Source organism: Pseudomonas sp. NPDC089554 (assembly GCF_050280645.1).
Lineage (GTDB): Bacteria > Pseudomonadota > Gammaproteobacteria > Pseudomonadales > Pseudomonadaceae > Aquipseudomonas.
In genome coordinates this window covers 1-55,297 of record NZ_JBNNVR010000014.1, presented here as the reverse complement: position 1 = coordinate 55,297, position 55,297 = coordinate 1, and the positions used below count along the sequence as shown (strand labels likewise).

General features: G+C 64.1%; 52 protein-coding genes and 3 pseudogenes (1 of these 55 cut by a window edge). 28 read left to right on the top strand and 27 right to left on the bottom strand.

Features of this window, described 5'->3' with window-relative positions; genetic code table 11:
* The 5 genes from ACQKPE_RS06960 to ACQKPE_RS06940 all read right to left on the bottom strand — a co-directional run.
* Positions 1 to 1,137 carry the 5' portion of a hypothetical protein gene (locus ACQKPE_RS06960; RefSeq protein ID WP_427664398.1) on the bottom strand. It extends 255 nt beyond the left edge of the window, so 1,137 of the gene's 1,392 nt are visible here — the first part of the coding sequence; its start codon is at positions 1,135 to 1,137; its stop codon lies beyond the left edge, outside the window.
* 75 nt (positions 1,138 to 1,212) lie between these two features.
* The gene (locus ACQKPE_RS06955) at positions 1,213 to 2,319 is read right to left on the bottom strand and encodes a polysaccharide biosynthesis/export family protein (protein ID WP_427664396.1); all 1,107 of its coding nucleotides are present in this window, start codon (positions 2,317 to 2,319) and stop codon (positions 1,213 to 1,215) included.
* The gene (locus ACQKPE_RS06950; protein WP_427664394.1) at positions 2,312 to 3,418 is read right to left on the bottom strand and encodes an ABC transporter permease; all 1,107 of its coding nucleotides are present in this window, start codon (positions 3,416 to 3,418) and stop codon (positions 2,312 to 2,314) included. Before ACQKPE_RS06950 ends, ACQKPE_RS06955 begins: the two co-directional genes overlap by 8 nt.
* Before the next feature lie 52 nt (positions 3,419 to 3,470).
* Positions 3,471 to 4,124, bottom strand: a complete 654-nt coding sequence (locus ACQKPE_RS06945) for an ABC transporter ATP-binding protein (protein WP_427664392.1) — start codon at positions 4,122 to 4,124, stop codon at positions 3,471 to 3,473.
* A 13-nt stretch (positions 4,125 to 4,137) separates the two neighbouring features.
* The gene (locus ACQKPE_RS06940; RefSeq protein WP_427664390.1) at positions 4,138 to 4,938 is read right to left on the bottom strand and encodes an ABC transporter permease; all 801 of its coding nucleotides are present in this window, start codon (positions 4,936 to 4,938) and stop codon (positions 4,138 to 4,140) included.
* Positions 4,939 to 5,411: 473 nt separating this feature from the next.
* Here ACQKPE_RS06940 and ACQKPE_RS06935 point away from each other — a divergent pair, with 473 nt between their 5' ends.
* Entirely contained in the window at positions 5,412 to 7,199 is a 1,788-nt protein-coding gene (locus ACQKPE_RS06935; RefSeq protein ID WP_427664388.1) for a monovalent cation:proton antiporter-2 (CPA2) family protein, read from the top strand.
* Between the two features lie 3 nt (positions 7,200 to 7,202).
* On the opposite strand, the gene ACQKPE_RS06930 is transcribed toward ACQKPE_RS06935, so the two are convergent.
* Positions 7,203 to 7,481, bottom strand: coding sequence for a HigA family addiction module antitoxin (locus ACQKPE_RS06930; protein ID WP_427664386.1), 279 nt, complete (start codon positions 7,479 to 7,481; stop codon positions 7,203 to 7,205).
* 254 nt (positions 7,482 to 7,735) lie between these two features.
* Between ACQKPE_RS06930 and ACQKPE_RS06925 the strand changes: the two genes are divergently transcribed.
* Together ACQKPE_RS06925 and ycaC are read left to right on the top strand one after the other, a co-directional pair.
* Positions 7,736 to 8,104: a helix-turn-helix transcriptional regulator gene (locus ACQKPE_RS06925; RefSeq protein ID WP_427664384.1), complete on the top strand. Its 369-nt coding sequence runs from the start codon at positions 7,736 to 7,738 to the stop codon at positions 8,102 to 8,104.
* Positions 8,105 to 8,177: 73 nt separating this feature from the next.
* Complete coding sequence (gene ycaC, locus ACQKPE_RS06920) at positions 8,178 to 8,804, top strand: isochorismate family cysteine hydrolase YcaC (RefSeq protein ID WP_427664382.1); 627 nt, start codon at positions 8,178 to 8,180, stop codon at positions 8,802 to 8,804.
* A 36-nt stretch (positions 8,805 to 8,840) separates the two neighbouring features.
* On the opposite strand, the gene ACQKPE_RS06915 is transcribed toward ycaC, so the two are convergent.
* Entirely contained in the window at positions 8,841 to 13,916 is a 5,076-nt protein-coding gene (locus ACQKPE_RS06915) for a trifunctional serine/threonine-protein kinase/ATP-binding protein/sensor histidine kinase (RefSeq protein ID WP_427664381.1), read from the bottom strand.
* A 246-nt stretch (positions 13,917 to 14,162) separates the two neighbouring features.
* Here ACQKPE_RS06915 and ACQKPE_RS06910 point away from each other — a divergent pair, with 246 nt between their 5' ends.
* From ACQKPE_RS06910 to ACQKPE_RS06900, 3 genes are all read left to right on the top strand, one after another.
* The gene (locus ACQKPE_RS06910; protein ID WP_427664379.1) at positions 14,163 to 15,146 is read left to right on the top strand and encodes a response regulator; all 984 of its coding nucleotides are present in this window, start codon (positions 14,163 to 14,165) and stop codon (positions 15,144 to 15,146) included.
* A 29-nt stretch (positions 15,147 to 15,175) separates the two neighbouring features.
* Entirely contained in the window at positions 15,176 to 15,538 is a 363-nt protein-coding gene (locus ACQKPE_RS06905; RefSeq protein WP_427664421.1) for a response regulator, read from the top strand.
* Positions 15,539 to 15,620: 82 nt separating this feature from the next.
* Positions 15,621 to 16,037: a DoxX family protein gene (locus tag ACQKPE_RS06900; RefSeq protein ID WP_427664377.1), complete on the top strand. Its 417-nt coding sequence runs from the start codon at positions 15,621 to 15,623 to the stop codon at positions 16,035 to 16,037.
* Positions 16,038 to 16,091: 54 nt separating this feature from the next.
* Here ACQKPE_RS06900 and ACQKPE_RS06895 read toward each other — a convergent pair whose 3' ends face one another.
* The 5 genes and pseudogenes from ACQKPE_RS06895 to ACQKPE_RS06875 all read right to left on the bottom strand — a co-directional run bounded on the left by ACQKPE_RS06895 (position 16,092) and on the right by ACQKPE_RS06875 (position 19,850).
* Positions 16,092 to 17,111: an alpha/beta hydrolase gene (locus tag ACQKPE_RS06895; RefSeq protein WP_427664376.1), complete on the bottom strand. Its 1,020-nt coding sequence runs from the start codon at positions 17,109 to 17,111 to the stop codon at positions 16,092 to 16,094.
* 29 nt (positions 17,112 to 17,140) lie between these two features.
* On the bottom strand, positions 17,141 to 17,383 hold the full coding sequence (locus ACQKPE_RS06890; protein WP_427664374.1) for a DUF2790 domain-containing protein: 243 nt from the start codon (positions 17,381 to 17,383) through the stop codon (positions 17,141 to 17,143).
* A gap of 130 nt (positions 17,384 to 17,513) precedes the next feature.
* Positions 17,514 to 18,999: pseudogene (locus ACQKPE_RS06885) on the bottom strand (YifB family Mg chelatase-like AAA ATPase).
* 134 nt (positions 19,000 to 19,133) lie between these two features.
* Positions 19,134 to 19,562 carry a TOBE domain-containing protein gene (locus ACQKPE_RS06880; protein ID WP_427664372.1) on the bottom strand — a complete coding sequence of 143 codons (429 nt, stop codon included), beginning with the start codon at positions 19,560 to 19,562 and terminating at the stop codon, positions 19,134 to 19,136.
* Positions 19,563 to 19,580: 18 nt separating this feature from the next.
* Entirely contained in the window at positions 19,581 to 19,850 is a 270-nt protein-coding gene (locus ACQKPE_RS06875; protein WP_427664371.1) for an accessory factor UbiK family protein, read from the bottom strand.
* A 414-nt stretch (positions 19,851 to 20,264) separates the two neighbouring features.
* Between ACQKPE_RS06875 and glnK the strand changes: the two genes are divergently transcribed.
* The 3 genes from glnK (at position 20,265) to sutA (ending at position 22,783) form a co-directional block, all read left to right on the top strand.
* Positions 20,265 to 20,603 carry a P-II family nitrogen regulator gene (glnK, locus tag ACQKPE_RS06870; RefSeq protein ID WP_375102027.1) on the top strand — a complete coding sequence of 113 codons (339 nt, stop codon included), beginning with the start codon at positions 20,265 to 20,267 and terminating at the stop codon, positions 20,601 to 20,603.
* Positions 20,604 to 20,646: 43 nt separating this feature from the next.
* Complete coding sequence (locus ACQKPE_RS06865) at positions 20,647 to 21,981, top strand: ammonium transporter (protein ID WP_427664368.1); 1,335 nt, start codon at positions 20,647 to 20,649, stop codon at positions 21,979 to 21,981.
* Positions 21,982 to 22,456: 475 nt separating this feature from the next.
* Positions 22,457 to 22,783 carry a transcriptional regulator SutA gene (gene sutA / locus ACQKPE_RS06860; RefSeq protein ID WP_427664366.1) on the top strand — a complete coding sequence of 109 codons (327 nt, stop codon included), beginning with the start codon at positions 22,457 to 22,459 and terminating at the stop codon, positions 22,781 to 22,783.
* 63 nt (positions 22,784 to 22,846) lie between these two features.
* Here the strand turns inward: sutA and ACQKPE_RS06855 are convergent, their stop codons facing one another.
* Genes ACQKPE_RS06855 through lptM form a run of 6 tightly spaced genes read right to left on the bottom strand, consistent with a single transcriptional unit; the run spans position 22,847 to position 27,458 of the window.
* Complete coding sequence (locus ACQKPE_RS06855; RefSeq protein WP_427664364.1) at positions 22,847 to 23,542, bottom strand: HAD family hydrolase; 696 nt, start codon at positions 23,540 to 23,542, stop codon at positions 22,847 to 22,849.
* Positions 23,543 to 24,439 carry a tyrosine recombinase XerC gene (gene xerC, locus ACQKPE_RS06850; RefSeq protein WP_427664362.1) on the bottom strand — a complete coding sequence of 299 codons (897 nt, stop codon included), beginning with the start codon at positions 24,437 to 24,439 and terminating at the stop codon, positions 23,543 to 23,545.
* A complete protein-coding gene (locus ACQKPE_RS06845; protein ID WP_427664360.1) occupies positions 24,439 to 25,146 on the bottom strand; it encodes a DUF484 family protein in 708 nt (235 codons plus the stop codon). Before ACQKPE_RS06845 ends, xerC begins: the two co-directional genes overlap by 1 nt.
* A 13-nt stretch (positions 25,147 to 25,159) precedes the next feature.
* Positions 25,160 to 25,990, bottom strand: coding sequence for a diaminopimelate epimerase (gene dapF / locus ACQKPE_RS06840; protein WP_427664358.1), 831 nt, complete (start codon positions 25,988 to 25,990; stop codon positions 25,160 to 25,162).
* Between the two features lie 4 nt (positions 25,991 to 25,994).
* On the bottom strand, positions 25,995 to 27,242 hold the full coding sequence (gene lysA, locus ACQKPE_RS06835; RefSeq protein WP_427664356.1) for a diaminopimelate decarboxylase: 1,248 nt from the start codon (positions 27,240 to 27,242) through the stop codon (positions 25,995 to 25,997).
* Between the two features lie 9 nt (positions 27,243 to 27,251).
* Entirely contained in the window at positions 27,252 to 27,458 is a 207-nt protein-coding gene (gene lptM, locus ACQKPE_RS06830; protein WP_427664354.1) for an LPS translocon maturation chaperone LptM, read from the bottom strand.
* Between the two features lie 209 nt (positions 27,459 to 27,667).
* Here lptM and cyaY point away from each other — a divergent pair, with 209 nt between their 5' ends.
* The 3 genes from cyaY (at position 27,668) to rnk (ending at position 28,764) form a co-directional block, all read left to right on the top strand.
* Positions 27,668 to 28,000, top strand: coding sequence for an iron donor protein CyaY (cyaY, locus tag ACQKPE_RS06825; RefSeq protein ID WP_375102036.1), 333 nt, complete (start codon positions 27,668 to 27,670; stop codon positions 27,998 to 28,000).
* Between the two features lies 1 nt (position 28,001).
* Positions 28,002 to 28,223, top strand: a complete 222-nt coding sequence (locus ACQKPE_RS06820) for a DUF1289 domain-containing protein (protein WP_427664352.1) — start codon at positions 28,002 to 28,004, stop codon at positions 28,221 to 28,223.
* A 130-nt stretch (positions 28,224 to 28,353) separates the two neighbouring features.
* Positions 28,354 to 28,764 carry a nucleoside diphosphate kinase regulator gene (rnk, locus tag ACQKPE_RS06815; RefSeq protein ID WP_427664350.1) on the top strand — a complete coding sequence of 137 codons (411 nt, stop codon included), beginning with the start codon at positions 28,354 to 28,356 and terminating at the stop codon, positions 28,762 to 28,764.
* Positions 28,765 to 28,786: 22 nt separating this feature from the next.
* Here rnk and ACQKPE_RS06810 read toward each other — a convergent pair whose 3' ends face one another.
* The 3 genes from ACQKPE_RS06810 to ACQKPE_RS06800 form a co-directional block, all read right to left on the bottom strand.
* A complete protein-coding gene (locus ACQKPE_RS06810) occupies positions 28,787 to 31,651 on the bottom strand; it encodes a class I adenylate cyclase (protein ID WP_427664348.1) in 2,865 nt (954 codons plus the stop codon).
* 145 nt (positions 31,652 to 31,796) lie between these two features.
* Entirely contained in the window at positions 31,797 to 32,042 is a 246-nt protein-coding gene (locus ACQKPE_RS06805) for a TIGR02647 family protein (RefSeq protein WP_427664346.1), read from the bottom strand.
* A 46-nt stretch (positions 32,043 to 32,088) separates the two neighbouring features.
* Positions 32,089 to 32,397, bottom strand: a complete 309-nt coding sequence (locus tag ACQKPE_RS06800) for a hypothetical protein (protein WP_427664345.1) — start codon at positions 32,395 to 32,397, stop codon at positions 32,089 to 32,091.
* A gap of 146 nt (positions 32,398 to 32,543) precedes the next feature.
* Here ACQKPE_RS06800 and ACQKPE_RS06795 point away from each other — a divergent pair, with 146 nt between their 5' ends.
* Positions 32,544 to 33,206 carry a glutathione S-transferase family protein gene (locus ACQKPE_RS06795; protein WP_427664343.1) on the top strand — a complete coding sequence of 221 codons (663 nt, stop codon included), beginning with the start codon at positions 32,544 to 32,546 and terminating at the stop codon, positions 33,204 to 33,206.
* A gap of 115 nt (positions 33,207 to 33,321) precedes the next feature.
* Here ACQKPE_RS06795 and argH read toward each other — a convergent pair whose 3' ends face one another.
* Complete coding sequence (gene argH / locus ACQKPE_RS06790) at positions 33,322 to 34,716, bottom strand: argininosuccinate lyase (protein ID WP_427664341.1); 1,395 nt, start codon at positions 34,714 to 34,716, stop codon at positions 33,322 to 33,324.
* Between the two features lie 311 nt (positions 34,717 to 35,027).
* Here argH and ACQKPE_RS06785 point away from each other — a divergent pair, with 311 nt between their 5' ends.
* The 7 genes from ACQKPE_RS06785 (at position 35,028) to rsd (ending at position 41,423) form a co-directional block, all read left to right on the top strand.
* Entirely contained in the window at positions 35,028 to 35,768 is a 741-nt protein-coding gene (locus ACQKPE_RS06785; protein WP_427664339.1) for a LytR/AlgR family response regulator transcription factor, read from the top strand.
* Between the two features lie 93 nt (positions 35,769 to 35,861).
* Positions 35,862 to 36,803: a hydroxymethylbilane synthase gene (gene hemC / locus ACQKPE_RS06780; RefSeq protein ID WP_427664337.1), complete on the top strand. Its 942-nt coding sequence runs from the start codon at positions 35,862 to 35,864 to the stop codon at positions 36,801 to 36,803.
* A complete protein-coding gene (locus ACQKPE_RS06775) occupies positions 36,800 to 37,567 on the top strand; it encodes a uroporphyrinogen-III synthase (protein WP_427664335.1) in 768 nt (255 codons plus the stop codon). Before hemC ends, ACQKPE_RS06775 begins: the two co-directional genes overlap by 4 nt.
* 46 nt (positions 37,568 to 37,613) lie before the next feature.
* Positions 37,614 to 38,729, top strand: a complete 1,116-nt coding sequence (locus tag ACQKPE_RS06770) for a uroporphyrinogen-III C-methyltransferase (protein WP_427664333.1) — start codon at positions 37,614 to 37,616, stop codon at positions 38,727 to 38,729.
* A complete protein-coding gene (locus ACQKPE_RS06765; RefSeq protein WP_427664331.1) occupies positions 38,726 to 39,964 on the top strand; it encodes a heme biosynthesis HemY N-terminal domain-containing protein in 1,239 nt (412 codons plus the stop codon). The genes ACQKPE_RS06770 and ACQKPE_RS06765 overlap by 4 nt, the downstream gene beginning before the upstream one ends.
* A 249-nt stretch (positions 39,965 to 40,213) precedes the next feature.
* Entirely contained in the window at positions 40,214 to 40,720 is a 507-nt protein-coding gene (locus tag ACQKPE_RS06760) for a disulfide bond formation protein B (RefSeq protein ID WP_427664329.1), read from the top strand.
* 232 nt (positions 40,721 to 40,952) lie between these two features.
* Positions 40,953 to 41,423, top strand: coding sequence for a sigma D regulator (gene rsd / locus ACQKPE_RS06755; RefSeq protein ID WP_427664327.1), 471 nt, complete (start codon positions 40,953 to 40,955; stop codon positions 41,421 to 41,423).
* A 9-nt stretch (positions 41,424 to 41,432) separates the two neighbouring features.
* Here rsd and ACQKPE_RS06750 read toward each other — a convergent pair whose 3' ends face one another.
* Positions 41,433 to 42,098: an FKBP-type peptidyl-prolyl cis-trans isomerase gene (locus ACQKPE_RS06750; protein WP_427664326.1), complete on the bottom strand. Its 666-nt coding sequence runs from the start codon at positions 42,096 to 42,098 to the stop codon at positions 41,433 to 41,435.
* 224 nt (positions 42,099 to 42,322) lie between these two features.
* Between ACQKPE_RS06750 and ACQKPE_RS06745 the strand changes: the two genes are divergently transcribed.
* On the top strand, positions 42,323 to 43,423 hold the full coding sequence (locus ACQKPE_RS06745) for an AlgP family protein (RefSeq protein ID WP_427664325.1): 1,101 nt from the start codon (positions 42,323 to 42,325) through the stop codon (positions 43,421 to 43,423).
* Here the strand turns inward: ACQKPE_RS06745 and ACQKPE_RS06740 are convergent.
* On the bottom strand, positions 43,399 to 43,881 hold the full coding sequence (locus ACQKPE_RS06740; protein ID WP_427664323.1) for a TIGR02444 family protein: 483 nt from the start codon (positions 43,879 to 43,881) through the stop codon (positions 43,399 to 43,401). The two genes, ACQKPE_RS06745 and ACQKPE_RS06740, sit on opposite strands and share 25 nt — an antisense overlap.
* A 69-nt stretch (positions 43,882 to 43,950) precedes the next feature.
* Between ACQKPE_RS06740 and abc-f the strand changes: the two genes are divergently transcribed.
* Together abc-f and ACQKPE_RS06730 are read left to right on the top strand one after the other, a co-directional pair.
* On the top strand, positions 43,951 to 45,861 hold the full coding sequence (gene abc-f, locus ACQKPE_RS06735; protein ID WP_427664322.1) for a ribosomal protection-like ABC-F family protein: 1,911 nt from the start codon (positions 43,951 to 43,953) through the stop codon (positions 45,859 to 45,861).
* Positions 45,861 to 46,448 carry a mechanosensitive ion channel domain-containing protein gene (locus ACQKPE_RS06730; protein ID WP_427664320.1) on the top strand — a complete coding sequence of 196 codons (588 nt, stop codon included), beginning with the start codon at positions 45,861 to 45,863 and terminating at the stop codon, positions 46,446 to 46,448. The genes abc-f and ACQKPE_RS06730 overlap by 1 nt, the downstream gene beginning before the upstream one ends.
* A 49-nt stretch (positions 46,449 to 46,497) precedes the next feature.
* Here the strand turns inward: ACQKPE_RS06730 and elbB are convergent, their stop codons facing one another.
* Positions 46,498 to 47,163 (bottom strand): isoprenoid biosynthesis glyoxalase ElbB, encoded by a 666-nt coding sequence (elbB, locus tag ACQKPE_RS06725; RefSeq protein ID WP_427664318.1) that lies wholly within the window; start codon positions 47,161 to 47,163, stop codon positions 46,498 to 46,500.
* Between the two features lie 112 nt (positions 47,164 to 47,275).
* Here elbB and ACQKPE_RS06720 point away from each other — a divergent pair.
* Positions 47,276 to 47,902 (top strand): annotated as a pseudogene (locus ACQKPE_RS06720) (sterol desaturase family protein); the annotation flags it as partial.
* 501 nt (positions 47,903 to 48,403) lie between these two features.
* Here the strand turns inward: ACQKPE_RS06720 and ACQKPE_RS06715 are convergent.
* Positions 48,404 to 49,048 carry a DedA family protein gene (locus ACQKPE_RS06715; RefSeq protein ID WP_427664316.1) on the bottom strand — a complete coding sequence of 215 codons (645 nt, stop codon included), beginning with the start codon at positions 49,046 to 49,048 and terminating at the stop codon, positions 48,404 to 48,406.
* A gap of 208 nt (positions 49,049 to 49,256) precedes the next feature.
* Between ACQKPE_RS06715 and hemB the strand changes: the two genes are divergently transcribed.
* Together hemB and ppk1 are read left to right on the top strand one after the other, a co-directional pair.
* Complete coding sequence (hemB, locus tag ACQKPE_RS06710; protein WP_427664314.1) at positions 49,257 to 50,267, top strand: porphobilinogen synthase; 1,011 nt, start codon at positions 49,257 to 49,259, stop codon at positions 50,265 to 50,267.
* A 20-nt stretch (positions 50,268 to 50,287) separates the two neighbouring features.
* Positions 50,288 to 52,516 carry a polyphosphate kinase 1 gene (ppk1, locus tag ACQKPE_RS06705; protein WP_427664313.1) on the top strand — a complete coding sequence of 743 codons (2,229 nt, stop codon included), beginning with the start codon at positions 50,288 to 50,290 and terminating at the stop codon, positions 52,514 to 52,516.
* Here ppk1 and ppx read toward each other — a convergent pair.
* Positions 52,503 to 54,004: pseudogene (gene ppx, locus ACQKPE_RS06700) on the bottom strand (exopolyphosphatase). The gene ppk1 and the pseudogene ppx overlap by 14 nt on opposite strands.
* Before the next feature lie 287 nt (positions 54,005 to 54,291).
* On the opposite strand from ppx, the gene trxA reads away from it, so the two are divergent.
* A complete protein-coding gene (trxA, locus tag ACQKPE_RS06695; RefSeq protein WP_375099991.1) occupies positions 54,292 to 54,621 on the top strand; it encodes a thioredoxin TrxA in 330 nt (109 codons plus the stop codon).
* Positions 54,622 to 54,884: 263 nt separating this feature from the next.
* Positions 54,885 to 55,297 (top strand): Rho termination factor N-terminal domain-containing protein (locus tag ACQKPE_RS06690; RefSeq protein WP_427664311.1); only part of this gene is annotated, 413 nt, incomplete at its 3' end.

The window sequence follows — 55,297 nt, the reverse complement described above, 5'->3', positions numbered from 1 at the left end:
CCAACTCAAGTATTGGCCCCCTTCAGTACCAATATGTTGGATTGGAATGTGCTGCGTTTTAATGGCTGCGATAATTGCACTGTCTCGGCTCGGCGTTTCGCGAGCGGAAAGCTGAGCGAGAAAATTTTGAAACGTGGTGGCCGACGCGAACTTGGAGATGTGGCTATCACCCAGTGTCAGGAGTGGCTTCTTCCAAAATGCCGCTTGATAGCCAAGCGACGAGGAAATGGTGATGACGCCGTCGACATCTGGCACGATCAGTTGCGAGACAGATGGGATTTTGTCGAATGATTCTACATAGACAAAATTGCTGTAGCGCGCTCGGAGGTACTCAATATTTTGACGCGTCAGTACGGCGCTTCGAGTTTGGCCAGACCAATAGTTGGTAACCAAAAGAGCATAGGTGCTCGGTAGTTTTTCAAGTATTTCGATCAAAACGTCGAATTGGCTTCTTCTACCAATAACGGAATTGATCATGAAATAATAGTCAATTTGCAAAGGCAGCAGGACGATGCGCTGGAAGCGCTTCTTGGCTTCGCCGAGGGCAGTTTTAGTCGGTGCTACGCCCTCGAGGAAACGTCGCTCATATTCGCGCAACTCCTGGATGGCCGCCTGCTCTTTGGGTGTACAGGCATCATATTTGCTGTTGCTGCTGTCTTTTAGTAAGCCATCATCGAATGAAATTAGTTCTGCGTACGGGGCGCGCGAGAAGAAGCCCGGCATTTGGTAAATGATGCGCGTGTCTGGGGAAATAAATTGTAAATAAGGCATTGGTGTTTCCCATGCCAATACGATGTCTGGGCTGAATCCTTCTGGCAGGCCGTCTTTGATAAAAGCTGTCAGCTTATCAACTTCGCCTTCACGGAACGCTCTGTCTTGGTGGCGAAGAGAGCGTTCATAGGTATTTTCACCCTTAGTCCATTGAATGGGGTCAATGACAGAGACAGTGCCCAATGCCTTCATGTGCCCGTCGCGCAGGGCGTGCTCAGCTACCGCAGTGCTCATGATGCAATGTACATTGGCACCTGCATTCTTAAGTGCAATAACTTGCGGAATTATGGAGCCGCGAAGAGTGGGGTAGCGGAATACAGGATTGCCTAGTTCAATTGCAGGCTCTAGGAAGAAAATAATATTCATGTTATATCTCGACGTATTAGCCCCGTGCGGTCCGTCGCCCGAGGCCCGGCCATGAATGAAGCTGTACGTGGCCGCTCAGTTATAGGCATAATAGTTGTATGCGCCGGCTGCGCGGCCAAGCACCATGGTCTGCACGATGGGCGAGATGATTTTCTGCCACTCATACACCGCCGCATTGGTCACATAGATGGTGTCATTGGGTTTTATCGCGATCTGTCGCGCATAGAAGATGGCCGCCGGGTCACGCATGTTCAGACGCAGCACAGTCGGCTTGGCACCACTGCTTCCCCCTGCACGAAATACGAATACACCTTCTGGGTTGGCATTCTGCTCACGCAAGCCACCCACACTACCCAAGGCATCCAGCAAGCTGGTGTTCTGCTGCGGCAGGTCCTTCAACCCTGGTTGACCCACGGCCCCCATCGCCACAAACCGCTGACGCGCACGGTCCAGCACCACTTCCGAATTCGGCCGCAGGACCATGTTGCTACCCGCCAGCACGTCCTCGTAGTTGAACTGCTGCACCTGGCTGCCAGTGCGCACGGTCACGTTGACCAGGTGCGGCTCCAGCACCGGCCCACCCGCCTGGTTCACTGCATCGAGCAGCGTCAGCGGCCCTTGCAACGTGCTGAAGCGCCCAGGCGCCTTCACTGCACCGGCCACCAACACCGAGCCCGACAGGTCGCCCACCAGCTCGACGTGGGTCTGCACATCGGTAGTGATGCCCTTGAGCTGGCGACGAATCATGTTTTCCACTTCGCCGAGGGTCATGCCTGCAACGGCGCGGCGACCAACGTAGGGAAGCGAGAGCCTGCCTTGCGCATCGATACGCGCCTTGAGCTGGGTGCCGCCGGTGGCCAGCGGTGCGAACAGCGCCGAGCCTTCCGGTGCGGTGTCGGCAATCAGCACGTTCAGCGTGTCGCCGGGGGCCAGGCGTACGGGGGCTGGCAGCGGCTTGGTGATGCTGGCCACGACAGGGCGTTCGGGGCCGCGAATGTAGGGCGCGATGGTGCTGGCGTTGATGTCGACCAGGTTGTACGTCTCGTTCTTGCTCTCGATCTCGCCCTTGTACGGGCCTGTGCCGGAGAGGTTGCCGGCGCAGCCGGCCAGGCTCAGGGCCGCCAGGGCCAGTGCGGCCAGTTTCAGGTTGAAGCGCTTGGGAACAGCCAGGGAGTTAGTCACGATGATCCTCGATCGAAGCCAGAATGAAACGGGTGATGCCGTACACCATCAGCAGTCCGAGGAGGAGGGTTGCCAGGTTGTACAGACGCTCCGGGTACAGGGCGAGTTGCGGGGTGTTGGGGCTGACCACGGTGACCAGGGTGCGGATCTTCTTGCTGGCCTCGATACGCGCGTTGTCCAGCGCGACGACTGCGGTCTTGTAGGTTTCCTCGGCGATGCCGGCGTCGAGCGTCAGTTGCTGGTAGCGCGAGGCGACCACGTTGAGCTGCGAGCCGTCGGGCGACGACACCAGCAGGCGCTTTTCCTTGGCGAGCTGGCGGGTGATGGCCTCGACCTTCTGCTTCTGCTGGCGCACCTGTGGGGCATTGGCGCGCAGCTTGAAAGACATCTCGGTGAGCGCGGCCTGTTCGGCGGTGTATTGGCTTTCCAGGTTGGCGATGATGGTTGCGCGGCTCTGGGCGGTGTTGCCGCCGTCGAGCACCTTGTTCTCGTTCTGGAAGTCCATCAGTTGGGTCTTGCGCATGGCGTAGTTCAGCCGCGCGGTTTCCAGCTCGCCTTGGGCGAACTTCATCTGCTCGCGGGCGATGTTGTGGCTGACTTCGTTCACGAAGTATTCGCTGGCCTGCAGAATGGTGCGCAGCATCTGCTCGGACAGCTCGGGCGTGAACGCCTGCACTTCGACGCGCAGCAGGCCGGTGGTTTCGTCGTAGTACGCCGAGACCATGCGCTGGTAGTACTTGAGCAGGTCTTCGCGCGAGGCGTGCTGGTCGAGCCAGAAGAACATGTCGCGGCTCTGCTGGGCGTAGTGCTCGACCCACTGCGTGCGGTCTTCGAGCAGCAGCATCATGTCCATCGAGGTGATGTACTCGCGCAGGTACAGGGTTTCTTCCCGCGAGGCCGGGTTGATACCGGTCAGCAGGGTGGCGAGGCCCGGTGTCTGGGCGGCCGGGCTGGTGCTGTCCTGGCGCACCACTACCTGGGCGGAGCTGACATAGCGATCGATGGCGAAGAGGCTGTAGTAGATGGCCGCCAGGACCATCGGCACGATGACCATGGCGATCGCCAGGCCCCAGCCCTTGTGTTTACTCGTGATGCTCATGATGTGATGAGTCCTCGATGTGCAACGGTGTTGCGAAGCGGTGTTGGTGTGGTCACGCGTTGTAGGCCCTGATGCCTTCGGCGACGTCGTCGTAGACCTGGATGCCGCCATCGCGCACCAGCAGGACGAGGTCGCAGAGCTTTTCGATCTCCGACATGGCGTGGGAAACCAGCACGACGTTGGATTTGCGCAGCTTCTCCTTGAACACCCCGGCGCACTTGCGTTTGAACTGGGCGTCACCCACCGACATCACCTCGTCGATCAGGTAGTAGTCGAAGTCGAAGGCCATGCTCAGGCCGAAGGCCAGCCGTGCGCGCATGCCCGAGGAGTAGGTCTTGATCGGCTCGTCGATCCAGTCGCCGACCTCGGCGAACTGCTGCACGTAGCGGACTTTCTCGCGCATGGCGTCGCCGGTGGCGCCATAGAGGCGGCAGACGAACTTGATGTTGTCGCGGCCAGTCATGCTGCCCTGGAAGCCGCCGGTCAAGCCCATCGGCCAGGACACGCTGCGGTCGGTGACGAGGGTGCCGGAGTCGGGCACGTCGGCGCCGCCGAGCAGGCGCATCAGGGTCGATTTGCCGGCGCCGTTGCGGCCGATCAGGCCGATGTTCCTGCCGGGCGGGATGGCCAGCGACAGGTTGCGAAAGACATACCGCCGCCCGTAGGGCGTGAGGTACGACTTGGTGACGTTTCTGAGTTCGAACACGTGAGGCCCGCCCTTAACCGTTCTTGGTGGAAATCAGGTGCAGCCGCCGGGCGCGGTAGGTGCCCAGGGAGAGGAACAGCAGCACCAGGGTGAAGGCGAGCACGTAGGTTTCCGACACGCCATCGACCGGGGTGTAGTGGGGCAGCACCTCGGCACGGATCAGTTCGAGCAGGTGCAGGAAGGGGTTGAGCAGCAGCACCGGCATCATCGACTTCGGCAGGTAGGCCGCAGGAATGAGCACCCCGGAGATGAAGTACAGGGGGATGAAGACCATGCGAATGACGATTTTCAGGCCGGGCAGGGCATGGGTGAGCAAGGCCAGGAACATGCCCAGGCCGAAGGCGAACAGCAGGCCAAGGAGCAGGGTGGCGGCCCATTGCAGCGGCTGGTGCACCGCCATGTCGAAGCCGAACCAGGCGAAGCCGAACACCAGGATGGCGTAGACCGTGGCGGCGATGCAGGTTTCCACGATGACCCGGGCGAGGTAGGTGTCCAGGGGCTTGATCTGCTTGTAGCCGAACAACGAGCGGTTTTCGCGCAGGCTGTCCATCAGGCGCAGGGCGGTGTTGCGGTAAAGCAGGAAGGGCGCCATGCCGACCAGGATGAATACTGGGTATTCGACGCCGGAGACGGTACGCCCGCGCAGCATGGCGAACAGCAGCGAGAACACCAGCAGGTGGCAGATGGGCTCGAGCAGCATCCACACCGCCCCCATGCGGCGAGCGCCAACGCGGGCGCGGGCCTCACGCAGGACCAGGGCGAAGATGACCGATGTTTGGATCTGCAAAGCACTACGCGGCTTCAAGAGGTTCACCGTAAAGCGAAGCAGCGTGCCAAGGCACGCTGAAGTTCATCGTCAGGAAAGGCTCGCTTCCAACGCGCGGTGGGTTGGGTAGGCTCTCGGAGGCTTTCGTGTTCTAGGCTGTAGTACGCAAAGTGCACGCGCGACGACTGTGGCGCTGATACAGGCTGGGAATGCTTGGTGACCGGCAGTCAGGTGGGACGCGACCCGATCGTTTCTCGCCTGTTTAAGCCTTGCCAGATGCGGCTGGGCGAATATTTGTTACAAACTTAATGGGTATGCCTACATTGGGCTGTAGGGGTTTTCCTATGGGTCGCGGGAATTAATCTGTCTTTTGTCTGCGCATCGAAGGCCCGCTCCCTTGAAGGGGCGGGCTTTTTTGTCGTGTCGGGGCGGGTTTGGATTGTCCAACCGCAGTCCTCTGCCCAAAATAGCCGCCCCCATTCATCGATCGCTGCCCCAGCAGTTCACGGAGCCACAACCCCATGCCACACGAAGGCAGCCTTCTTCAGACGGTGGTGATATTCCTGTTCGCCGCAGTCATCGCGGTCCCCATGGCCAAGCGCCTGCACCTGGGTGCGGTACTCGGCTACCTACTGGCGGGCGTGGCCATCGGCCCACAAGCGCTGGGCTTGATTCGCGATACCGAGAGCGTCGCGCACATTTCCGAACTGGGCGTGGTCCTGCTGCTGTTTATCATCGGCCTGGAGCTGTCGCCCCGGCGCCTGTGGCTGATGCGCAAAGCGGTGTTCGGGGTCGGTACCGCACAGGTGCTGCTGACCGGTACGCTGCTCGGCGCCATCGCCCTGTTCGGCTTCAGCCAGACGCTGCCTGCGGCCCTCGTGCTCGGCCTGGGCCTGGCGCTTTCGTCCACCGCCCTGGGCCTGCAGAGCCTGGCCGAGAACAAGCAGCTCAACGCCCCCCATGGGCGGCTAGCCTTCGCCATCCTGCTGTTCCAGGACATCGCGGCGATCCCGCTGATCGCCCTGGTGCCCCTGCTGGCCGCCAGCGGTCCCGACACCAGCCACGGCGACAGCCTGGAGCATGGCCTGAAGGTGTTCGCCAGCATCGCCACCGTCATCGTCGGCGGCCGCTACCTGTTGCGTCCGCTGTTTCGCATCGTGGCCCGCACCGGCCTGCCGGAGGTCTCTACCGCCACTGCGCTGCTGGTAGTCATCGGAACTGCCTGGCTAATGGAGGAGGCTGGGGTTTCCATGGCCCTGGGCGCTTTCCTCGCTGGGCTGCTGCTGGCCGACTCGGAGTACCGGCATGAGCTGGAGTCGCAGATCGAGCCGTTCAAGGGTCTGCTGCTGGGGCTGTTCTTCATCAGTGTCGGCATGGGCGCCAACCTGCGCCTGCTGCTGGAAATGCCGCTGGTGCTGCTGGGCCTGACCTTGTTGCTGATCGCGGTGAAGCTGGTGCTGCTGGTCGGTATCGGCCACTTGGCCGGAGGGCTGAATCGCGCCAGCGCGCTGCGTCTGGGAATGGTGCTGGCGGCCGGTGGCGAGTTCGCTTTCGTGGTGTTCAAGCTGGGCAAGGACCAGGGCCTGTTCGACACGCAAACCTACGACCTGCTGCTCATGACCATCACCCTGTCGATGGCCCTCACCCCACTGCTGATGCTCGGCTGCGCCCGCGCCCTGAAGCGCCCGCAACCGGCCAGGGAAGTGCCCGAGCAGTACACCGCCATCGACGCCGGCACCCCGCGCGTGGTGATCGTCGGCATGGGCCGCATGGGCCAGATCGTCGCGCGCATCCTGCGGGCGCAGAAGATTCCATTCGTGGCCCTGGAAACCTCGGTGGACGCCATCGAGATGACCCGCATGTTCGAGCAGGCCCCGGTGTTCTACGGCGACCCGCTGCGCGCCGAGGTGTTGCATGCCGCCAAGGTGGGCGAGGCGGAGTATTTCGTCATCACCATCGACGACCCGGAAGTGGCCACTCGCACCGCCGAGCGGGTCAAGCGCCTGTACCCGCACCTGAAGGTCATCGCCCGCGCCCGCAACCGCCAGCATGTGCACAAGCTGATGGATGTCGGTGCCGAGCCGATTCGCGAGACGTTCTACTCCAGCCTGGAAATGAGCCGCCGCGCGTTGGTGGGTTTGGGGCTGAGCGAACAGCAGGCGGCGGACCGCATCACCCGCTTCACCGAACACGACGAACAGGTGCTCGAAGCCCAGGGCCAGGTACGCGACGACCGCGCCAAGGTGATGCAGACGGCCAAGGAGGCGCGGGTGGAGCTGGAGCGGTTGTTTGCGTCGGATGAGGATTGAGGGTCAGGCAAAAGCCAGGCGAGCGATGGGTGGGTGCACACGGTGTGCGGCTTGCCACAAGTCGTAGGCGGCCTGCTCGGCCAGGTACTGGCGGGCGCTACCCAGGCCTGCCAGCTCAAGGCGGTAGGCCAGGTCGGCCGAGATGGCCGCACGGCCATTGAGCACGGTGGATAACTGGCCGCAGGAATATCCCAGGTGACGGGCCAGGGAAGAGACATTCATGTTGATTGCAGGCAGTACGTCTTCGCGCAGGGCTTCGCCTGGGTGAGGGGGGTTGTGCATGAGTTGTGAATTACTTCCAGGTTATTGAAGCCGCTCAGTGTGCGAAGCAGTGCGGGAGAGGTGAGAGCCCCTTGGGTCTGTACTCCTCGTCGGAGAATTCCCGTCTATGTGTGAGGCTGCCCCGCGTACTTGGGGCACCCGCATGCACCTCCGAGGCGTCGGAGCAACGCACAATTAATAACTATTAAGGTTCGCCTCAGGACTTCGCCATCCCCGGCACCCCAGACTTTCCTCATCGAAACAGGAGAGTCGATATGGTCCCTGAGCCCACCCCATACGCCACCTTGCAGGCTGTACCCGGCGCGCTGCCCCCGCAGCGCCTACGCCGGGCCAAGGACCTGATGCTGCACAGCCCGCTGTCGATCATCGAGATCGCCGGCCTCTGCCACCTCTCCCGCAGCCATTTCTCGCGTGCCTTCAAAGTCGCCACGGGCCTGTCGCCGCAGACCTGGCGCCTGTTGGCGCGCATGGAGAAAGCCAAGCGCCTGCTGGCCACCGAGGTGCCGATCACCGATGTCAGCCTGGAGTGCGGCTTCTGTGACCAGTCGCATTTCACCCGGGCCTTCAGCCGTTTGGTCGGCCAGCCGCCCAAAGCCTGGCGCCAGGGCGTACGTCACCTTTAATGCAGTGTTATCCACCGGTATAGCCCCGAAGGCCAATACCGTTTTCGTCCCCCCCACCCAAGGAGTCATCCTCGTGAGCCAACCTGACTACAAGCGCCTGAACAAAGATGATGCCGCCGTGCTGCTGGTCGACCACCAGGCCGGCCTGATCTCGCTGGTGCAGGACTTCTCGCCCAACGAGTTCAAGAACAACGTGCTGGCCCTGGGCGACCTAGCCAAGTTCTTCGGCCTGCCGACCATCCTCACCACCAGCTTCGAGCAAGGCCCCAACGGCCCGCTGGTGCCGGAGCTCAAGGAGATGTTCCCGGACGCGCCCTACATCGCCCGCCCGGGCCAGATCAACGCCTGGGACAACGAAGATTTCGTCAAGGCAGTGAAGGCCACCGGCAAGAAGCAACTGATCATCGCCGGTGTGGTAACCGACGTGTGCGTGGCCTTCCCGACCCTGTCGGCGCTGGCCGAAGGTTTTGACGTGTTCGTGGTCACCGATGCCTCGGGTACCTTCAACCAGACCGTGCAGCAGGCATCCTGGGCGCGCATGACCCAGGCCGGGGCGCAGATGATGAACTGGTTCTCGGTGGCCTGCGAACTGCACCGCGACTGGCGCAATGACATTGAAGGCCTGGGCAACCTGCTGTCCCAGCGTATCCCCAACTACCGCAACCTGATGAACAGCTACGCGGCGCAGACTTCGCGCTGAGTACGCCGGGGGGCGCAAAACGCCCCCCAACCCTCGTTACGTATTCGCCACCGGCATGCTGAAGCGGATACAGCACCCACCCAGCTCCGACTCCAGCGCCTGCAGCCGCCCGCCATGGGCCTGCACCACCGATCGGCAGATCGCCAGGCCCATGCCCAGGCCGCCAGGCTTGGTGGTATGGAATGCCTCGAATACCTGCTCGCGAGCCGGGTCCGGAATGCCCGGGCCATTGTCGTCCACCGTGACCTGCACCTCGTCGCCGAAAACGTGCGAGCAGATGCGCAGCACGCCATCGCCGCGATAGCCGGCCAGTGCCTCCAGCGCGTTGGTGATCAGGTTGAACACCAGTTGCTGGATCTGCACCGGGTCGGCCTGCACCGTCACCCCCGCGTTCAACTGCGCGTGGACATTCACCGCGCTCTTGCGGGCATCGGTCGAGGCCAGGCGGATCACTTGCAGGATCAACTCGTCGAGCTTCAGCGGCTTGAGCTGCATGGGCGCCTGCTTGGCCAGCGAGCGCAGGGCGCGAACTATATTGGCGGCGCGTTCGCTGTCGGCGCGAATATCCTCCAGCCCGGCCATGGCCTCGTGCAGGTCCGGGCTGTCGCGGCGCAGCCAGCGCAGGCTGGCCGCAGCGTTGGAAGCAATGCCCAGCAACGGCTGGCTGATTTCGTGGGCGATGGACGCCGACAGCTCGTTCATTACCTGCAGGTGCGCGCTGCGCGCCAGTTCCGCCCGCGAGCGACGCAGCTCGGCTTCCATTTGCGCGCGGGTCTGGTTGTCTTCGGCCAGGCGGGTGTAGAACTTGGCCGTTTGCAGCGACACCGCTGCCTGCGCGGCGAGAATCTCCAGCATGGCCAGGCGCTGGCCGCCGAACAGGTTGGGCACCAGGCGGTTCTCCAGGTACACCAGGCCGATCAGCACGCCCTGGATCACCAGCGGCAGGCACAGCACCGAACGTGCGCCACGCGCGTGCAGGTCCTGGCGGAAGGCTTCGGGGCAGTCGGCCTGGGCATCGTGCAGCAACAGTGGCTTCTTGGTGCGCAGGGTGGCGTTGATGATCGAGCGAGGCGCCTGGGTCATGAACTTCTGGCAGTGCTCCATGCTCACCCGCAGGCCTTTGTCGTCGATATCGGCCAGGGCCGCCATCTGGAACTCGGCACCGCTGACGATCAGCAACGCACCATGGTCGGCGCCGGCATGCTGGGTGAGCTGGCCCATCAGGGTTTCGATCAGCCCTTCGAGCAGCACCTCTTCAGACAGCGCACGCGCCGCCTCGATACCGGCCTCCAGGTCCAGGTTGACCTGGGTAGTGGCGCGGAAGGTCTCCTGGATCGGCTGTGTGCGCAGGAACGGGTGCAGTGTCTCCAGCTGGCGTACCTTGCCCGCTGCCCCCCAGATGTGGAAGCAGTCGCGGGCGATACGCAGGTGCAGGTTGGCGCCGGAGATCAGCCCGCTGGGGATGCACACTTCTGCCAACTGCTCGTGGGCGATGGCCTGTTCGTGGATGAAACCGGCCGCAGCAGCGGCAATCTGCGACTGGTCGAAGCAGCGAATCGCCGACAGCCCGTCCCCTTGCAGGCGGGCGACCAGCCCCTCGATCAGCAGCACCTTGTTGCGGAAGGTGACAGGGTTGAACTGCGCCCATTGGCTGAACCGCTGGCGCAGCTCGCCCAGGCGCGCGAGCTTGTGTTCCGGCGAGCCTGGCGCTTCCGGGCTGCCCAGGGTGAGCGCCTGGAACAGCTGGTAGTCGGCCAGGTTGATATGGGCCGGCACCGCCCAGGCGTCCTGGCCGGCGTGTTCGAGGCAGGCGCTGGCCTGGCGGATATCGCCCAGGTAGAACGCCGCCATGCCGGCGAACAGGTTCTGGAAGAAGCGTGCAGTGCCTGAACCAGGGCGTGCGCTGCGGGCTTGCTGCAAGGCTGCGTCGCTGCTGTCGCGGCAGGCGCCGGGGCCACCGCGCAGGTCGGCGACGAACGTCTGCTGGGCCAGCAGGATGTGTTCCACATCGCGGTAGCCGTAGCGGCGCACGATGACCAGGCCGCGCTCGATCTCCTGACCGATTTCGGCCAGTTGTTGGCCCATCACCAGCGCATCGGAGACCGCGTGGTTGCAGGCGTAGCAGGCCATCGCCAGGTCGCCGGAAAGGCCTGCCGAGTCAATCGCTTCGAGCGCCGTGCGGCGGGCGAACTCCAGGGGGGAAGTCCAGGCGCTGACCTGGTCCAGGGCCAACAAGGCACTGGTGAGGTCGCATTCGAAGCCGTGGCGCTCGATCAGCTTGAGCGCTGCCAGGCAATAGGCGTGGCCATCGTGATAGGCGGCGAAGCGCTCGGCGCACATCACCCCGAACCAGGCCAGGCCATAGGTGCTGCCAGGTGCCACGCCGTGAGCCAGGGACAGCTCAAGGATGCGCGCCAGGTGCAGGAAGCGCAGGTCGTCCGGCACGAAGAACGAGGACGACAGGGTGGCAAGCAACGCGATGGCCACTTCCACCTCTTCCGAGCCGTTGCGGGGCAAGGCTTCCAGGCAGTGGAGACCACGCTGCTCGATGTGCGCGCGAACCTGGGCGTAGACCTGCTCGACGTGTTGCGGATGATCGCCGCCGGCAAGCTCGATACCCAGCAGTTGCAGCCCGGCCAGGGCAGCGTCGATGGCGCCCTGGTAGTCCGAACCCAAGGTCTTGTATCGAGCTTGCAACCTGTAGGCGGTGGCACGTTCCAGGGGGGTGCGAGCGCGGCGATGGCTCTCGGCAATACCGGCCTCGGCCTGGGCCATGCGCGACAACAGCATGTCGCACTCGGCGGCCATGCGCGCGAGGGTGAAGGCCTGGGGAGCATCGGGCAGGGCGTATTGCTGCAAGGCCTGGGCGGTTTGCAGGTAGCCGGCTGCCTGTTCGTTGGAAACCGCGTCGCGTGCACGGGCGGCAGCCTCCAGCAGCAGCGGCAGGAAGGTTGCGCATTCTTGCTGGGTGAAGCATTCCGGGGCCGTGCGCTGGAGCTGGTTGGCCAGTTCGAAGATGCCCTCGCAGGTGCGCTCCCCCGGGGTTTGCCACATGGCCCGGGCGATTTGCGCATGCTGTTCGCTGCGCGCTTCGCTCGGCGTGAGTTGGCAGGCCGCTTCCTGCACACGGTCGTGGGCAAACGCCAGGCCTTGGGCCCTGGTCGAGAGGAAGCCGGCATCGCCCAAGGCTTTTAGCCGGCTGTCCAGGTATTCCTGCGGCTCGCCCAGCAACAGGCTCAGCAGCTGTGTGTCGAAGCGCCCACCTGCGGCGCCGGCAATGCGCAGCAGCTCGCGCTGCTCCTTGGGCAGCCGCGTCAGGCGCTGGACCATCAGGCCGGCGACATTGTCGGCATAGGGATGCCGGGCCACGGCTTCCAGCGACCAGGTCCAGCGCATCGCCTGGGTATCGAAGACGAACAGGCGGTCCTCGACCATTGCCCGCAGTATCTGGCGGACGAAGAACGGGTTGCCGTCGGTCTTGGCGTGCACCAGCTCTGCCACCTGCTGCGCATCGGCGGCGTTGACGTGGTAGCGGGTGGCGATCAGTTCGACGATAGCCGCCACCGGCAGCGCTTGCAGTGCCAGGCGCTGACCGCGCAGCGCCGTAGGCAGGCCACGCCAGAGCGTGCCGGGGTCATTGCCGTCGCAGCGGCTGGCAAGGATCAGCAGCAACCCGCGTGGCGGGCGGGTGAGCAGCGCCTGGATCAGGAGGCGGCTGGCGTCGTCGGCCCATTGCAGGTCATCGAGGAAGATCGCCAGCGGCCTGCCGGGGCGGCTGAGTACACTGAGGAAATCGACGATGGCGCCGTGTTCCTTCTCCAGCGCCAGGCGCGAGGGCTTGTCGGGGAAGTCGATGCTTGGGCCGAGGATCAGTTGCAGGTCTGGTGCCAGCTTGCCGAGCAACTGGCCGCGACCCTCCAGGCGTTGCTGGAGGTCCTGGCGGATGCTGTCGAGGTCGCTGCTGTTCTGGGCCAGCAGCTGGGTGGTCAGGGTACCGAGTATCTCGACCCACGGCCCATAGGGCATGGCCTGCTCGAGGCTGTTGCACTTGCCCGTGGCCCAGTGGCCTTCGGCCAGGGTCTTCAGCGAGTTCAGCACCAGGCTCGACTTGCCCAGCCCGGTGGCACCGCTGACCAACAGGCACCTGGGCGTGCCGTTGCGGCGCAGGCCTTCGAGCAGGTGGGCGATGGTCTGTTGTTCGGCCTGGCGTCCGTACAGGCGCTCGCCAGCGGCTGGGACCAGGTCGGAGGTGCCTGGGGTGAACGCGGCAATGTGCGCGCTGCTGGCCCATTGCCGCTCGCAGTGGGCCAGGTCGATGGCCAGTGCCGCGGCGTTCTGGTAGCGAGCGTCGGGCTCCTTGGCCAGGGCCTTGCCGAGGATCAGGCCGATCGGCTTTGGCAGCGTGGCATCGAGCTCGATGGCCGAGCGGGGCTGGACGCTGGCGTGCAATTGGCGCCAATGCTGGATGTCGCGCCCGTTCAACGGCAGCTCGCCCAGTAGCCACTGGTAAAGGACCACTGCCAGGGCATAGATGTCGCTGCGCCGGTCGGTGCTGGTGTCGTGCGGGCAGATTTGCTCAGGCGCCAGGTAGGCCCAGCTGTCGGGCTGGGCGCTAGGTACTTCGCTGGCATCCGCGCGGAAGTAGCCGATCCGAACCTGGTCGTGTTCGTCGATAAGCAGGTGGCGCGGCTGCAAGGCGCCGTGCAGCGCATTGCCTTGGTGGGCCAGGCCGAGGGTGTGGGCGGCGTTGACCGCCACACGCAGGAAGCGCGTCAGGCCAGGGCGACCCTGGTCGATCAGGTCGGCCAGCGACAGGCCGGCCGGATACACCAGCAAAGGGCCTTCGGCCGAGCGCACGAAGGCGGCAGGGAGCACCGCCCAGGTAGGGCCCAGCGCCAGCCGGTAGTCGCGCTCCAGGCGCTGGCAAGCCGCCGGTGACTCCACCGGGGCGCGGATGGCGCTCCATGCCTTGCGCGAAGCAGCGTCGTAGAGGCTCAGGTGACAAAGCTCACCCTCCTGGACCCGTTGCAGCGTGGTACAGCGGCTTAGCCAGTGCTCGTCGATCGATGGATCGTTGTCGAAGGACACCAGAACGAGACGTTCATCGAGCATCAAGGCACTCTCCGGCAGCCGACATTTATGGTCGCGATCATAGGAAGCGCCCAGGCGACGAAAGGTGGCGTCCGGGCGGTTGGGCAGAAGCGGTAACTATTCTGACTGTTACGGCGCCTTGGTGCACCGGGAGGGTGAAAGTGAATGTGTATAGTCCTATCCCTCGGGATAATTGTTCCTATACAGCAACGGGCCTAGAGTGAAGTGGGCCACGCAACTGCCCAGCCCACGAAAGTCGAGGATGCGATGATCCGAATAGGTAAAGCCATGGTGTCGCTGGAGCGACGCGAGGCCTTCCGTGACGGCCAGCCGATCCCCCTGGGTGGCCGGGCGTTCGAGGTGCTGGCGGTGCTGGTGCGCGCCAATGGCCGGGTAGTGAGCAAGGACGAGCTCTTCAGCCAGGTCTGGGCGGGTACCGTGGTCGAGGACAATAACCTGCAGGTGCAGGTTTCGCTGCTGCGCAAGTGGCTGGGTGACAAGAGCGTCATCCAGACCGTGCCGCGCCGTGGCTACCGGTTGCAGGCCGAGCTTGCGCCGGATGCCTCGACACTGGCCGCACACTTTCCGCTCGACAGCCATGCACTGGAACCTGGCGGTGAAGCGGTGCAGGTGCTGGTGGTCGATGACGACCCGTCGGTGCGTACCGCGTTGGGCCGCCTGTTGCGTGCCGAGAACATTCCCCATCGGTTGTACGCTTCGGCCGAGGAGTTGCTGGAGCAACAGTGGGACAACCCGTACGCCTGCCTGTTGCTGGACATCAACCTGCCTGCGGCTTCGGGTCTGGAGCTGCAACATGTCTTGCGTAGCCTCGACCTGCCCTGGCCGATCGTGTTCATGACCGGCTACGGCACCATCCCGCTGACGGTCCAGGCCATGCGCGCCGGGGCGTTTGAGTTTCTCACCAAGCCGTTCGACGAGCACCAGCTGCTGGCGCTGCTCGAGGTGGTGCGCGCTCGCGCGGTGACCAGTGGACGCGACTGGCGCCAAGCCCGCCAGGTGCGCGACAAGTACCAACGCCTGACCCCCCGTGAACGCGAGGTGTTCGCCCTGGTGGTGGAGGGCCTTTCGCACAAGCAGATCGCTCGCCAGCTGGGCACCAGCGAGGTGACCACCAAGGTCCACAAGAAGAACATCATGAACAAGATGCAGTCCCGCTCGCTGGTGGAACTGGTCGGCATGCATCAGTTGATCGAAGGTGCGGGCCGGGTTGTCGACCAGGGCGCGGTATGAGCGGCCAGGGCAGCAACACCAAGCTGCGGGTGTGCATCGTCGACGATGACGCCTCGGTGCGTAAAAGCTTGTCGAACCTGCTGCGTTCGGCGGGGTACGAGGCGTACCCCTTCGCCGATGGTGAGGCGTTCCTGGCATCGGAGCTGGCCTGCGAGGCCGATTGTGCGCTGCTGGACCTGAAAATGCCTGGGCGCAATGGCGTGGAGGTACAGCGCGAATTGGCGCGGCTCGGCTATCGGCTGCCGGTGATCTGCATGTCGGCGCACTGGGACCCGGCGGCCGAGGGCGAGTCGCTGGGGCTGGGGGCGGTGGCGTGCCTGGGCAAGCCCTTCAACGAGGAGGCGCTGCTCAGGTTCGTGCTAAAGGCGGTGGCGAGTCGGGGCGGTTCATAGCTGTTTATAGCTGCGCACATTCATTCAATTAATCACTTGGGTGCCATGCCAGAGTCCTGCGTTTCCACTGCAGAGCGCTCCCATGGCTAACCTACCTTCGTTCGACTCCCCCAGGCTGACTGCCTTGGGCCTGCTGTTCATGCGCGTGTTTGCGGCAGTACTGTTGCTGGTGGTGCATGGAATGCCCAAACTGCTGAACTGGTCCGCCGAGCTTCAGCGTATCGAAGACCCGCTCGGCCTTGGCGCTACGCTCACCTTGAGCCTGGCGGTATTCGCTGAAGTGCTTTGCCCGGTCCTGCTGGCGCTGGGCGTGTTCGCGCGCCTGGCGTGCTTGCCGGTGATTGCCGTGTTGGTGGTGTCGCTGGGGCTGGTGCACCCGGACTGGACCCTGGAGCAGGGGCAGTTTGCCTGGCTGTTGCTGGCGCTGTACGGCGGGCTGGCGCTGACCGGGCCGGGGGCCTGGTCGCTGGAAGGGATGTTGGCGAGAAAAGCGGGTTAAAGGGCTGAAAAAAAGAAACCGGGGCGGCTAGGCCGCCCCGGTTTGCGTTGCTGCTTACTTCAAATGTTGCTTGATCGCTTGAGCAGCCTGGTCCATCGCGCTGCGGGTACCAGGCACTTGGCCCAGTACGTTGAGCAGGCCGAAGTCGTGGATCATGCCGTTGTAGCGCACGGCCGTCACCGGCACGCCGGCGGCATCCAGCTTGCGAGCGTAGGCTTCGCCTTCGTCGCGCAGCACGTCCATTTCGGCGGTCTGTACCAGTGCTGGTGGCAAGCCTTTCAGCTGATCCAGGCTGGCGCGCAGTGGCGAGGCGTGGATGTCGTTACGCTGTTTCGGGTCGGTGGTGTAGTTGTCCCAGAACCACTGCATCATGTTGCGGGTCAGGAAGTGATCTTCAGCGAACTGGTTGTACGAGCTGTTGTTGAAGTTGGCATCGGTCACCGGCCACAGCAGGGCCTGGAAGCGCAACTTCGGCGTACCGGCCTCTTTGGCCTTGATCGCGACCACTGCGGCCATGTTGCCACCGACGCTGTTGCCTACCACGGCCAGGCGGCTGCCATCGACGCCGATCTGCTTGCCGTTCTCGGCGACCCAGCGGGTAGCGGCGTAAGCTTGGTTGATGGCGGTGGGGAACTTGGCTTCCGGCGACGGGGTGTAGTCGACGTAGACCGCTGCGGCACCGGAACCGACCACCAGGTCGTGGATCAGGCGTTCGTGGGTTGGGTAGTCACCCAATACCCAGCCACCGCCGTGGAAGAACATGAACACCGGCAGTTCGCCTTTCGCGCCTTGAGGGCGTACCACGCGGATCTCCAGGGCCTGGCCGTCGACCTGAATGGTGCGGCGCTCGACCTGAATACCGGATACATCCACTTTCACGCTGGCCTGGGCGCCGGTAAGCACGGCGCGGGCGTCTTTCGGTGCGAGGGTTTCCAGCGGCTTGCCGCCACCGGCGGCCAGGGCCTGCAGGAAGCCCTGGGTGGTGGTTTCTACGCCGGGGCTACCGGCGGCAAAGGCGCTGTTTACGGCAAGGGCCAGCAGGCCGGCGGCAGTGAGGGTGCGGGACAGTTTCATATTCAAGCTCCAGGGACAATGACTGATGATCAGTTCTGATTGTTGTTAAAAGCGGGGCGAATATAGCTGAACTTCTGCACCTGGCCATCACTATCACGGTAGGTCACAGTGGCGGTATTGACATGGCTGCTGGTGGCCTTGGTGTCTACCGAAATCACCTGGTCGATGTCCAGGTCCATGCCGTACTGGTACGGGGTAACGGACTGTGCGAAGACGCTGACGCTGGTGCCGAGAGTGAGGGTGGCGATGGCGATGGCTTTGCTGAAGGTCATGATCATTCTCCGGTATCGTTGGGGAGTGGTGTCAGCGACTGTCGCTGCTTGAGATGTATATTGCGCGATAATATTTAGTGCGCAAAATATAATTCCGCTATCGGAGCGATTGACGCAGTGCATCGTCGCTTCAGGACCCCGGCCGGTATTGCAGTGCTTCAGCCAGGTGCAGGCGTGCGATTGTTTCGGTCCGCTCCAGATCCGCCAGGGTCCGGGCTACCTTCAGCAGCCTGTGCGCGGCCCGCAAGGACAGGTTCAGGCGTTCGCACGCTGCCTCCAGCCAAGCTTGGTCTTCGGCCAGCAAGGTGCAATGACGGCGCAGCCCGTTGAGGTCGAGGAAGGCATTGGCACAGCCCTGGCGGCGCTGTTGCAGCGCGCGCCTCGGCCACCACCGCAGCGACGCTGGCGCTGCTTTCGCCACTGGGCTGGTGGGTGAGCAGGGTGCTTTCGCGGGCGACGGTGAGGTGCAGGTCGATGCGGTCCAGCAGCGGGCCGGACAACTTGTTGCGGTAGCGCTGGACCTGCTCGGTGTTGCACCGACAGCGCGCCGAGGGGTCGCCCAGGTAGCCGCAGGGGCAGGGGTTCATGGCGGCCACCAGTTGAAAGTGCGCGGGAAAGCGCACCTTGTCCTTGGCCCTCGCCACCACGATCTCGCCGGACTCCAGCGGCTCACGCAGTACCTCCAGCACGCGCCGCTCGAACTCCGGCAGTTCATCGAGAAATAGCACGCCGTGATGGGCCAGGGTGATTTCGCCGGGTTGTGGGCGGCTGCCACCGCCGACCAGGGCCGGCCCCGAGGCGGAATGGTGCGGGTGGCGGAATGGCCGCTGTGGCCAGCTGCTCAAGGGTGCATGGCCGCTCACCGACTGGATCGCCGCCACTTCCAGCGCCTCGCGCTCGTCCAGTGGTGGCAGCAAGCCCGGCAAGCGGCTGGCGAGCAGGGTCTTGCCGGTGCCGGGCGGGCCGGTGAACAGCAGGTTGTGCGCGCCGGCAGCCGCTACCAGCAGCGCTCGCTTGGCCGCCTGTTGGCCCTGTACTTCGCTGAGGTCGGGGTAGGGCCGGTTTTGCAGGAGCAGGCCGTTGGCCGAGTAGGGCGGCAGCGGCACTTGGCCATTGAGGTGCGCTACCAGTTCCAGCAGGTGCCCCACCGCATGCACTACCAGCCCGCTGGCCAGGCTGGCTTCCTCGGCGTTCTCGCGTGGTACCACCAGCGCCCGCCCCGCCTCGCGCGCTGCCAGCGCGGCGGGCAGTACGCCTTGCACCGGGCGTAGCGCGCCCGACAAGGCCAGTTCGCCCAGGCATTCGATATCGGTGAGCGGCGCAACCGGCACCTGGCCGTTGGCAGCCAGGATGCCCAGGGCGATCGCCAGGTCGTAGCGCCCACCGTCCTTGGGCAGGTCGGCGGGGGCGAGGTTTTGGGTGATGCGCCGTGCGGGGTATTCCAGGCCGGAGTTGACGATGGCGCTGCGCACCCGGTCCTTGCTTTCCTTGACCGTGGCCTCGGGAAGACCGACCAGGGTCAGGCTGGGCAGGCCGTTGGCCAGGTGGGTTTCGACGCTGACAGCAGGCGCTTGCACGCCCACCTGGGCGCGGCTGTGGACAAGGGCGAGGGACATGGACACTCCGTGATCGCTGGCAAAGGCCGCTTCCTGCGGCCCGGCAAGGATAGCCAACGCGAGTGGGGTGCCCGGGTGGAAAGTGCGTCGGTATTTGTCCGCCTGCACCTTGGGTCAGGTGCAGGCGTTTGGGGTCAGGGCCTCGCGCCCAGGATGATGTGCGAGGCCTTGATCAGCGCGGTGGCCTTCACGCCTGGCGCCAGGCCCAGCTCGCTCACCGCTTCGCGGGTGACGATGGAGAATACTTCGGTACCGCCGGCCAGCTTAAGCACCACTTCGGCATTGACCGCGCCATCGCCCACGCGTACCACTTCGCCTTCGAGCGCATTGCGTGCCGACAAGCGATACCCGGCAGCATCGGTCATCAATACCACCCAAGGCGCCTTGACCAGCGCCACGGCTTGCTTGCCGACATTGATGCCCAGGTTATGCAGGCTGGCCATGGTAACCACCGCCACCAGTTTCTCGCCGCCGGGCAAGGTCACTTCGACCTCGGCATTCACCGCGCCTGGCTGGACCGCGCTGACGGTGCCTTCGAATACATTGCGTGCACTGACTTTCATGGGTAACGCTCCGTGTATTTACTGTTGTTCAGGGGCTGTTGGCGCCATCCGTGCTTCCAGCTCGGCGACTTGCTTCTCCAGGGCCTCGAGGCGTGCGCGAGTGCGCGCCAGTACTACCATCTGGCTGTCGAATTCATCGCGGCTGACCAGGTCCAGCTTGCTGAAGGCACCTTGCATCAGCACTTTGAACTGGCTTTCGAGTTCGGCGCGCGGTTGCACGGTATCGCCGCTGAACAGGCGAGAGGCTTGGTCGCTCAGGGCGTCGAGGAAGGCTTTGGGCGCGAGCATGGGCGGCTTTTTCCGTGGGTCATGAAAGGGCCGCAGTGTAGCACGCCGATCGACGGGCCCCGGTGCGGCCCTTGGCTGCACACTTTTTGAGCGGGGTCAGGGTGCACTGAGCACCAAAACTGTGCACGTTTCCATTACTGGCTACTGGCCAATCCCGACAAAAGCGCGCAACTACTTGTTTTTCGGCGGCTTAAGCGACCTGGCAAGGTTTCTGCAAAGACCATCGCGAGCCATGCACTGATGCAGTCCCTTGAGACCAGGCAGTGCGCAGGCCGAGCCGTATGGCCCTTCGCCGCAGGAAGTAGAAGGTGAAGGGAATGGAACCGACGACGCGTTACAAAGCCAGGCGCTGCGCTTAGACTTGAGACGGGTTTGTTTTCCTGGGGCAAGTCCACCAAATCGGGAGAGAGTTTCATGAAGCTAGTCACTGCCATCATCAAGCCGTTCAAGCTGGACGACGTGCGCGAGTCGCTGTCGGATATCGGCGTGCAGGGCATCACCGTGACCGAGGTCAAGGGCTTCGGCCGTCAGAAGGGCCACACCGAGCTGTACCGTGGCGCCGAATACGTCGTCGACTTCCTGCCCAAGGTGAAGATCGATGTCGCCATCGCGGACGACAAGCTCGACGCCGTGATCGACGCCATCACCAAGGCTGCCAACACCGGCAAGATCGGTGACGGCAAGATCTTCGTGGTCAATCTGGAGCAGGCGATCCGCATCCGTACCGGCGAAACCGATACCGACGCGATCTAAGAAAAAGCCTCACCAAACCCAACGCGCCCCAGGAGAAAACAACATGACTCTGCGTAAGATCGCAGGGCTCGGAGCCCTTTTGTCCCTCGTAATGCCCGGCCTTGCCCTGGCAGAGGAAGCCGCTGCCCCCGTGCTGAACTCCGGCGACACCGCCTGGATGCTCACCGCGACGGCACTGGTGCTGTTCATGACCATCCCGGGCCTTGCCCTGTTCTACGGCGGCATGGTGCGTTCCAAGAACGTCCTGTCGGTGATGATGCAGTGCTTCGCCATCACTGGCCTTATCAGCATCCTGTGGGTCGTCTACGGCTATAGCATGGCCTTCGACACCACCGGTATGGAGAAGGGCGTCCTCAACTTCAGTTCCTTCGTCGGCGGCTTCTCCAAGGCCTTCCTCAGCGGCGTCACGCCGTCTGGCCTGACCTCGGCCGCTGCGCTGTTCCCGGAAGCGGTGTTCATCGTCTTCCAGATGACCTTCGCCATCATCACCCCTGCGCTGATCGTCGGTGCCTTCGCCGAGCGCATGAAGTTCTCCGCCATGCTGATCTTCATGGCCATCTGGTTCACCCTGGTCTATGCGCCGATCGCGCACATGGTCTGGAGCGGTGACGGTGCGCTGATGTGGGATTGGGGCGTACTGGACTTCGCCGGCGGCACCGTGGTGCACATCAACGCCGGTGTGGCTGGCCTGGTAGCGTGCCTGGTCCTGGGCAAGCGCAAAGGCTACCCAACCACCCCGATGGCGCCGCACAACCTGGGCTACACCCTGATCGGCGCAGCCATGCTGTGGGTCGGCTGGTTCGGCTTCAACGCAGGCTCCGCCGCGGCTGCCAACGGCACTGCCGGCATGGCCATGCTGGTCACCCAGATCGCCACCGCTGCCGCCGCACTGGGCTGGATGTTCGCCGAGTGGATCGGCCACGGCAAACCAAGCGCCCTGGGCATCGCCTCTGGCGTGGTTGCCGGCCTGGTCGCCATCACCCCGGCTGCTGGCACCGTCGGCCCGATGGGCGCACTGGTGATCGGCCTGGCTTCGGGTGTGATCTGCTACTTCTGCGCCACCAGCCTCAAGCGCAAGCTTGGCTATGACGACTCGCTCGACGCCTTCGGCGTGCACGGCATCGGCGGTATCGTTGGCGCACTGCTCACCGGCGTGTTCGCAGCCCCTGTCCTGGGTGGCTTCGGCACCGTCGAAGACATCGGCGCACAGGTGTGGGTACAGGCCAAGGGCGTGATCTTCACCGTCGTCTACACCGGTATTGTCACCTACGTGATCCTCAAGGTGCTGGATATGGTGATGGGCCTGCGGGTCAGCGATGAAGAAGAGTCGGTCGGCCTCGACCTGGCTCAGCACAACGAGCGTGGTTACAACCTGTAATCAAGCCGGAGCGACAAAAAATGCCCAGCCTTTGCTGGGCATTTTTTTGCCTGCCGGAAAAGTCGCGAAAGCTGCAAATTCGACTTTTTTCCAGGTGTTTTCCAGGGGGCAAACGGTTAATCCGGCACGTTCGCGTTGTATGCAGAAAACTTACAGTGCTATGGGTGTTTGTGGTGCTTTGCTTTTTTCGCGAGCGCGCTAGAATGCGCGCCGAAGGGTGTTTGACAAGCCGTCCGCACACTTCGCTACCCTTTGCTAGGCTTGCCAGTAGCGTAACGCCAGCAGCGGTGGCCAAAAAAGATTTCGTCAGGCCCAGCCAGCAGCGAGGGCCTGCAGGGTGAAGGGCTCCCACCAGGAGTCGGGCAACCCAGGGCAGTGGCCAACCCACGGCCAGTTGAATTTTCACCAGAAGCCGCCGGTCTACGGCTGCACTGGTCTATAACTAACCTGCTTTTCGCAAGTCATGAGGTAGAACATGAGCGACGACGATCTGGAAAACGACGACCTTGAAGTAGGCGACGAAGACGAGGGCGATGAGGGCCTGGAAGCTGCGGCTGACGACGGCGCCGAAGATGCCGGCGAGGACGACAGCCCGGCACCGGCTGCCAAGGGCAAGTCCAAGGCGGCGGTGGCGGTAGACGAAATGCCGAGCATGGAAGCCAAGCAGAAGGAGCGTGATGCCCTGGCCAAGGCGATGGAGGAATTCCTCTCGCGCGGCGGCAAGGTGCAGGAGGTCGAGGCCAATGTGGTCGCCGACCCGCCCAAGAAGCCGGACAACAAGTACGGCAGCCGCCCTATCTGAGTGGTTGAGTACAAAAAAGCCCGCCGTCGCTGCGGGCTTTTTTGTGGGCGCCGTTCGAAGGGCTCAGCGCCAGCGGGCCAGCACCTCGGGTAACTGTGACAGACGCTGTATCTCGGCATCCGGCGCCTGCTCGCCAGTCCAGGCCTTGGCCTGGGGGTTGAACCACACCGCGCGCAGCCCGGCGCGCTGGGCGCCGGCGATGTCGTCCCCGGGGTGGTCGCCGATATGTACTGCGGCATCGGCCTGGGCATCACCTTGGCGAAGGGCCTCCAGGAAGGGCGCCGGGTCTGGCTTGCCTATCCCTAAGTCCTCGGCGCACAGGGCGAAGCGGAAGTAGTCCGCCAGGCCTAGGCGACGCACGTCGGCATTGCCGTTGGTAACCACGCCTAGGGTGTAGTGGTGGCGCAGGATCTCCAGCACCGGCTGCACCTCGGGGAACACCTCCACCTGGTGCCGAGCGTGCAGGAACACTTCGAAACCTTCATTGGCCAGCGCCTGGGCGTGCTGCTTGCTGTAGCCGACTTCCTCCAGGGCGTGGAACAGCACGCGGCGACGCAGCGCGCTGATGCGGTGCTTCAGGCCTGGTTCGGCCTGCACCAGGCGCTCGCGGATGCCGTACAGGTGCTCGACCGGCACACCGCCCAGGCTCGGGGCGTTGGCTGCGAGCCAGTCACGCAGGACGGTTTCTGCGCTGGCGATCACCGGCGCGGTATCCCACAGGGTGTCGTCCAGGTCGAAGGTAATCAGCTTGATGCTCATCTATTCGGTGCCCTTGCTGCGTTTGGCCCGGGGGTGGGCGCTGTCGTAGACCGCGGCCAGGTGCTGGAAGTCCAGGTGGGTGTAGATTTGCGTGGTGCTGATGTCGGCATGGCCGAGCATTTCCTGCACCGCGCGCAGGTCCTGGGACGACTCCAGCAGGTGGCTGGCGAAAGAGTGGCGAAGCATGTGCGGGTGCAGGTGCTGGCCCAGCTCGCGCTCGCCAGCGGCCTTGACCCGCAGCTGGATAGCACGTGGGCCGAGGCGCTTGCCTTGGCGCGAAAGGAACACCGCGTTGTCGCGCGGCGCGCTGATGCCGCGCACCTTCAGCCAGGCCTGCAAGGCCTCGCGGGCCTTGCGCCCAACAGGCAGCACGCGGGTCTTGCTGCCCTTGCCTTGCACCTGCACCAGCCCACCCGCGAGGTCGAGCTGTTCCAGGTCGAGGTTGGTCAGCTCCGACAGGCGCAGGCCCGAGGAGTAGAACAGCTCGAGGATGGCCTGGTCGCGGCGGGCGATGAAATCGTCGTCGACGCCGCCGTCCAGCAGTTGCAGTGCGCGGTCGGTGTCCAGCACCTTGGGCAGGCGGCGCTCGCCCTTGGGTGGGCTCAGGCCATTGGCCGGGTCGTGGCTGCACTGGCCTTCGCGGTTGAGGTAGCGGTACAGGCCGCGCACCGCCGAGAGCAGGCGCGCCAGGCTGCGCGACGACTGGCCGTGGTGGTGCTGGCGCGCCACCAGCTGGCGCAGTTGCTGGACCTGCAACGTGGCCCAGCCCGTGATGCCCTGGGCGTTGCAGAATTCGATGACCTTCTCCAGGTCGCGGCGGTAGGCCAGCAGGGTGTGGTCGGACACCTGGCGCTCATTGCGCAGGTGCGCGCAATAAGCTTCCAGCTGGCGTTCCATCAGCGCACCGAACGCAGGGTCTGGGTCAGGCGAGGGACGACGCGGCCCAGGACTTCGGCGATATAGCCGAGGAACAGGGTGCCGACGCTGCTCTTGTAGTGCTGCGGGTCACGGCTGCCTATGGCCAGCACGCCGTGCAGGCCCTGGTGCTCCAGCGAGGCGACGGCACTGGAGCCCACCTCCTGGTGTTCGTCGCCGAACAGGAACACCAGCTCGTGTTCGCGCAGGTTGCCGCTGACGGTCTTGCCGCTGCCCAGCAGGCCGCCGATGGCCTGTTGCGCTTCGGCATTGCTGACCCAGCGGCCAACCGGTGCGGCATTGTCGCCGAACAGGACCAGGCTGACGAACGGTACCTGGAACTCTTGGCGCAGGCTGTCTTCCACCGCCATCACCACCTCTTCCAGGGTGCTCGCATCGAGCAGGTCGAGGATCAGCCGGCGGGTCTTGTCGAACAGCCGGTCGTTGTCCCTGGCGACGTCCATCAACTGCGAGAGGCGGTGGCGCATCTCGATGTTGCGCTCGCGCAGCAGCTGGAGCTGGCGTTCCACCAGCGACACGCTGTCGCCGCGTTGGTGTGGGATGCGCTGCTCGATCAGCAGCTCGTCATGTTCGGCGAAGAAGGTCGGGCGTGCGCGCAGGTAGGCGACCACCGCCTCTTCGTCGAGGTCGGTGGCGTGCTGGGGTAGAGCCTGTGGCTGATCGGTCATGGCGGTTACTCGCTTAGAGACGAACCTGTCCTTCGTAGACGCGTACGGCGGGGCCGGTCATCAATACTGGCTTGCCAGGGCCGCCCCATTCGATGCTCAGGCGGCCACCGGGCAGGTCGATGGCTACCGGCGAGTCCATCCAGCCTTGGCTGATGGCCGCCACGGCAGCGGCGCAGGCGCCGGTGCCGCAGGCCAGAGTCTCGCCAGCGCCACGCTCCCACACTCGCAGGTTGGCGCGATGGCGGTCGATCACCTGGAGGAAGCCGGCGTTGACCCGCTGCGGGAAGCGCGGGTGATGCTCGATCTTCGGGCCCAGCTGGTGCACCGGGGCCGTTTGCACATCATCGACGCGCAGCACCGAGTGCGGGTTGCCCATGGACACGGCGGCGATCGGGTAGACCTGGCCGTCGACTTCCAGGTCGTAGCTGCACGCCTGCTCGTCGGCGACGAAGGGGATTTCGGCCGGCACGAAGCGCGGTGGGCCCATGTCGACGCAGACCTGGCCGTCATTCTGCACGTCCAGCACGATGACGCCGCTCTTGGTCTCCACGCGGATGCGCTTCTTCGCGGTCAGGCGCTTGTCCAGCACGAAGCGCGCGAAGCAGCGCGCGCCGTTGCCGCACTGCTCCACTTCCGAGCCATCGGCGTTGAAGATGCGGTAGCGGAAGTCCACTTCCGGGTTGTTCGGCGCCTCGACGATCAGCAGCTGGTCGAAGCCGATGCCGGTGTGGCGGTCACCCCATTGCTTGGCATGCTTGGGCTGGATGTGCGCGTGCTGGCTGACCAGGTCGAGGACCATGAAGTCGTTGCCCAGCCCGTGCATCTTGGTGAAACGCAGCAGCATGGGTTCACTCCGGCAGCAGGCTTTCGCCGGCGAACAGTTCGGCAATGGTTTCGCGACGGCGTACTTCGAAGGCCTGGTCGCCATCGACCAGCACTTCGGCGCAGCGGCCACGGGTGTTGTAGTTCGAGCTCATGACAAAACCATAGGCGCCCGCGGACTGCACGGCCAGCAGGTCACCCTCGGCCAGGTTCAGCTCGCGCTCCTTGGCCAGGAAGTCGCCGGTCTCGCAGATCGGCCCGACCAGGTCGTAGGTGCGGCCTTGGCCTTCACGTGGCTTGACCGCGCTGACTCCCATCCAGGCCTGGTACAGGGCTGGGCGGATCAGGTCGTTCATGGCCGCATCGATGATGGCGAAGTCCTTGTGCTCGGTGTGCTTGAGGTATTCCACGCGGGTCAGCAGCACGCCAGCGTTGGCCACGATATAGCGGCCGGGCTCGAACACCAGAGCCAGGTCACGGCTGCCCACGCGCTCGCGGATGGCCTTGATGTAGTCGGCCACCAGCGGCGGTTGTTCGTCGCGATAGCGCACGCCGACACCTCCGCCGAGGTCCAGGTGGCGCAGGTGGATACCGCAGTCGGCCAGGCGGTCGACCAGGTCCAGCAGGCGGTCGAGGGCATCGAGGAACGGGTCGACGGTGGTCAGTTGCGAGCCGATGTGGCAGTCGACGCCCACGACGTCCAGGTTCGGCAGCTGCGCGGCGCGTACGTAGATGGCTTCGGCATCGGCGATGGCGATGCCGAACTTGTTTTCTTTCAGGCCCGTGGAGATATACGGGTGGGTACCGGCATCGACGTCCGGGTTCACACGCAGCGAGACCGGGGCCACTTTGCCCATCTCGGCGGCTACCACTTGCAGGCGCTCCAGCTCGTCGGTGGACTCGACGTTGAAGCAGTGCACACCCACTTCCAGGGCGCGGCGCATGTCTTCGCGGGTCTTGCCGACGCCGGAGAACACCACGCGGTCGGCGCGGCCACCGGCAGCCAGTACCCGCTCCAGCTCACCGCCGGAAACGATGTCGAAGCCTGCGCCCAGGCGCGCCAGGACGTTCAGCACGCCCAGGTTGGAGTTGGCCTTGACGGCGAAGCACACCAGGCTTTCAGTGCCTTCGAGGGCATCGGCGTAGCTGCGGTACTGGGCCTCGATGTGGGCGCGCGAGTACACGTAGGTCGGGGTGCCGAAGCGCTCGGCAATGGCCGACAGGGCCACGCCTTCCGCGAACAGTTCACCGTCGCGGTAGTTGAATGCATCCATGGGATTTCCTTACTGCGCTGGCGACTGCTCGGGCTCGTCTTGCGCCGGCGCGGGCTGCGCGGCCGGTTGAGCGTGCTGGTGCTGGTGTTGCGACGACTTGCGGGCTTTGCCGTCCTTGCCATCTTCAGGCAGGTACAGGGGGCCTTTCTGACCGCAGGCCGAAACGAGGCAGGCAACCGCGACCAGCGCCGCGAAGGAGGAAATCAGGCGCTTCATTGGGGTGAAATCCTTTGAAATATGCAGTATTGCGCCCGAGTATACCGAGCGACCGGCAGCTTGCCTATGCAAGGGGCGGCCCGCCCGGCGGGGCGCGAGGGTCTATCCTGAAGTACGCATGCCCGCCCCGTCGTAACCTTTGCATTCAACGCCAAGCGTCCGTATCGTGCCCGGCTTGCGTGTGTGCAGCCAATTTCGAGGTTCCTGCAATGAGTTTGAGCGAAGCGCGTTTCCATGATCTGGTCGATACCACCCAGCAGGCACTGGAAGACCTGTTCGACGAGAGCGGCCTTGACCTGGACATGGAGAACTCCGCCGGTGTGCTGACCGTCAAGTTCGACAACGGCAGCCAACTGATCTTCAGCCGCCAGGAGCCCCTGCGCCAGCTGTGGCTGGCCGACCGTTCGGGCGGTTTCCACTTCGACTACGACGACGAGTCGGGCAAGTGGGTGTGCGAGAAAAGCGAGGAGTTGCTGGGCGAGATGCTGGAACGGATCGTCTGGGAACGTGCAGGCGAAAAGCTGGATTTCGACGAGATCTGAGATGAGCGAGCAACCTCGGCCGGCCAAGCCGCTGTACAGCAATGTCAGCCCGGCGGTGCCCTCACCTTGTATCAGCGTGTGTCGCCTCGATGAGCACAAGGTGTGCACCGGCTGCTTTCGCCATGTCGAGCATATTCGCGAGTGGCGTGCCGCCGACGACCAGCGGCGTAGGCAGATCTGCGTTGAGGCACAGGCGCTGAGGGCCTCGATGCCACAGGCTTGAGTATTTGCCCGGCTGTGTTAGTGTCGGTTGGCCTCGGCATCGCCGAAAGCATTCGCAAACCCCGCCCTTGGGCGGGGTTTTGCTTTATCTAACGCCGGAAAATCGTTTGCTGAATGGAGTCTGCCGAATCATGAGCGCCAAGCCTTCCCTCACTCTTACTCGCCTGGACGTGCAGCGCCTCGAGCGCCTGCTCGACAGCCTCGACGAGAACACCCCCGGCGTGCTCGCGCTGCAAGGCGAGCTTGACCGCGCCGAGCAGGTGGTGGGGCACGAGGAGGTGCCAGCCGGCGTGGTCACCATGAATTCGCGGGTGCATTGTCGGGAAGAGGCCAGCGGCAAGGACTACCACCTGACCTTGGTCTACCCGAAGGATGCGGGGAGCGAGGGTAGTGTCTCGATTCTTGCGCCGATCGGGTGCGCGTTGCTGGGGCTGTCGGTGGGGGATCAGATCGACTGGCCGGCGCCGGGGGGCAAGACGCTCAAGCTCAAGTTGCTGGATGTGGAATACCAGCCGGAGGCAGCGGGGGATTTCGAGCTGTGAAGCCCGCAGGTGGTTGCGCAGGTCAAGGCTCCAAGGTCGCCTGCAACTGCTCCAGCCCTTCGTTCAGCGCCTGCTCCAGCTCGCGCTTGTAGCGCAGGTAGCGCACCGTCGAGCCGCGCTCGTCGCCGAGCACTTCGGACAGGTCCAGGTCGGTGATGTAGCAGCGGTAGCTGTCGGCACCGCTGCGCTGATGCAGGATCTGCCGGGCGACCACCGCGTACAACTGGTCGCCATGCTCCAGCTCGGAAAACTCCAGTTGGTCGCAATACAGGGTGACGTGCACCTCGTCCCCTGCGCCCGCCTGCACGATCGCCTGTACTTCGTAGTACGGCTGGTCGCCATCGATCAGCGGCGTCGGCCGCGCCTCGAGGCTGCGCGCCTTGCCTGGGCCGCTGGGTAACAGCTGGTAATAGAGAATTTCGGGCGAGGCCTGTTGCAGGCTGTCCAGCGGTAACTGCGCATCGTGGCGTACCAGTACCGATTGCAGGAAGCGTTGCAGCGGCAGCAGCAGGTGGGCTTCGTCATGCAGCGGCAGGCGCTGTTGCCACAGCGCGTTGTATTCATCCAGCACGTAGAGGTCGGCCCAGCCGTCGAAGAGTCGATAGAACACTTGAATGCACTGTGGCTGGCCGTGCCCCAGCACCAGTGGTAGGTCGTGGTCCTGCAAGGCGTTGCTGTCCAGGTACAGGGGGCTGTACTGGCTACGCTCCTCACCCAGGTGCTCGAGCACCGCCGCGTGGCCCTCGAGGGTAACCAGGCCGACCTGGCCAGCCAGTAGCTCCAGCACGTGGGTGTGCTGTGCTACCTGCAGCAGGTAGCGGTGTTTCAGGCCCTGATCGAGCAGCAGTTGCAGCGTGTCGACGATGTCCTCGACGCGCTGGGCGATGGCCTGTGCACGGCTTTGGCAGAAGCAGCGCACCCGAACGCGCGGGCGGTGGGTGCTTTGGCCGAGGCTGTTGAGGAAGTCGCGCAGGTAGCGCGGCAGTGCATGGTCGCCGTCGTAGCGCTGCACCAGCACTTCGTTCCAGCTGTTGAGGGTGACCTGGTCGAGGGTCAGCACCAGGTTATCGCGCACCCCGGCGTAGCTCAGCGAGTCGGTGCGTTCGGTGGTCATCAGGATGTTCAGGTCGCGGTGGTGGCGCAGCGGGTCGAGGCCTACGTTGACCAGCAGCAGGATCTCGTCGGCCACGCTCGGTTGCAGCAGGCGCACCTCACTGACCGTTCCCAGCGGCAAGGGGATGCTCTGCTGCAAGCTACCCAGCAGGTTGAACAGCTCGAACTCGGTCAGGTCGCTGACCCCGGGGTGCAGGGCCAGGCGCGTGCTGCTGTCGATCACCCCGTTGCGGTGCGCCCAGGCCAGCAGCTCGAGCAGTTCGCGGCTGCGCTTGATCGGGCTGAAGTTCTCCCATTCATGAACCCCAAGGTTGCCGTTGTACAGCCCCCAATGGTGGGTGCCGGGTTCCTTGCGGTTTGGCGACTGCACCAGGGTGACGGTGTCTTCGGCCACGTCCGGGGCAATGCCTGGGTTGATCACTTCGATCTTGCTTGCCCGGCGCTCGAAAGCGGCGTACAGGCGCCGGCCCAGTACATTGAGGTCGCGCTGGTCGGCGCGGCTGCTGGCGTTCTGGTTGCGGGCGAACTGGCTCAGGAAGCGGTAGCTGTGGTTGAGCTCGGCCACCAGCTCGCGGCGCTCCACGGCCACCTGGCGCACCTTCCACTGGCTGCGGCTGTCGAGCAGGGCCAGTTGGCGATCGTCCCAGCCCCATTCCTGGGTCAGGCGCTCCAGCAAGTCGCGCTGCCAGCCAGCGCTGCGCGAGCGACCCAGGTCGCTGAGCTTCTTGTTCACCTTCAGGTACAGGCTGCGGCGCACCAGCTCCAGGCGCGCCGTTTCGCCGCGCCGTTGCAAGTACTGCTCGATACGCCGGTACACCATCACGTAAGGGTCGAGTTCGTCGAGGTCCAGGCGGTTGGCGAACACCGCACGCTTGTAGTCCAGGCTGAGGCAGCGTACCTGGGGGTGTTCGCTGGCGTAGACCTCGGTTAGCAGCAGCTTGAGCAGCGACTTGTAGGGCGAGTCGATGCCCTTGAACAGCTGCCACAGCCCTGCACCGACGAATTCGCCGGGCGGAATATGAGCGAGGTGGCCGAGGTCGAGGGCGTCGCTGCTGCGAATGAACCGTTTGCTCAGCAGTGTCTGGGTATAGGCCTGGTAGTTGTGCTCTTCGTACACGGGCACCAGCCACCACAGTGGTGTGCGTCCGGCCAGCCAGATCGCTGTGCGATAGAACTCGTCGAGCAGCAGGAAATGCTGGGTAGTGCCGCAATCGTCGGAGCTGAGCTGGCCGTCGCGCTCGCCCTGCACGAACCCCTGTGGTTCGATCAGGAAGAAATGCGCCTCGGTCCCCAGGCTGGCGGCCCAGGCTTCCAGCAGCTGGCATTTGCGGCGCAGCTCGGCCCTTGCCGTTTCGCTCAGGCCCGGCGCGTGGCACACCCACAGGTCCATGTCGCTCTGCTCGGCCTGGGCCAGGGTGCCGAGGCTGCCGATCAGGAACAGGCCATGGATCGGCCTGGGCGTGTTGCCGTGGCGTGCCTTGTAGGTGAACGAGCGGGTCAGGCGCTGGGCCTCGGCCAGCAGCTCGGCATCGGGCTCGTAGTTCGATACGCCGGCCGGGGTGGCACCCGAGACGTAGCCAGGCAGTAGCGGATGGTTGACGTGGAAGAACAGTGGCAGCAGCGTCAGCACCTGCTGCTGGCGGCTGGACAGCCCCTCCATGGCCCGCGCCATGCGTCCCTGGTTCAGGCGCAGAAAACGTTTGCGCAAGGTCGCCAGTACCTTGCGGTCGATGCCTTCGTCCAGGTCGGGGCGGATTTCATGGGGGTGGTTCATGGGGTGCTCGGGCAGGCCAGGGGCGCACTGGCGAGTTTAGCCTGAGTGATGAGGGCGGATAAGAGGGGAGTGGCATTTTGACGTCATTTTTCCAACGTCGTGCTTGGGGCGCAGTGCGCCCCTTCGCGAAGGTATGCCTGGGGTATCAGGCCGGCTGCGGCGTTTTCAGGATGGTCAACAGCTGCTGCACGCTCTGCGCGGCATCCAGCCCGAGGCTGGTGAGATAACCGCCGTCGGGCTGGTCGGTCAGCTGCTTTTCATGCAGGCGCTTGGCTGCGGCGATCAAGGCAGGCGAGGCATTGCTGTGAACCTTGATGCCTTCCTGGTGGGTGTCGAGGTTGAACTGGGCGAGCAGTTCCAGTTCGGCGATCAGTTCGGGGGTGAACGGCATGGGCAGACTCCTGACTTCCAGACAAGGATGGAAGTCAGGAGTGTAGTCAGGCTTCGTCGTCGCCGCCTTGATTTGCCTCAGGTGGCAATTCGGGCAGTGCGCGCAGGGCGTTCTCGTACCACTCGCCGTTGAACGGGCGGTCTTCGCTGAGCATGGCGTCGATCTCGATGGCCAGCACGTGGGCCATCAGGTTGAGGATGTCCTCACGCTCGTAGCCGACCAGCGTCAGCTTGTTGAAGGTGGCTTTGGCGGCAGGCGGCTCGCCATTTTCGATCTGGTTCTCGATGGCCTGGGTCAGGGTCGCCTCGGCGAAGGCTTCATCGTCGTCGTTGTCGATCTCGTCGTGCTCGCTCATGGCGTCGCTCCTGGGGTAGGGCGCACAGTGTGCCATGCCTGCGGTGGCAATGCCTGGTCATCGACAGGGTGGATGTCACTGGCGAAGGGGCGTGCTGGGGGCTATAACAGCCGGGCCATCCCCACACGGCCTGGAGGCTGTTACACATGCTCAAGCTTCATGGATTCGCGGTCAGCAACTACTACAACATGGTCAAGCTGGCGTTGCTGGAAAAGGGCCTGCCCTTCGAGGAGGTGCCGTTCTTCGCCGGGCAGACGCCTCAGGCCCTGGCCATCAGCCCACGCGGCAAGGTGCCGGTATTGCAGACCGAGGACGGCCACTACCTGAGCGAGACCTGTGTGATCCTCGAGTACATCGAGCAGACCCAGCCTGGCAAGCCGCTGCTGCCGGCCGACCCTTACGAGCGGGCCAAGGTGCGTGAGCTGCTCAAGGAGGTGGAGCTGTACATCGAGCTGCCGGCGCGTACCTGCTACGCGGAGGCATTCTTCGACACGGCGGTGGAGCCGCTGGTCAAGGAAAAAGCGCGTGCCGACCTGCTGGCGGGCTTCGCCACCCTGAAGCGCAATGGCCGCTTCGCGCCTTACCTGGCGGGTGAACAGCTGACCCTTGCCGACCTGATGTTCTGCTTCTCGGTCGACCTGGCCTGGGCGGTGGGCAAGAAGGTGCTGAACCTCGACTTCCTGGCGGACTTCCCGCAGGCGAAGGCGTTGCTGGAGTTGCTGGGGGAGAACCCGAACATGGCGCGCATCGTGGCCGACAAAGAGGCGCAGATGCCGATGTTCATGGAGATGGTGCGCAACAAGCGCTGATAGGAAGAGGGGCCGCTGTGCGGCCCATTCGCGGGACAAGCCCGCTCCTACAGGATCGTGTAGCCTTCGAGGGCGACGCCGTGTCTGTGGGAGCGGGCTTGTCCCGCGATTGCTTTCAGCGCGAAGCCAGCAACGCCTGCCCGCGCGCCACTGCCGCGCGCACTTGCGCAGGAGCGGTACCACCGATGTGGTTACGGGCGTTCACAGAACCTTCCAGGGTGAGCACGGCGAACACGTCCTGCTCGATCTGGTCGCTGAACTGGCGCAGTTCGTCCAGGCTCATCTCGGCCAGGTCCTTGCCGGTGTCCACGCCGTACTTCACCGCGTGGCCGACGATTTCATGGCAGTCGCGGAACGGCAGGCCGCGGCGTACCAAGTAGTCGGCAAGGTCGGTGGCGGTGGAGAAACCACGCAGGGCCGCTTCGCGCATGATGGCGTGCTTGGGCTTGATCGCCGGGATCATGTCGGCGAAGGCGCGCAGCGAGTCGCGCAGGGTGTCGGCGGCGTCGAACAGCGGCTCCTTGTCTTCCTGGTTGTCCTTGTTGTAGGCCAGCGGCTGGCCTTTCATCAGGGTCAGCAGGCCGGTCAGAGCGCCGAACACACGGCCGCTCTTGCCACGCACCAGCTCCGGTACGTCCGGGTTCTTTTTCTGCGGCATGATCGAGCTGCCGGTGCAGAACCGGTCGGGCAAGTCGATGAACTGGAACTGCGCGCTGGTCCACAGCACCAGCTCTTCGGAGAAGCGCGACAGGTGCATCATCGCCAGGCTCGCGGCGGCGCAGAATTCGATGGCGAAGTCACGGTCGGAAACGCCGTCCAGCGAGTTGCCTGCCACGGCCTCGAAGCCCAACAACTTGCAGGTGAGTTCGCGGTCGATCGGATAGGTGGTGCCAGCCAGCGCGGCGCTGCCCAGGGGCATGCGGTTGGTGCGCTTGCGACAGTCGACCAGGCGCTCGTAGTCGCGGCTGAGCATTTCGAACCAGGCCAGCAGGTGGTGGCCGAAGGTCACGGGCTGGGCGGTTTGCAGGTGGGTGAAGCCGGGCATGATGGTTTCGGCTTCGCGCTCGGCCTGCTCCAGCAGGCCCTTTTGCAGGCGGGTGATCTCGTCGAGGATCAGGTCGATCTCGTCGCGCAGCCACAGGCGAATGTCGGTGGCGACCTGGTCGTTGCGGCTACGGCCGGTGTGCAGCTTCTTGCCGGTGATGCCGATGCGGTCGGTCAGGCGTGCCTCGATGTTCATGTGCACGTCTTCGAGGTCGACGCGCCAGTCGAAGTTGCCCGCCTCGATTTCGCCCTGGATGGTGTTCAGGCCATCGACGATGGTGTCGCGCTCGGCGTCGCTGAGCACGCCGACCTGGGCCAGCATGCTGGCGTGGGCGATCGAACCCATGATGTCGTGGCGGTACAGGCGCTTGTCGAAGTCGACCGAAGCGGTGAAGCGGGCGACGAAGGCGTCGACCGGCTCACTGAAGCGGCCACCCCAGGACTGATTGGTCTTGTCGGTGCTCATGGATTCACTCGTAGCAGGCGTGAACGAAAAAAGTGGCGCCGATCATAGCAGGGTTGGGGCCGCCGCCGCAGGGCGCTGGTCGCCATAAACTGCCGAAAAACCCAGGGTATGGAGGGGTGTGACGATATTCAACGATTGAACGGCAGTGTTCCACGGACCGTCTACAGTTGGACAAAGGGCTGGCAGTGATTCTGTCAGGCCACTGAATCTTTGGCCTTCGCATGGGTCTGTAACGCTGACCGCGATAACGGTCGACCGACTCCTGTCTACGCTATATCCGTGCGAGACTCACTCAGGAATCCAGCACCATTATGAATGTCCTGATCGTTGATGATGAACCCCAAGCCCGCGAACGCCTGAGCCGCATGCTCGGCGAGCTGGAGGGCTATACCGTGCTGGAGCCCAGCGCCACCAATGGCGATGAGGCCCTGGTCCTGATCGAAAGCCTGAAGCCGGACGTGGTCCTGCTGGATATCGGCATGGCAGGCCTGGATGGCCTGCAGGTGGCTGCACGCCTTTGCGAGCGCGAGGCGGCGCCGGCCGTGGTGTTCTGCGTCGAGGACCAGGAGCAGCCCAAGTTCAAGGACAGCCCGCTGAGCCATGTGGCCAAGCCGGTCCAGCCCCAGGCCCTGCGCGATGCCCTGCGCAAGGCCGACAAGCCCAGCCGCGGCCTGCTGTCTGCGCTGACCAGCCCGGCGGGCGACAGCGGCACGGGGCCGCGCAGCCACATCAGTGCGCGAACGCGCAAGGGCATCGAGCTGATCCCTTTGCCCCAGGTCATCTACTTCATCGCCGACCACAAGTACGTGACCCTGCGCCATGAGGCTGGCGAGGTGTTGCTCGACGAGCCGCTCAAGGCGCTGGAGGACGAGTTCGGCGACCGCTTCGTGCGTATCCACCGCAACGCCCTGGTCGCCCGCGAGCGCATCGAGCGCCTGCAACGTACGCCGCTCGGGCATTTCCAGTTGTTCCTCAAAGGGCTTGAAGGCGATGCCCTGACCGTCAGCCGGCGGCATGTGGCGGGGGTGCGCAAGATGATGCAGGCGCTCTGAGGCTGGGGCTTGCACGAAGCCTTGACCCAAGCCTGCTGGTAATGCTGCCGTAGCTGTTATCATCGGCGGCATTTCTCTGCTTCGGGGCGTTTCATGTCCACTCGCGAAATCCGCATTGCCACCCGTAAAAGTGCCTTGGCCTTGTGGCAGGCCGAACACGTCAAGGCGCGCCTTGAGCAGGCCCATCCGGGCCTGGTCGTGACCCTGGTGCCGATGGTCAGCCGTGGCGACAAGCTGCTCGATGCGCCGCTGGCGAAAATCGGTGGCAAGGGCCTGTTCGTCAAGGAACTGGAAACCGCCCTGCTGGAGCACGAAGCCGACATCGCCGTGCACTCGATGAAGGACGTGCCCATGGACTTCCCCGAAGGCCTGGGCCTGTACTGCATCTGCGAGCGCGAAGACCCGCGCGATGCCTTTGTCTCCAACCGCTTTGCCAGCCTCGATGCCTTGCCGGCGGGCAGCGTCGTCGGCACCTCCAGCCTTCGGCGCCAGGCGCAGTTGCTGGCGCGCCGCCCAGACCTGGAAATTCGTTTCCTGCGCGGCAACGTCAACACCCGCCTGGCCAAGCTCGATGCCGGCGAGTACGACGCTATTATCCTTGCGGCGGCCGGCCTGATTCGCCTTGGCTTCGAACAGCGCATCACCTCCAGCATCAGCGTCGAGGACAGCCTGCCAGCCGGTGGGCAGGGCGCCGTGGGTATCGAATGCCGTAGCGCCGATGTCGAGATCCAGGCCCTGCTGGCTCCTCTGAACCACGCCGATACCGCCGACCGGGTGGTGGCCGAGCGCGCCCTGAACAAGCACCTGAATGGCGGTTGCCAAGTGCCGATCGCCTGTTATGCGGTGCTGGAAGGCGAGCAGTTGTGGTTGCGTGGCTTGGTCGGCCAGCCCGGTGGCGGTACGTTGCTGGTGGCCGAGGCGCGCGCTGCCCGCGGCGACGCCGAGGCCCTCGGCGTACAGGTCGCCGAAGACCTGCTAGGCCAGGGCGCCGAGGCGATTCTCAAGGAAGTCTACGGCGAGGCCGGGCACCCGTGAGGGAGTGGCGCCTGTTGCTGACACGTCCTCTCGATGAGTGCGCGGCACTGGCGCAGCAGTTGGCCGCTGCCGATATTGCAAGCCATAGCCTGCCGTTGCTGGCGATCGAGCCGCTGGTGCTGGATGCGGCGCAGCAGCAGCGTCTGGCCGGGCTTGGGCAGTACCAGGCGATTATCGTGGTCAGCAAGCCGGCGGCCCGCTTGCTGCTCGAACGGGTGAGCGAAGCGGGCCTCGAGGCGCCGCGCCAAGGTTGGTTCACGGTGGGCGAGGCAACGGCCGCTATTCTCCAGGCCCAGCAGTTGCAGGTGGCATACCCCCCGGCTGGCGATGACAGCGAAGCCTTGCTTGCACTACCCGCCCTGCGCCAGGCCATCGCCGCCCAAGGTGCGCGTGTGTTGATCGTGCGTGGCGAGGGTGGTCGCGAACTGCTGGCCGAGCGTCTCGCCGAGCAAGGTGCTAGTGTCGATTATCTGGAACTCTATGGTCGGCGGCTCCCGAAGTACGCCCACGGCAGCCTGGTGCGCCTGGTCGAAGGGGAACGCCTCAATGGCCTGGTGGTCAGCAGTGGGCAGGGTTTCGAACACCTGCTGCAACTGGCGGGTGCCGATTGGACGCGCCTGGCGAAGTTGGCGTTGTTCGTGCCTAGCCCTCGGGTCGCTGCCTTGGCCAAGGCAGCAGGTGCCCAACAGGTTGTGGATTGCCGTGGCGCCAGCGCCGCGGCCTTGCTGGCAGCCGTGCAGCGCAGCGCTGCACCTGCCCCTTAAGGCGCCAAGCGGATTGCGACGGCGCCCCCATGCATAGGATGGATACGTGAGCGAAACTGTCTTGCCAAACAACGAACGACCCTCGGCGGGTGACACGCCGGAGCCCTCCGTCGCGCAAGCCGCCGTTGCACAACCACCCAAGCGCGCGGGCAATGGCTTGGCGCTGTTGGCGCTGCTGATCGGCGCTGCAGGGGTGGCCATCGGCGGTTGGGGTGCCTGGCAGGTGCGCCAGCTGCAAGGCAATGAACAGGGCCAGGGCGAGCATCTGGATGCCTTGAGCCAGCGGGCCGAAGCCTTGCAGCAGCGCCAGCAGCAGTTCGGCACTCAGCTGGCAACCCTGCCGCCGGCCAGCGAGCTGGAAGACCGCCGCCGCCTGGTAGCGCAGCTGCAAAGCGATCAGCAACGCTTGAGCCAGCGGCTTGAGACTGTCCTTGGCGAGAGCCGCAAGGAGTGGCGCCTGGCCGAGGCCGAGCACCTGCTGCGCCTGGCCACCCTGCGCTTGTCGGCGTTGCAGGACATCACCAGTGCCAAGGCCCTGGTGGAAGGCGCCGACGAGATCCTGCGCGAGCAGAGCGACCCCGGTGCCTTCGCCGCGCGCGAGCAACTGGCCCGTAGCCTGGCGACGCTCAACAGTACCCAGCAGCCGGATCGCACCGGCCTGTTCCTCAAACTGGCCGCCCAGCGCGAGCAGGTCCAGCAGCTCAGCGCCCAGTCGCCGGAGTTCGAGGCCAATGCCGACGCCCTGGGGGCCTTGACCGCCGATGGCGATGGAAGCAGTCGCTGGTCGCAGTGGTGGGCACAAATCTCCAAGTACTTCCAGATCGAGTTCGGCGCCGACGACAACGTGCGCCCCCTGCTGGCCGGGCAGTCGCTCAACCAGCTGCGCCTGGCGCTGAGCCTGACCCTCGAGCAGGCCCAGTGGGCTGCGCTCAATGGCGAGGAAAAGGTTTACAACCAGGCCCTGGACGACGCCCGCAGCGTGCTGCTGGCCAACTTCAATGCAGACAACCCGCAGAGCAAGGCCATGCTAGACAGCCTCAACGCCCTGGCCGAGCAGCCAGTGTCGGTGGTGGTGCCGGACCTCGCCGAGAGCCTGGCCGCGGTGCAGGCGTACATCCAGCGGCGCCACCTGCCGGCCGAGGGCGAAGGGGGCAAGCCATGAAGCGTGTCTACCTGCTGGCGGTGCTGGCCATCGTCATCGCTGCGGGGCTGGGCATCGCCATTGCCAAGCACAGTGGCTACGTACTGATCGCCTATGGCGGTTTCCGCTACCAGTCGGGGCTGTGGGCGGCGCTGGCGGTGTTGGTCGCGTTGGTGCTGGCGCTGCTGTTGTTGAAGTACCTGGTCGGGCTGGTGCTGGCGTCCACCGGGGTGGTCAACCCCTGGTCACGGCGCAACCGCAGCCGACGCACCCGTATCGCCGTCGAGCAAGGCCAACTGGACCTCGCCGAAGGCCGTTGGGCGAGTGCCCAGCGTCATCTGCATCGCGCCGCCGAAGCCGAGCGCCAGCCGCTGCTCTATTACCTCGGCGCTGCGCGCGCGGCCAACGAACAGGGGCGCACCGAGGAAAGCGACAACCTGCTCGAGCGTGCCCTTGAGCGCCAGCCCCAGGCAGAGCTGGCCGTTGCCTTGACCCACGCGCAGTTGCAGATGGACCGTGGCGACAGTGATGGCGCACTGCAAACCCTGCTGGCCATGCACGAGCGCCACCCGCACAACGCGCAGGTGCTGCGGCTGTTGCAGCGCCTTTACCGCGAACGCAGCGACTGGCCGGCGCTGATCAGGCTGTTGCCTGAACTGCGCAAGGGCAAGGTGCTGCCCGCCAGCGAACTGGCTGAGCTGGAGCAGCGTGCCTGGGGCCAGAACCTGACACTGGCGGCCACCCGTGGCGAGGAGCCCCAGGCGGCGCGCCAGGCGCTGGAGCGCGCCTGGCAGCAGCTCACCTCGGCCCAGCGCCAGGAGCCGCAGTTGGTGTCGGCCTACGCCGAGCAACTGCGCCAGGTGGGCGCACAGGGTGAGGCCGAGCAGGTGCTGCGCACGGCCCTCAAGCGTCAGTACGAAAGCCACCTGGCTCGCCTCTATGGCCTGGTGCGCGGTGACGACCCGGCGCGCCAGCTGCAAACGGCCGAGGGCTGGCTCAAGGAACACCCGCAGGACCCGAGCCTGTTGCTGACCCTGGGTCGCCTGAGCCTGCAGAACCGGCTGTGGGGCAAGGCTCGGGACTACCTGGAGAGCAGCCTGCGCATGGAGCGTAACCCCGAAGCCTGCGCGGAACTGGCGCGCCTGCTGGCGGGGCTGGGCGAAACCGAGCGCAGCAACCAGTTGTTCCAGGAAGGCCTCGGCATGCTGGACTCGCGACTACTTGCCCTGCCATTGCCTGAAGGCGTCAAAGTTTGATGGAGAGTGTTTGAGGGTGTCCGGCACCGGTACTTTCAAGGGGTACTGGTTGCCGGGCTGACAGTATGAAATTTGTGTTTCGGGTGTAGGAAATAGGAGTTATGTCGGCAGGGCTAGGAACTATCCTACATCATGGTAAAAAGTTTCCTTGTTAATCAGCGACTTGTCCCATTCGTAGTGCCTTGAAACAAAGCACTTGTTTCCTCTAACGTTTCAGGCCACTTTTCCATCTCGGGATATACATCGCCCATGTCGCTGGTTCGCTTGCGCACCTTGTTTCTTCCCGCCTTGCTGGGGTCATTGGCCACGTTGCTGGGGTCGGTCCTTCTTGAAACCCATATAGGCTTGGTGCCGTGCCCGCTGTGCCAGAGCCAGCGGCTATTGCTGATGCTCTACGCGATGGTGTGCCTGTTCGCACTGTTGCATGCGCCAGGCCCTGCGGGTGAGCGCGGTTACCAGGCGGGGGCATTGGCATTTGCGGTTTCCGGTGCGTTGCTGGCGGGGCGGCATGTCTGGCTGCAGGGCGAGTGGTCTGCCCAGATCGAGTGTCCGCAGCCTTTTGTGCCAATCAATGATTACAACTGGCGAGAGATGCTCGAGTGGCTGTTCCTAGGCCGCGCAGATTGCACTTCGATCAACTGGAGTGTGCTCGACCTGACTGTCCCGGAGTGGAGCCTGCTGGCGTTCCTGTTGCTGGCCTCGCTGCCCTTGTCGCGCCTGCTGGCGTATCGTTTCCGCAACCTCGGCAAAGCTTGACCCAGGGCAATCACCTCGGCCTTTGCACGACCAATGGTCCGTTGTAGGGGTATCAAACGCTTGTATGAACTTAGTCCACTGCGTACCTTGATGGGCAGCACGCACGGGAATAATCTCCCTGCACGCTCACTGAAAAACACAACTGCTCGATGCCGTCCTGCTGATGTCACCTTTGTGCTACACGGTTGTAGTGCGAGGTGCAGCGGCATCTACCCAGAAGGGAAGAATCGTCATGCTCGATAGTTGTCAGAACGCTCAGGAACGCTGGGGTGGGGTTCATAAGCTGATCGACCGCTGGTTGCAGGAGCGCCAGGACCTGGTGCAAGCGTTCCGCGCCTTGCGCGATGCCAAGCCGGCCTTCGCCGACAAGGAAAAGAACCGCGACTTCTGCGCGATCCTGGTTGACTACGTTTCGGCTTGGCACTTCGAGGTGTGCGAGCAGTTGGTCAGCGAAGCCAAGGCCTTCGATGACGAAAAAGCGCTCAAGCTGGCCGAAGAGATCAACCCTCGCATCAACGACATCACCCAGATCGCCCTGGCGTTCAACGACCATTGCGAGAAGGGCGAGTGCAAGGACACCGAGCGCTTCGCCGAGAAGCTTGGCAAGCTGGGTAGCCTGCTGCACGAGCGTTTCGAATTGGAAGACTGCCTGATCGAAGTGCTGCACACCGCGCACAAGGAAGAGGGGCTGGTGCAGGCCTGATGGCCTGCTTCAGTCCGCTACCGCCAGCAGCTCGATTTCGAATACCAGGGGGGTGTAGGGAGCGATCAGGTCGCCCGCACCTTCCGCGCCATAGGCCTGTGCCGACGGCACTACCACTCGCCATTTCGCACCGGCTTTCATACGTGGCAATGCCACCTGCCAACCCTCGATCACCGAGCCAAGGCTGAACCATTGCGGTTGCAGGTTCTGGTCGAACACCGAGCCATCCGGCAATTTCCCCACGTAGCGTACCTGCACCTTGCCGCCCGCCTTGGGCTGCGCGCCGCTGCCTGCGGCCAGCTCGCTGTAGAGCACGCCCTCGGCCAGCTCGTGCACGCCCGCGCGGGTGCGTTCGTTGGCCATGAAGCGCTTTTCTGCACTTTGCAATTGTTCGACCTGGGCTTGTTGCGCTGCAGCGTTGGCCTGTTCCTCGTGCTGCGCGAGGATGGCTTGCATGCGTGTCTTGTCGATGCGTAGCGGCTGGCCTTGGTAGGCCTGGCGCAGCCCCTCGACCAAGGCTTCGAGTTGCAGGCCTGGCATTTCCTGGCGCAAGCGCTCGCCCAGGCTGGCGCCCAGGCTGTAGGCCAGGTCCTGGTCGTTTGCGGGGGTAGTGTCGGTGGCGGCGAAGGCGTGGGGCGCCAACAGGCACAGGCCGAAAATCAGATAACGGGGCACGGTCGACTCCTGCTGCAAGAGCGCAAAGTATGCCAGCGTTTGTTGCCGGGTAATGTGTAAATATCCGCAGTGACTTACTGGCGAACTACACTTGCACCGAGCTGCAAGATAACAACTTTGCCCAGGCATGCAACGCGGCGCCAACAATACTGTCAACATGCCCTAGCGGCGGTAGCAGCAGAAGCATAGTATGAGCCGCAATCTCGTCAGCCAGGAGGTAAGCCATGTCGGCCAAAAACAAGCCAGTCAGTACGCCTTTGCACCTGCTCCAGCAACTTTCCGGTAGCCTGCTCGAACATTTGGAAGAGGCCTGCTCGCAAGCGCTGGCTGATGCGGAAAAACTGCTGGCCAAGTTGGAGAAACAACGCGGCAAGGCGCAGGAGAAACTGCACAATGCCCGCCTGAAGTTGCAGGATGCCGCCAAGGCTGGAAAAGCCAAGGCCCAGGGTAAAGCCAAAGATGCAATCGGCGAACTTGAAACCTTGCTCGATTCGCTGAAGGATCGCCAGACGCAAACCCGTACTTATATTCAGCAACTCAAGCGCGATGCCCAGGAAAGCCTGAAGTTGGCCCAAGGCGTCGGCAAGGTTCGTGAAGCTGCTGGCAAGGCACTGGGGGCGCGTACTCCGGCGGCCAAGCCCGCTACCAAAGCTGCGGCTAAACCAACCGCCAAGCCTGCGGCTAAAACCGCTGCTGCGAAGCCCGTTGCCAAGCCTGCGGCTAAAACCGCTGCTGCGAAGCCCGCTGCCAAGCCTGCGGCTAAAACCGCTGCTGCGAAGCCCGCTGCCAAGCCAGCGGCTAAAACCGCTGCTGCAAAACCCGCCGCTAAGCCTGTGGCTAAAACCGCCGCTGCGAAACCCGCCGCCAAGCCTGTGGCTAAGCCCGCTGCTGCGAAACCCGCTGCCAAGCCTGCTGCTAAAACTGCTGCTGCGAAACCCGCTGCCAAGCCAGCGGCTAAAACCGCTGCTGCGAAGCCCGCCGCCAAGCCTGTGGCTAAAACCGCCGCTGCGAAACCCGCTGCCAAGCCTGTGGCTAAACCCGCTGCTGCGAAGCCAGCCGCCAAGCCTGCGGCTAAACCCGCTGCTGCGAAGCCAGCCGCCAAGCCTGCGGCCAAACCCGCTGCTGCGAAACCCGCCGCCAAGCCTGCGGCTAAACCCGCTGCTGCGAAACCCGCCGCCAAGCCTGCCGCTAAACCCGTAGCCGCGAAACCCGCTGCTGCCCCTGCCGCCACACCGGCCCCAGCCACCAACTCGGCAAACCCTGGCGGCACGGCATCATCCGCTCCGTCCAGCACCCCGGCTCAATCGCCGTCCACGGCGTCCTGACGTCCCTGGGCCGCGGCGCGCAGCTGTCGCAGCGCGTCGTGGCCGCCGGCCTGCTCCGGCGCTAGCCACTCCAGCCAGTCTCCCGTAGGCCCATCCGGGCTTGCGGGCCACTGCTGGGCATGGGCCTGCAAACGCCAAAGCAAGGTGCGTTCCGCGTCCAGCTCCAATGCCTTGACTTGCTCGCGCAGTGCCGCCAGTTGCACATCACCCTGTGCAAGGCTGCGCCACTGACGACGCAGCATACGCAACGGCTCTACCACATCCCGCTGCCACGGCTCGGCAATCGCCCTCAGCTCACTTGCGCGCAATGCACTGGCGGGTACCCGGCGCGCCTCTAGCCAAGTGGCGCACAGCAGTAGGCACACATCGGCGCCCAACGCCTGCAAGGCCAGGCAGGCGCTTTCCACACCGGGCCGTGCGTACAAGGCCAGGGCATGATTCCAAAGTTCGTCGTGCATGGTTCGCTCGCACCAATGATCGAGTGGCCTGTGTGGCCCATCCGGAAGCTGATAGACTCCGCGACCATCATGATCAGACTATCCAACCTCACTTTACAGCGTGGTCCACAGCGCCTGCTAGAAGGCGCCGAGATGACCCTGCATACCGGCCACAAGGCCGGTTTGATCGGTGCCAACGGCGCCGGTAAATCCAGCCTGTTCGCCTTGCTGCGCGGCGAGTTGTCCCAGGATGCCGGCGACTGCCAGGTTCCCGGTGACTGGCGCATCGCGCACATGCGCCAGGAGGTCGACACCCTCGACCGCCTGGCCGTGGACTACGTGCTCGACGGCGACCTGCGCCTGCGTACCATCCAGGCTGAACTTGCTGTCGCCGAGCAGGCCCACGACGGCAACGCCGTGGCGCGGCTGCACAGCGAGCTGGACAACGCCGACGGTTATACCGCCGATGCACGCGCCCGCAAGCTACTGGCTGGGCTTGGTTTCACCAGCGAGCAGATGGACCGCCGCGTAGGCGACTTCTCCGGTGGCTGGCGGATGCGCCTGAACCTGGCCCAGGCGCTGATGTGCCCGTCCGACTTGCTGCTACTCGACGAGCCCACCAACCACCTCGACCTCGACGCCATCCTCTGGTTGGAGGACTGGCTCAAGAGCTACCCCGGCACGCTGCTGCTGATTTCCCACGACCGCGACTTCCTCGATGCTGTGGTCGACCATGTGCTGCACGTCGAGCAGCGCAAGCTGAACCTCTACAAGGGCGGCTACAGCGCCTTTGAGCGCACCCGGGCCGAGCGCCTGGCGCAGCAGCAGCAGGCTTACGAGAAGCAGCAGGCCCAGCGCGCGCACATGGAAAAGTACATTGCCCGCTTCAAGGCCCAGGCCACCAAGGCCCGCCAGGCGCAAAGCCGGATCAAGGCCCTAGAGCGTATGGAAGAGCTGTCGGCCGCCCACGTGGATTCGCCGTTCGACTTCGTGTTCCGCGAGGCGCACAAGCTTTCCAGCCCATTGCTGGACCTCTCCGAAGCGCGCCTGGGCTACGGCGACAAGGCCATCCTCGAGAAGGTAAAGCTGCAATTGGTCCCCGGTGCGCGTATCGGCCTGCTTGGCCCCAACGGCGCGGGCAAGTCGACGCTCATCAAGAACCTCGCAGGCGAACTCGAACCCATCGCCGGGCGCTTGGCGCGTGGCGAAAACCTGGCTGTCGGCTACTTCGCCCAGCACCAGCTCGACTCGCTGGATGACAAGGCCAGCCCACTGTTGCACCTGCAACGCCTGGCCCCGACCGAGCGCGAGCAAACCCTGCGCGACTTCCTTGGCGGTTTCGACTTCCACGGTGACCGTGTGGATGAGCCGGTGGTGAACTTCTCCGGTGGTGAGAAAGCCCGTCTGGCCCTGGCGCTGATTGCCTGGGAACGCCCGAACCTGCTGCTGCTCGACGAACCGACCAACCACCTTGATCTGGAAATGCGCCTGGCCCTGACCATGGCGTTGCAAGAGTTCAGCGGCGCGGTGGTGGTGGTTTCCCACGATCGTCACCTGCTCAAGAGCACCACCGATGACTTCCTGTTGGTGGCTGACGGCAAGGTCGAAACTTTCGATGGCGACCTGGACGACTACAGCCGTTGGCTGATCGACTTCCGCCAGCGCAGCGCACCGGCCAGCAGCACCCCGGTCAACCCGGACAAGACCGACAAGAAGGCCCAGCGCCAAGCCGCTGCCGCCCTGCGCCAGCAGCTCGCACCGCACAAGCGCGCTGCCGATAAGCTTGAAACCGAGCTGGGCCAGGTACACACGCAATTGGCCGAAATCGAAACCGCCCTGGGCGACAGCGGCCTCTACGACAACGCGCGCAAGGATGAGCTGCGCGACCTGCTGGCGCGCCAGAGCAAGCTCAAGCAGCGTGAAGGCGAGCTGGAAGAGGCGTGGATGGAAGCCCTGGAAACGCTGGAAAGCATGCAGACCGAACTTGAGGCGTTGTCCTGATGGAGGAGTTGCGCGGGCTGCTGCCGGGGCAATGGATGGACGCGTTCTGGCTGGGGCTTCAGGTGCTGTTGATCCTGGCGTTCGCGTTCATCCTGCAACGTATCGTCGCCCGGGCGCTCAGCCGCCTGGGGGATCGTTACCCGTTGCCGCCAGAGCTGCTGGTGCCGGTGCGTGCAGGGCTGCGCTGGCTGATCGTTGGCAGCGCGTTGCTGTTCGTGCTGGAGCGCATGGGCGTTTCCGCCACGGTGCTGTGGACAGCCTTGTCAGGTTTCGTCGCAGTGGCGGCGGTGGCGTTCTTCGCCATCTGGAGCGTGTTGTCGAACCTATTGTGTGCGGTGTTGATCTTCACCGTCGGACCGTTTCGCATCGGCGATGTGGTGGAACTGGTCGATACCACCGACAAGCCGGGGGTGAAGGGCCGGGTCATTGCCATCAACCTGCTGTACACCACGCTGATGGAAACCCCGGAGGCGGGTGGCGCGTTGGTCCAGGTGCCGAACAGCCAGTTCTTCCAGAAGGCCGTGCGCCGTTGGCGCGGCGCCGAGGCCCAGTTGGCCCTGCAGGACACGACGCCCCAGGCGGACTGAGCCATTGCTACGGACGCGGGGCCTGCCCGCGTCCAATGCGCTGCATGCTTCAGTCGTCCTGGTGGGTCAGTTCCAGCACGCGGTCCACCAGCTTGTAGATCCCGCCCGCCGCTTCACTGATCGACTTGGCCAGCATGTAGGCCGGGGTGGTCACCAGCTTGCGCTGGGTGTCCTCGACGATGTCGTGCACATCGCATTCCTCGTGGGTGCCGCCCATCTTCACCACCGCCGCGCTGGTATCGGCATCGTTGCCGATGGTGCAGACCACGCCAGGGCCGTAGATTTTCGCCGCCAGGGCAGGGGAGATGCAGATCAGGCCGATCGGCTTGCAGGCGTCGGCAAAGGCTTCGGCCAGGGCCAGTACATCGGGGTGCACGCTGCAGCCAGCGCCTTCGACGGCGAAGTTGGAAAGGTTCTTCGCAGCACCGAAGCCGCCGGGCACGATCAGCGCGTCGAACTCTTCTACCTTGGCTTCGCGGATGTCCTTCACCTCGCCACGGGCGATGCGTGCGGACTCCACCAGCACGTTGCGCGACTCGGGCATTTCCTCGCCGGTCAGGTGGTTGATCACGTGCATCTGCGGGATGTTCGGCGCGAAGCATTGCACCTGGGCGCCACGTTGGTCGAGGCGCAGCAGGGTGATCACGCTTTCGTGGATCTCGGCGCCGTCATATACGCCACAGCCGGAAAGAATCACCGCAACTTTTTTCGTCATGCTCATTACTCCAGTGTCGAGGCGCTAAATGTCCTCTAGTTTGGCAGATGTGGCCATAGGGTTCGCCCACGGCTGGGCCTAATCTTTGGCGATAGCCCAAGAGACGCTGCCCATGGACCTGATTCTGCTGGCCGTGCCGTTCTTCTTCGTGTTGATCGCCGTGGAGCTGGTGGCCGACCGTGTGCGCGGCCAGCGTAACTACCGGCTGGCCGATGCCATCAACAGCCTCAGCACCGGTGCCTTGTCGACCAGTACCGGGCTGCTGACCAAGGGCGTGGGGCTGGTCACCTATGCCTTGGCCTGGGAACACCTGGCGCTGCTGCGCCTGCCTGAGGGCGCGTTGTGGATGTGGCTGCTGGCGTTCGTGCTCTACGACTTCTGCTATTACTGGCTGCACCGCCTGGGGCACGAGCGCAACGTGCTGTGGGCGGCGCATTCGGTGCACCACCAGAGCGAGGAATACAACCTCACCACTGCCCTGCGCCAGACCAGCAGCGGCTTCATTTTTTCGTGGATCTTCTACCTGCCGCTGGCACTGCTCGGCGTGCCGCCCCTGGTGTTCATCACCGTGGCGTCGTTGAACCTGTTGTACCAGTTCTGGGTACATACCCGGCATGTGCCGAAGCTCGGCTGGCTCGAGTGGGTGCTGATTACGCCGTCCAACCATCGCGTCCACCATGCGCAGAACCCTTTGTACTTGGATCGCAACTACGGCGGTGTGTTCATTCTCTGGGATCGCCTGTTCGGCACTTTCCAGGAAGAAGACCCGCGTGAGCCGGTCGTCTTCGGCGTGACCACACCACTGGCCAGCTGGAACCCGCTGTGGGCCAACCTGCAGTTCTATGCCCAGCTGTGGAGCGATGCCCGGCGTACCCGCAGCCTGCGCGACAAACTGCGGATCTGGTTCATGCCCACCGGCTGGCGGCCGGCCGATGTGGCCCAGGCGGACCCTCAAACCAAGCCGGACCTGGCGTTGTTCCGCAAGTTCGAGGTGCCCTTGGGCAAGGCGCAGCAGGTGTATGTGGTGGTGCAGTTCGCGCTGTACATTGCGCTGGGCAGCTACTTGATGGACGTGGCCGAGCGTGTGCCGGGCCCCGCCTTGCTGCTGGGGTGGGTGGTGATGGCGGGGGGGCTGTTCGTGCTGGGGGCGGCGCTGGAGGATCGCCCCCGGGCGTTGCGTCTGGAGGTGGCGCGCCTGCTGTCGAACGGGCCGGCGCTCTACCTGGCTGGGGTGTTGGGCCTAGGGACGGTCACGCCCTTGGCCTGGCTCCTGCTCGTGGGGTACAGCTTGCTCAGCTTCTGGGGTCTGGCGATCTGCCGCAGCCTGGCGCTCCGCGCGCTGGTTGCGAAAACGCCGGCGTAGCCACAGCCCGCCACCCAGCACCAGCAGGCCGCCGAGCACCCATAGCTCGTATTTCTTGATGCTGCCCAGCATGCCTTCGAGGATGGCGCCGAAGTGGTAGGCGGCCAAGCCCAGCGCCACGGCCCAGATTGCCGCGCCAATGCCGTTGAGCAACAGGTAGCGCCGCGGCGGGTAGCCGGACAGGCCGATGGCCACCGGCATTACCGTGCGCAGGCCATAGACGAAGCGAAAGCTCAGTACCCAGATGTCCGGGTGGCGACGGATGTGTTCGAGGGCCCGGTCACCCAGGGCTTGCCAGCGTGGCTTGCGGGCGAGGATCTTGCGCCCGTGGCGGCGGCCCATGAAGTACCACAGCTGGTCGCCGGCATAGCTGCCGCAGAAGGCCACCGCGATGACTACCTTGATGTCCATGTATTCGCGGAACGCCAGAAAACCTGCGAGCACAAGAATGGTCTCGCCCTCGAAGAACGTGCCGAGAAAAAGGGCAAAGTAGCCGAAATCGTTCAGGAATTCTTGAAGCATATTCTGGCGTGCTGGCGAAATGAACGCGCAGCCTACTCCGTCGCGCGCCTGTGGGAAAGTGTCCAAATGTGTCTTGAGGTGAACAATTCCTACGAGGACAATGCCTGCGGCCGCGAGTCGCAGGGTTGCCTCAAGGTGTAACACAGACGTCATAATGGCCGCTTATAACTGTCACGCTAGCCCGTCTGCGCGGGCTCAGGAGTCTGCCGTGAGCTTTACCCCCGCCAACCGTATGTTTCCTGCCACCCGCCTGCGTCGCAACCGCCGGGACGATTTCTCCCGTCGCCTGGTGCGTGAAAACACCCTGACCGTCGATGACCTGATTCTTCCGGTATTCGTGCTGGACGGCGAAAACCGTCGTGAAGAAATTCCATCGATGCCGGGTGTCGAGCGCCTGTCGATCGACCTGCTGCTGGAAGCTGCGCAGGAGTGGGTACGCCTGGGGATCCCGGCGCTGGCGCTGTTCCCGGTGACGCCCAGCGAGAAGAAAACCCTCGACGCCGCCGAAGCCTGGAACCCGGACGGCATCGCCCAGCGCGCCACCCGCGCCCTGCGCGTACGCTTCCCGGAGCTTGGCGTGATCACCGACGTGGCCCTGGACCCGTTCACCACCCATGGTCAGGACGGCATCCTCGATGAAGAGGGCTACGTACAGAACGACATCACCGTCGACGCCCTGGTGCGCCAGGCGCTGTCGCACGCCGAGGCTGGTGCCCAGGTGGTGGCTCCGTCGGACATGATGGACGGCCGCCTGCTGGCGATCCGTGAAGCCCTGGAGCAGGCCGGCCACGTCAATGTGCGCATCATGGCCTACTCGGCCAAGTACGCCAGCGCCTACTACGGCCCGTTCCGCGACGCGGTGGGCTCGGCGCTGAACCTGGGCAAGGCCAACAAGGCCTCCTACCAGATGGACCCGGCCAATGGCGACGAAGCCCTGCACGAGGTGGCCACCGACCTCGCCGAAGGCGCCGACATGGTCATGGTCAAGCCCGGCATGCCGTACCTGGACATCGTCTACCGGGTGAAAACCGAATTCCGCGTGCCGACCTTTGCCTACCAGGTCAGCGGCGAATACGCCATGCACATGGCCGCGATCCAGAATGGCTGGCTCGGCGAGGCAGTCATCCTCGAATCGCTTACCGCTTTCAAACGGGCAGGCGCCGATGGCATCCTGACCTATTTCGCCGTGCGTGCCGCTCAATTGTTGAGAGGGCAGTAACGCCCTCACAGGAACGTCAGATGAATAACGAAGTGCTCACACCTGTCGAAATCAAGGAAGCCCAGGCGCTCCCGGAAGAGCTGCTCGAGACCCCAGCGGACCTGCCGACCGTCGTCGAGCCGGAGGTCGTGGCCGAAGCCGCCCCCGTACCGGCCCCGGCGATCCCCGTCCCGAGCCTGGACGACAGCAGCTTGTACATTCATCGCGAACTCTCGCAGCTGCAGTTCAACATCCGCGTGCTGGAGCAGGCATTGGATGAGTCCTACCCGCTGCTCGAGCGTCTGAAGTTCCTGTTGATCTTCTCCAGCAACCTCGACGAGTTCTTCGAGATCCGCGTGGCGGGCCTGAAGAAGCAGATCAACTTCGCCCGTGAGCAGGCCGGGGCCGACGGCCTGCAACCGCACCAGGCGCTGGCCCGGATCAGCGAGCTCGTGCACAGTGAGGTGGAGCGCCAGTACGCGATCCTCAACGACGTGCTGCTGCCAGAGCTGGAAAAACACCAGATCCGCTTCATCCGCCGCCGCTATTGGACGCCCAAGCTCAAGACCTGGGTGCGCCGCTATTTCCGCGACGAGATCGCACCGATCATCACCCCGATCGGCCTCGACCCGACCCACCCGTTCCCGTTGTTGGTGAACAAGAGCCTGAACTTCATCGTCGAGCTCGAGGGTGTCGACGCCTTCGGCCGCGACTCGGGCCTGGCGATCATCCCGGCGCCGCGCCTGCTGCCGCGGGTGATCCGCGTGCCGGAAGAAGTGGGCGGCCCAGGCGACAACTACGTGTTCCTGTCGTCGATGATCCACGCCCACGCCGACGACCTGTTCCAGGGCATGAAGGTCAAGGGCTGCTACCAGTTCCGCCTGACCCGTAACGCCGACCTGGCGCTGGACTCCGAGGAAGTCGACGACCTCGCACGCGCGCTGCGTGGCGAGCTGTTCTCGCGCCGTTATGGCGATGCCGTGCGCCTGGAAGTGGCCGATACCTGCCCGAAGCACCTCTACGACTACCTGCTCAAGCAGTTCAGCCTGAGCGAAAGCGAGCTTTACCAGGTCAACGGCCCGGTCAACCTCACCCGGTTGTTCAGCATCACCGGCCTGGACAGCCACCCGGAGCTGCAATACACGCCGTTCACCCCGGCCATTCCGAAGCTGTTGCAGAACGCCGAGAACATCTTCAGCGTGGTCGGCAAGCAGGATGTGCTGCTGATGCACCCGTTCGAGTCGTTCACCCCGGTGATCGACCTGCTGCGCCAGGCCGCCAAGGACCCGCACGTGCTCGCCGTGCGCCAGACCCTCTACCGCTCCGGGGCCAACTCGGAGATCGTCGACGCCCTGGTGGACGCGGCGCGCAACGGCAAGGAGGTCACTGCGGTGATCGAGCTGCGCGCACGCTTCGACGAAGAATCCAACCTGCAGATGGCCAGCCGCCTGCAAGCGGCGGGCGCGGTGGTGATCTATGGCGTGGTGGGCTTCAAGACCCACGCCAAGATGATGCTGATCCTGCGTCGCGAGCAGGGCGAGATCGTTCGCTATGCGCACCTGGGTACCGGCAACTACCACGCAGGCAACGCGCGCCTGTACACCGACTACAGCCTGCTGACCTCGGACGATGCCCTCACTGAGGACGTCGGCAAGCTGTTCAGCCAGCTGATCGGCATGGGCAAGACCCTGCGCATGAAGAAGCTGCTGCACGCGCCCTTCACCTTGAAGAAGGGCATGCTCGACATGATCGCGCGCGAAACCCAGTTCGCCCTCGACGGCAAGCCGGCGCACATCATCGCCAAGTTCAACTCGCTGACCGATGCCAAGGTCATCAAGGCGCTGTACAAGGCCAGCCAGTGTGGCGTGCGCATCGACCTGGTCGTTCGTGGCATGTGCTGCCTGCGCCCTGGCATTCCGGGGGTCTCGCACAACATCAACGTGCGCTCGATCATCGGCCGCTTCCTCGAGCACACCCGGGTGTTCTACTTCCTCAATGGCGGCGACGAGCAGATCTACCTGTCGAGTGCCGACTGGATGGAGCGCAACCTCGACAAGCGCGTCGAGACCTGCTTCCCGGTCGAGGGCAAGAAGTTGCTGCTGCGGGTGAAGAAGGAACTCGAGGGCTACCTCACCGACAACACCCAGGCCTGGACCCTGCAGCCGGACGGGCGCTACGTGCGTAGCACGCCGACCGGCAACCAGAACCCACGTAGCGCCCAGGCGACCCTGCTGGACCGCCTGAGCAACCCGGTGCTCAACGTACGCTGAGGGTGAAGTTGACCCGGGTCAACCACTGCGCTTCGTTGTCGAAGTCGGCCTGGGTCAGCTGGTTCTGCTCCAGCCAACCTTCTGGGAATATCACCTCAAGGCTGTCGTCCTTGGCCTTGAGCTGCACCTGGGGCATCTGCTGGGTGCCGCGAATGTGGTGGAAGAGGATGGCGAAGCGCAGCAGCACGCACAGGCGAATCAGCTTGACGCCTTCGTCGCCGAACTCGGCGAACTTGTCCTTGGGAATGTTGCGGCGGTGACCGCGCACCAGCAGGGCCAGCATCTGCTGGTCCTCGCGGGAGAAGCCTGACAGGTCGGAGTGCTCGATCAGGTAGGCGCCGTGCTTGTGGTAGTGGTAGTGGGCGATGTCCAGGCCCACCTCGTGCACTTTCGCCGCCCAACCCAGCAGGTCGCGCCAGTTGCCTTCCTCGAGGTCCCAGGCCTTGGCGACCTGGTCGAAGGCGTGCAGCGCCTTGCGCTCGACGCGCGCAGCCTGGCCCTGGTCGACGTGGTAGCGCGCCACCAGCGAGTTCAGGGTGCGTTCGCGCACATCCTCATGATGGTGGCGGCCCAGCAGGTCGTACAGCACGCCTTCGCGCAGGGCGCCGTCGCAGTGGTCCATGCGTTGCAGTTCCAGCGCATCGAAGATGGCCTCGAGGATCGCCATGCCCGCGGGGAAGATCGCGCGGCGGTCGGGCTTTACGCCATCGAAGTCGATCTTGTCGGTTTCGCCCAGCTTGAACAGCTTGCGCTTGAGCGAATTCAGGCCTTCGGCGTTGACCTCGCCATTGCCTTGGCCCATGGCCTTGATGGCAGCACCGATGGCGCGGATGGTGCCGGACGAGCCGATCGCTTCATCCCAGGTCAGGCGGTGCAGGGCGTTCTCGATGCTCATCAGCTCCAGGCGCGCGGCGGTGTAGGCCTGGGCGTAGCGTGCCGGGGTGATCTTGCCGTCGCGGAAATAGCGCTGGGTGAAGCTCACGCAACCCATTTGCAGGCTTTCGCGCAGCAGCGGCTCGAAGCGCTGGCCGATGATGAACTCGGTACTGCCGCCGCCGATGTCGGCCACCAGGCGTTTGCCGGGGGTGTCGGCCAGGGTGTGGGAGACCCCCAGGTAGATCACGCGCGCTGTTCACGCCCGGAAATGACCTCGACCGGGTGCCCCAGGATCACCTCGGCGCGTTGGATGAATTCGTTGCGGTTGCGCGCTTCGCGCAGGGCGTTGGTGCCGACGATGCGCACGGCGCCAGCGGGCATGCCGTTGATCAACTGGGCGAAGCGCTTGAGGCACTCCAGCCCGCGCTGCATGGCTTCTTCGCTGAGTTTGCGCTCTTCGTCGATGCCGGCGGCCAGCTGAACCTTCTCGCCGAGCCTTTCAAGAATGCGTATCTCGCTGAGGTGGGCCTTGGCCACGACCATGTGGAAGCTGTTGGAGCCCAGGTCGATGGCGGCGATCAACGACAGGTTCTTTGCGGTGGTATGCGGCATGATCTCGAAATTCTCGGTCGATAACCTGGCAATCGTGCCACGATCGCGAGGTTACGCCAACGCGCGACACGTCCGGGCTTGATGCAAGGCAAGGTGCTTTCTTCTTTTAGCGGCCTGTGAGAGGCGTCTGATAAAGGCCGTCGGCAAATGCTATGACGCTTGTATGACGGTTTCGATTCGTGGCGTCTTGCACAACTATAGATACACTCAATCGAGTTCGGCTTCCTGTCGTCACTGGGTGCGGCTATGATGGGCCACGTTTTTTGCCTACGAATCTGGAGATATCCATGAGCAGCGATCTGATCAAACATGTCACCGACGCCACTTTCGAGGCCGACGTACTGAAAGCCGAAGGCCCGGTGCTGGTCGACTACTGGGCTGAATGGTGCGGCCCCTGCAAGATGATCGCTCCAGTCCTGGACGACATCGCCTCTACCTACGAGGGCAAGCTGACCGTGGCCAAGCTGAACATCGACGACAACCAGGAAACCCCGGCCAAGCACGGCGTGCGTGGCATCCCGACGCTGATGCTGTTCAAGAACGGCAATGTCGAGGCCACCAAGGTCGGCGCACTGTCCAAGTCCCAGCTGGCTGCGTTCCTCGACGCCCACCTGTGACCTGAAAAGCCCCGCGTCTGCGGGGCTTTTTCTTGGCCCCGGCGGTATCACGGGGCAATATTTGCCGAGTCAAAACCAGTAGACGCCGAAAAAAGCAAGTGTTACATTCGGCCTCGCACTGCTTCTCCAGTGCCCTCTGCACGCCGTCGCCGACGCATCCCTAATTCGAATCAGTACGCGATCCTGTCGCCAATCTTGCGGCGCGGCTTCATTAAGCCAGAAGCTTAATTCCCCCCTTCTTACATGATTACGTCACTCCCCTTATGAACCTGACAGAACTCAAGCAAAAGCCGATTACCGATCTGCTGGAAATGGCCGAACAGATGGGCATCGAAAACATGGCCCGTTCGCGCAAGCAGGACGTGATTTTCGCCCTGTTGAAAAAACACGCGAAAAGCGGCGAAGAGATCTCGGGTGACGGCGTGCTGGAGATTCTCCAGGATGGATTCGGTTTCCTGCGTTCGGCAGATGCTTCGTATCTGGCCGGCCCTGACGATATCTACGTCTCGCCCAGCCAGATCCGCCGCTTCAACCTGCGCACCGGCGACACCATCGTCGGCAAGATCCGCCCGCCGAAGGAAGGGGAGCGTTACTTCGCCCTGCTGAAGGTCGACACCATCAACTTCGACCGTCCGGAAAACGCGAAGAACAAGATCCTGTTCGATAACTTGACCAC

Bases quoted from the DNA above. Each gene is read 5' to 3' on its own strand.
- ACQKPE_RS06950 (WP_427664394.1), bottom strand. From the start codon at position 3,418: ATGAGCATCACGAGTAAACACAAGGGCTGGGGCCTGGCGATCGCCATG.
- ACQKPE_RS06935 (WP_427664388.1), top strand. From the start codon at position 5,412: ATGCCACACGAAGGCAGCCTTCTTCAGACGGTGGTGATATTCCTGTTC.
- ACQKPE_RS06930 (WP_427664386.1), bottom strand. From the start codon at position 7,481: ATGCACAACCCCCCTCACCCAGGCGAAGCCCTGCGCGAAGACGTACTG.
- ACQKPE_RS06925 (WP_427664384.1), top strand. From the start codon at position 7,736: ATGGTCCCTGAGCCCACCCCATACGCCACCTTGCAGGCTGTACCCGGC.
- ACQKPE_RS06915 (WP_427664381.1), bottom strand. From the start codon at position 13,916: ATGCTCGATGAACGTCTCGTTCTGGTGTCCTTCGACAACGATCCATCG.
- ACQKPE_RS06910 (WP_427664379.1), top strand. From the start codon at position 14,163: ATGATCCGAATAGGTAAAGCCATGGTGTCGCTGGAGCGACGCGAGGCC.
- ACQKPE_RS06900 (WP_427664377.1), top strand. From the start codon at position 15,621: ATGGCTAACCTACCTTCGTTCGACTCCCCCAGGCTGACTGCCTTGGGC.
- ACQKPE_RS06895 (WP_427664376.1), bottom strand. From the start codon at position 17,111: ATGAAACTGTCCCGCACCCTCACTGCCGCCGGCCTGCTGGCCCTTGCC.
- ACQKPE_RS06890 (WP_427664374.1), bottom strand. From the start codon at position 17,383: ATGACCTTCAGCAAAGCCATCGCCATCGCCACCCTCACTCTCGGCACC.
- ACQKPE_RS06880 (WP_427664372.1), bottom strand. From the start codon at position 19,562: ATGAAAGTCAGTGCACGCAATGTATTCGAAGGCACCGTCAGCGCGGTC.
- ACQKPE_RS06875 (WP_427664371.1), bottom strand. From the start codon at position 19,850: ATGCTCGCGCCCAAAGCCTTCCTCGACGCCCTGAGCGACCAAGCCTCT.
- glnK (WP_375102027.1), top strand. From the start codon at position 20,265: ATGAAGCTAGTCACTGCCATCATCAAGCCGTTCAAGCTGGACGACGTG.
- ACQKPE_RS06865 (WP_427664368.1), top strand. From the start codon at position 20,647: ATGACTCTGCGTAAGATCGCAGGGCTCGGAGCCCTTTTGTCCCTCGTA.
- sutA (WP_427664366.1), top strand. From the start codon at position 22,457: ATGAGCGACGACGATCTGGAAAACGACGACCTTGAAGTAGGCGACGAA.
- ACQKPE_RS06855 (WP_427664364.1), bottom strand. From the start codon at position 23,542: ATGAGCATCAAGCTGATTACCTTCGACCTGGACGACACCCTGTGGGAT.
- xerC (WP_427664362.1), bottom strand. From the start codon at position 24,439: ATGGAACGCCAGCTGGAAGCTTATTGCGCGCACCTGCGCAATGAGCGC.
- ACQKPE_RS06845 (WP_427664360.1), bottom strand. From the start codon at position 25,146: ATGACCGATCAGCCACAGGCTCTACCCCAGCACGCCACCGACCTCGAC.
- dapF (WP_427664358.1), bottom strand. From the start codon at position 25,990: ATGCTGCTGCGTTTCACCAAGATGCACGGGCTGGGCAACGACTTCATG.
- lysA (WP_427664356.1), bottom strand. From the start codon at position 27,242: ATGGATGCATTCAACTACCGCGACGGTGAACTGTTCGCGGAAGGCGTG.
- lptM (WP_427664354.1), bottom strand. From the start codon at position 27,458: ATGAAGCGCCTGATTTCCTCCTTCGCGGCGCTGGTCGCGGTTGCCTGC.
- cyaY (WP_375102036.1), top strand. From the start codon at position 27,668: ATGAGTTTGAGCGAAGCGCGTTTCCATGATCTGGTCGATACCACCCAG.
- ACQKPE_RS06820 (WP_427664352.1), top strand. From the start codon at position 28,002: ATGAGCGAGCAACCTCGGCCGGCCAAGCCGCTGTACAGCAATGTCAGC.
- rnk (WP_427664350.1), top strand. From the start codon at position 28,354: ATGAGCGCCAAGCCTTCCCTCACTCTTACTCGCCTGGACGTGCAGCGC.
- ACQKPE_RS06810 (WP_427664348.1), bottom strand. From the start codon at position 31,651: ATGAACCACCCCCATGAAATCCGCCCCGACCTGGACGAAGGCATCGAC.
- ACQKPE_RS06805 (WP_427664346.1), bottom strand. From the start codon at position 32,042: ATGCCGTTCACCCCCGAACTGATCGCCGAACTGGAACTGCTCGCCCAG.
- ACQKPE_RS06800 (WP_427664345.1), bottom strand. From the start codon at position 32,397: ATGAGCGAGCACGACGAGATCGACAACGACGACGATGAAGCCTTCGCC.
- ACQKPE_RS06795 (WP_427664343.1), top strand. From the start codon at position 32,544: ATGCTCAAGCTTCATGGATTCGCGGTCAGCAACTACTACAACATGGTC.
- argH (WP_427664341.1), bottom strand. From the start codon at position 34,716: ATGAGCACCGACAAGACCAATCAGTCCTGGGGTGGCCGCTTCAGTGAG.
- ACQKPE_RS06785 (WP_427664339.1), top strand. From the start codon at position 35,028: ATGAATGTCCTGATCGTTGATGATGAACCCCAAGCCCGCGAACGCCTG.
- hemC (WP_427664337.1), top strand. From the start codon at position 35,862: ATGTCCACTCGCGAAATCCGCATTGCCACCCGTAAAAGTGCCTTGGCC.
- ACQKPE_RS06765 (WP_427664331.1), top strand. From the start codon at position 38,726: ATGAAGCGTGTCTACCTGCTGGCGGTGCTGGCCATCGTCATCGCTGCG.
- ACQKPE_RS06760 (WP_427664329.1), top strand. From the start codon at position 40,214: ATGTCGCTGGTTCGCTTGCGCACCTTGTTTCTTCCCGCCTTGCTGGGG.
- rsd (WP_427664327.1), top strand. From the start codon at position 40,953: ATGCTCGATAGTTGTCAGAACGCTCAGGAACGCTGGGGTGGGGTTCAT.
- ACQKPE_RS06745 (WP_427664325.1), top strand. From the start codon at position 42,323: ATGTCGGCCAAAAACAAGCCAGTCAGTACGCCTTTGCACCTGCTCCAG.
- ACQKPE_RS06740 (WP_427664323.1), bottom strand. From the start codon at position 43,881: ATGCACGACGAACTTTGGAATCATGCCCTGGCCTTGTACGCACGGCCC.
- abc-f (WP_427664322.1), top strand. From the start codon at position 43,951: ATGATCAGACTATCCAACCTCACTTTACAGCGTGGTCCACAGCGCCTG.
- ACQKPE_RS06730 (WP_427664320.1), top strand. From the start codon at position 45,861: ATGGAGGAGTTGCGCGGGCTGCTGCCGGGGCAATGGATGGACGCGTTC.
- elbB (WP_427664318.1), bottom strand. From the start codon at position 47,163: ATGACGAAAAAAGTTGCGGTGATTCTTTCCGGCTGTGGCGTATATGAC.
- ACQKPE_RS06715 (WP_427664316.1), bottom strand. From the start codon at position 49,048: ATGCTTCAAGAATTCCTGAACGATTTCGGCTACTTTGCCCTTTTTCTC.
- ppk1 (WP_427664313.1), top strand. From the start codon at position 50,288: ATGAATAACGAAGTGCTCACACCTGTCGAAATCAAGGAAGCCCAGGCG.
- trxA (WP_375099991.1), top strand. From the start codon at position 54,292: ATGAGCAGCGATCTGATCAAACATGTCACCGACGCCACTTTCGAGGCC.